This window comes from Paracoccus sp. UBA889 (genome assembly GCA_002294185.1).
In the GTDB taxonomy this organism is placed as follows: Bacteria; Pseudomonadota; Alphaproteobacteria; order Rhodobacterales; family Rhodobacteraceae; genus Paracoccus.
In genome coordinates, this window is sequence record DBFD01000016.1 from 1 (window position 1) to 56,086 (window position 56,086).

52 protein-coding genes (1 of these 52 cut by a window edge) are annotated in these 56,086 nt (G+C 67.3%); 25 read left to right on the forward strand and 27 right to left on the reverse strand.

Annotated elements, in window-relative coordinates; all coding sequences use genetic code 11:
- Positions 1–348: 348 nt before the first annotated feature.
- The 4 genes from B4L36_RS01825 to B4L36_RS01840 are packed head-to-tail and all read left to right on the forward strand — an operon-like array spanning position 349 to position 3,403.
- Positions 349–1,200: a shikimate dehydrogenase gene (locus tag B4L36_RS01825; RefSeq protein ID WP_292951471.1), complete on the forward strand. Its 852-nt coding sequence runs from the start codon at positions 349–351 to the stop codon at positions 1,198–1,200.
- On the forward strand, positions 1,197–1,784 hold the full coding sequence (gene coaE / locus B4L36_RS01830; protein ID WP_292951474.1) for a dephospho-CoA kinase: 588 nt from the start codon (positions 1,197–1,199) through the stop codon (positions 1,782–1,784). The genes B4L36_RS01825 and coaE overlap by 4 nt, the downstream gene beginning before the upstream one ends.
- Positions 1,777–2,478 carry a DNA polymerase III subunit epsilon gene (dnaQ, locus tag B4L36_RS01835; RefSeq protein ID WP_292951477.1) on the forward strand — a complete coding sequence of 234 codons (702 nt, stop codon included), beginning with the start codon at positions 1,777–1,779 and terminating at the stop codon, positions 2,476–2,478. Before coaE ends, dnaQ begins: the two co-directional genes overlap by 8 nt.
- Before the next feature lie 55 nt (positions 2,479–2,533).
- Positions 2,534–3,403, forward strand: coding sequence for a YihY/virulence factor BrkB family protein (locus B4L36_RS01840; RefSeq protein WP_292951480.1), 870 nt, complete (start codon positions 2,534–2,536; stop codon positions 3,401–3,403).
- 69 nt (positions 3,404–3,472) lie between these two features.
- Here the strand turns inward: B4L36_RS01840 and B4L36_RS01845 are convergent, their stop codons facing one another.
- Positions 3,473–4,276 (reverse strand): response regulator, encoded by an 804-nt coding sequence (locus tag B4L36_RS01845; RefSeq protein WP_292951483.1) that lies wholly within the window; start codon positions 4,274–4,276, stop codon positions 3,473–3,475.
- Between the two features lie 93 nt (positions 4,277–4,369).
- On the opposite strand from B4L36_RS01845, the gene B4L36_RS01850 reads away from it, so the two are divergent.
- Genes B4L36_RS01850 through B4L36_RS01880 form a run of 7 tightly spaced genes read left to right on the forward strand, consistent with a single transcriptional unit; the run spans position 4,370 to position 11,357 of the window.
- Positions 4,370–4,516, forward strand: a complete 147-nt coding sequence (locus tag B4L36_RS01850) for a NepR family anti-sigma factor (protein WP_292951486.1) — start codon at positions 4,370–4,372, stop codon at positions 4,514–4,516.
- A gap of 37 nt (positions 4,517–4,553) precedes the next feature.
- On the forward strand, positions 4,554–5,120 hold the full coding sequence (locus tag B4L36_RS01855; protein WP_292951489.1) for an RNA polymerase sigma factor: 567 nt from the start codon (positions 4,554–4,556) through the stop codon (positions 5,118–5,120).
- Between the two features lie 14 nt (positions 5,121–5,134).
- Positions 5,135–6,934: a sensor histidine kinase gene (locus B4L36_RS01860; RefSeq protein ID WP_292951492.1), complete on the forward strand. Its 1,800-nt coding sequence runs from the start codon at positions 5,135–5,137 to the stop codon at positions 6,932–6,934.
- Between the two features lie 52 nt (positions 6,935–6,986).
- Positions 6,987–7,670: a paraquat-inducible protein A gene (locus B4L36_RS01865; RefSeq protein WP_292951495.1), complete on the forward strand. Its 684-nt coding sequence runs from the start codon at positions 6,987–6,989 to the stop codon at positions 7,668–7,670.
- Positions 7,667–8,335, forward strand: a complete 669-nt coding sequence (locus B4L36_RS01870) for a paraquat-inducible protein A (RefSeq protein ID WP_292951498.1) — start codon at positions 7,667–7,669, stop codon at positions 8,333–8,335. The genes B4L36_RS01865 and B4L36_RS01870 overlap by 4 nt, the downstream gene beginning before the upstream one ends.
- 21 nt (positions 8,336–8,356) lie before the next feature.
- Positions 8,357–10,705 carry an intermembrane transport protein PqiB gene (locus B4L36_RS01875; RefSeq protein WP_292951501.1) on the forward strand — a complete coding sequence of 783 codons (2,349 nt, stop codon included), beginning with the start codon at positions 8,357–8,359 and terminating at the stop codon, positions 10,703–10,705.
- A gap of 4 nt (positions 10,706–10,709) precedes the next feature.
- Positions 10,710–11,357 carry a PqiC family protein gene (locus B4L36_RS01880; RefSeq protein ID WP_292951504.1) on the forward strand — a complete coding sequence of 216 codons (648 nt, stop codon included), beginning with the start codon at positions 10,710–10,712 and terminating at the stop codon, positions 11,355–11,357.
- 139 nt (positions 11,358–11,496) lie between these two features.
- On the opposite strand, the gene B4L36_RS01885 is transcribed toward B4L36_RS01880, so the two are convergent.
- The 4 genes from B4L36_RS01885 to B4L36_RS01900 all read right to left on the reverse strand — a co-directional run bounded on the left by B4L36_RS01885 (position 11,497) and on the right by B4L36_RS01900 (position 15,249).
- Positions 11,497–11,979: a hypothetical protein gene (locus B4L36_RS01885; RefSeq protein WP_292951507.1), complete on the reverse strand. Its 483-nt coding sequence runs from the start codon at positions 11,977–11,979 to the stop codon at positions 11,497–11,499.
- Positions 11,980–12,137: 158 nt separating this feature from the next.
- The gene (locus B4L36_RS01890) at positions 12,138–13,883 is read right to left on the reverse strand and encodes a hypothetical protein (RefSeq protein WP_292951510.1); all 1,746 of its coding nucleotides are present in this window, start codon (positions 13,881–13,883) and stop codon (positions 12,138–12,140) included.
- Positions 13,880–14,128 carry a hypothetical protein gene (locus B4L36_RS01895; protein ID WP_292951513.1) on the reverse strand — a complete coding sequence of 83 codons (249 nt, stop codon included), beginning with the start codon at positions 14,126–14,128 and terminating at the stop codon, positions 13,880–13,882. The genes B4L36_RS01890 and B4L36_RS01895 overlap by 4 nt, the downstream gene beginning before the upstream one ends.
- Positions 14,119–15,249 (reverse strand): phosphatase PAP2 family protein, encoded by a 1,131-nt coding sequence (locus tag B4L36_RS01900; protein WP_292951515.1) that lies wholly within the window; start codon positions 15,247–15,249, stop codon positions 14,119–14,121. Before B4L36_RS01900 ends, B4L36_RS01895 begins: the two co-directional genes overlap by 10 nt.
- Positions 15,250–15,358: 109 nt before the next feature.
- Here B4L36_RS01900 and B4L36_RS01905 point away from each other — a divergent pair, with 109 nt between their 5' ends.
- Entirely contained in the window at positions 15,359–16,924 is a 1,566-nt protein-coding gene (locus B4L36_RS01905; RefSeq protein WP_292951518.1) for an SARP family transcriptional regulator, read from the forward strand.
- Here B4L36_RS01905 and B4L36_RS01910 read toward each other — a convergent pair.
- The 3 genes from B4L36_RS01910 to B4L36_RS01920 form a co-directional block, all read right to left on the reverse strand.
- Positions 16,921–17,640 (reverse strand): inositol monophosphatase family protein, encoded by a 720-nt coding sequence (locus B4L36_RS01910; RefSeq protein ID WP_414692124.1) that lies wholly within the window; start codon positions 17,638–17,640, stop codon positions 16,921–16,923. The two genes, B4L36_RS01905 and B4L36_RS01910, sit on opposite strands and share 4 nt — an antisense overlap.
- A 52-nt stretch (positions 17,641–17,692) precedes the next feature.
- Entirely contained in the window at positions 17,693–19,048 is a 1,356-nt protein-coding gene (locus tag B4L36_RS01915; RefSeq protein WP_292951524.1) for a TldD/PmbA family protein, read from the reverse strand.
- A 233-nt stretch (positions 19,049–19,281) separates the two neighbouring features.
- Complete coding sequence (locus tag B4L36_RS01920; RefSeq protein WP_292951527.1) at positions 19,282–20,874, reverse strand: DUF2125 domain-containing protein; 1,593 nt, start codon at positions 20,872–20,874, stop codon at positions 19,282–19,284.
- A gap of 76 nt (positions 20,875–20,950) precedes the next feature.
- Here B4L36_RS01920 and B4L36_RS01925 point away from each other — a divergent pair, with 76 nt between their 5' ends.
- Positions 20,951–21,184, forward strand: coding sequence for a hypothetical protein (locus tag B4L36_RS01925; protein WP_292951530.1), 234 nt, complete (start codon positions 20,951–20,953; stop codon positions 21,182–21,184).
- Here B4L36_RS01925 and B4L36_RS01930 read toward each other — a convergent pair.
- From B4L36_RS01930 to B4L36_RS01950, 5 genes are all read right to left on the reverse strand, one after another.
- Positions 21,175–21,516 (reverse strand): DUF2853 family protein, encoded by a 342-nt coding sequence (locus B4L36_RS01930; protein ID WP_292951533.1) that lies wholly within the window; start codon positions 21,514–21,516, stop codon positions 21,175–21,177. The two genes, B4L36_RS01925 and B4L36_RS01930, sit on opposite strands and share 10 nt — an antisense overlap.
- Before the next feature lie 74 nt (positions 21,517–21,590).
- Entirely contained in the window at positions 21,591–22,883 is a 1,293-nt protein-coding gene (locus B4L36_RS01935; RefSeq protein ID WP_292951536.1) for a TRAP transporter large permease, read from the reverse strand.
- Complete coding sequence (locus B4L36_RS01940; protein WP_292951539.1) at positions 22,876–23,370, reverse strand: TRAP transporter small permease; 495 nt, start codon at positions 23,368–23,370, stop codon at positions 22,876–22,878. The genes B4L36_RS01935 and B4L36_RS01940 overlap by 8 nt, the downstream gene beginning before the upstream one ends.
- A gap of 5 nt (positions 23,371–23,375) precedes the next feature.
- Positions 23,376–24,344 (reverse strand): TRAP transporter substrate-binding protein, encoded by a 969-nt coding sequence (locus B4L36_RS01945; protein ID WP_292951542.1) that lies wholly within the window; start codon positions 24,342–24,344, stop codon positions 23,376–23,378.
- Between the two features lie 108 nt (positions 24,345–24,452).
- Positions 24,453–24,884, reverse strand: a complete 432-nt coding sequence (locus B4L36_RS01950) for a hypothetical protein (RefSeq protein ID WP_292951545.1) — start codon at positions 24,882–24,884, stop codon at positions 24,453–24,455.
- A 289-nt stretch (positions 24,885–25,173) separates the two neighbouring features.
- On the opposite strand from B4L36_RS01950, the gene B4L36_RS01955 reads away from it, so the two are divergent.
- From B4L36_RS01955 to B4L36_RS01965, 3 genes are all read left to right on the forward strand, one after another.
- Entirely contained in the window at positions 25,174–26,100 is a 927-nt protein-coding gene (locus tag B4L36_RS01955; protein WP_292951548.1) for a glucokinase, read from the forward strand.
- Positions 26,101–26,212: 112 nt separating this feature from the next.
- The gene (locus B4L36_RS01960) at positions 26,213–28,072 is read left to right on the forward strand and encodes an autotransporter assembly complex protein TamA (RefSeq protein WP_292951551.1); all 1,860 of its coding nucleotides are present in this window, start codon (positions 26,213–26,215) and stop codon (positions 28,070–28,072) included.
- Positions 28,072–32,853: a translocation/assembly module TamB domain-containing protein gene (locus B4L36_RS01965; protein ID WP_292951554.1), complete on the forward strand. Its 4,782-nt coding sequence runs from the start codon at positions 28,072–28,074 to the stop codon at positions 32,851–32,853. Before B4L36_RS01960 ends, B4L36_RS01965 begins: the two co-directional genes overlap by 1 nt.
- Before the next feature lie 24 nt (positions 32,854–32,877).
- Here the strand turns inward: B4L36_RS01965 and B4L36_RS01970 are convergent, their stop codons facing one another.
- Positions 32,878–34,497 (reverse strand): PAS-domain containing protein, encoded by a 1,620-nt coding sequence (locus tag B4L36_RS01970; protein WP_292951557.1) that lies wholly within the window; start codon positions 34,495–34,497, stop codon positions 32,878–32,880.
- Positions 34,498–34,545: 48 nt separating this feature from the next.
- Complete coding sequence (locus B4L36_RS01975) at positions 34,546–35,871, reverse strand: ActS/PrrB/RegB family redox-sensitive histidine kinase (protein ID WP_292951560.1); 1,326 nt, start codon at positions 35,869–35,871, stop codon at positions 34,546–34,548.
- Between the two features lie 92 nt (positions 35,872–35,963).
- Here B4L36_RS01975 and B4L36_RS01980 point away from each other — a divergent pair, with 92 nt between their 5' ends.
- From B4L36_RS01980 to B4L36_RS01990, 3 genes are all read left to right on the forward strand, one after another.
- Positions 35,964–36,599, forward strand: a complete 636-nt coding sequence (locus B4L36_RS01980; protein ID WP_292951563.1) for an SCO family protein — start codon at positions 35,964–35,966, stop codon at positions 36,597–36,599.
- Between the two features lie 67 nt (positions 36,600–36,666).
- Positions 36,667–37,221 carry an ActR/PrrA/RegA family redox response regulator transcription factor gene (locus tag B4L36_RS01985; RefSeq protein WP_292951566.1) on the forward strand — a complete coding sequence of 185 codons (555 nt, stop codon included), beginning with the start codon at positions 36,667–36,669 and terminating at the stop codon, positions 37,219–37,221.
- 78 nt (positions 37,222–37,299) lie between these two features.
- Positions 37,300–37,611 (forward strand): H-NS histone family protein, encoded by a 312-nt coding sequence (locus B4L36_RS01990; protein WP_292951569.1) that lies wholly within the window; start codon positions 37,300–37,302, stop codon positions 37,609–37,611.
- A gap of 55 nt (positions 37,612–37,666) precedes the next feature.
- Here B4L36_RS01990 and B4L36_RS01995 read toward each other — a convergent pair whose 3' ends face one another.
- From B4L36_RS01995 to B4L36_RS02005, 3 genes are read right to left on the reverse strand one after another with little or no spacing between them, the layout of a single operon-like run.
- Positions 37,667–38,299 (reverse strand): HD family hydrolase, encoded by a 633-nt coding sequence (locus tag B4L36_RS01995; protein WP_292951571.1) that lies wholly within the window; start codon positions 38,297–38,299, stop codon positions 37,667–37,669.
- A gap of 15 nt (positions 38,300–38,314) precedes the next feature.
- On the reverse strand, positions 38,315–38,842 hold the full coding sequence (gene secB, locus B4L36_RS02000) for a protein-export chaperone SecB (protein ID WP_292951574.1): 528 nt from the start codon (positions 38,840–38,842) through the stop codon (positions 38,315–38,317).
- A gap of 57 nt (positions 38,843–38,899) precedes the next feature.
- Entirely contained in the window at positions 38,900–39,439 is a 540-nt protein-coding gene (locus B4L36_RS02005; protein WP_292951577.1) for an FxsA family protein, read from the reverse strand.
- Between the two features lie 113 nt (positions 39,440–39,552).
- Between B4L36_RS02005 and B4L36_RS02010 the strand changes: the two genes are divergently transcribed.
- The 3 genes from B4L36_RS02010 (at position 39,553) to B4L36_RS02020 (ending at position 41,835) form a co-directional block, all read left to right on the forward strand.
- The gene (locus tag B4L36_RS02010; protein WP_292951580.1) at positions 39,553–40,212 is read left to right on the forward strand and encodes a Tim44/TimA family putative adaptor protein; all 660 of its coding nucleotides are present in this window, start codon (positions 39,553–39,555) and stop codon (positions 40,210–40,212) included.
- 2 nt (positions 40,213–40,214) lie between these two features.
- A complete protein-coding gene (locus B4L36_RS02015; protein ID WP_292951651.1) occupies positions 40,215–40,811 on the forward strand; it encodes a Smr/MutS family protein in 597 nt (198 codons plus the stop codon).
- A 121-nt stretch (positions 40,812–40,932) separates the two neighbouring features.
- Positions 40,933–41,835 carry a hypothetical protein gene (locus B4L36_RS02020; RefSeq protein ID WP_292951583.1) on the forward strand — a complete coding sequence of 301 codons (903 nt, stop codon included), beginning with the start codon at positions 40,933–40,935 and terminating at the stop codon, positions 41,833–41,835.
- A 30-nt stretch (positions 41,836–41,865) separates the two neighbouring features.
- On the opposite strand, the gene trxA is transcribed toward B4L36_RS02020, so the two are convergent.
- The 7 genes from trxA to dapB form a co-directional block, all read right to left on the reverse strand.
- Positions 41,866–42,186, reverse strand: coding sequence for a thioredoxin (trxA, locus tag B4L36_RS02025; protein ID WP_292951586.1), 321 nt, complete (start codon positions 42,184–42,186; stop codon positions 41,866–41,868).
- A 56-nt stretch (positions 42,187–42,242) separates the two neighbouring features.
- Positions 42,243–45,614, reverse strand: a complete 3,372-nt coding sequence (gene addA, locus B4L36_RS02030) for a double-strand break repair helicase AddA (protein WP_292951589.1) — start codon at positions 45,612–45,614, stop codon at positions 42,243–42,245.
- Positions 45,607–48,555: a double-strand break repair protein AddB gene (addB, locus tag B4L36_RS02035; protein WP_292951592.1), complete on the reverse strand. Its 2,949-nt coding sequence runs from the start codon at positions 48,553–48,555 to the stop codon at positions 45,607–45,609. Before addB ends, addA begins: the two co-directional genes overlap by 8 nt.
- The gene (locus B4L36_RS02040) at positions 48,548–49,216 is read right to left on the reverse strand and encodes a nucleotidyltransferase family protein (protein WP_292951595.1); all 669 of its coding nucleotides are present in this window, start codon (positions 49,214–49,216) and stop codon (positions 48,548–48,550) included. The genes addB and B4L36_RS02040 overlap by 8 nt, the downstream gene beginning before the upstream one ends.
- Positions 49,204–50,616, reverse strand: coding sequence for a tRNA (adenosine(37)-N6)-threonylcarbamoyltransferase complex ATPase subunit type 1 TsaE (tsaE, locus tag B4L36_RS02045; RefSeq protein WP_292951598.1), 1,413 nt, complete (start codon positions 50,614–50,616; stop codon positions 49,204–49,206). Before tsaE ends, B4L36_RS02040 begins: the two co-directional genes overlap by 13 nt.
- Before the next feature lie 164 nt (positions 50,617–50,780).
- A complete protein-coding gene (locus tag B4L36_RS02050; protein ID WP_292951601.1) occupies positions 50,781–51,401 on the reverse strand; it encodes a VPLPA-CTERM sorting domain-containing protein in 621 nt (206 codons plus the stop codon).
- 240 nt (positions 51,402–51,641) lie between these two features.
- Positions 51,642–52,478 (reverse strand): 4-hydroxy-tetrahydrodipicolinate reductase, encoded by an 837-nt coding sequence (gene dapB, locus B4L36_RS02055; RefSeq protein WP_292951604.1) that lies wholly within the window; start codon positions 52,476–52,478, stop codon positions 51,642–51,644.
- A gap of 74 nt (positions 52,479–52,552) precedes the next feature.
- On the opposite strand from dapB, the gene rbfA reads away from it, so the two are divergent.
- Genes rbfA through truB form a run of 3 tightly spaced genes read left to right on the forward strand, consistent with a single transcriptional unit; the run spans position 52,553 to position 54,671 of the window.
- Positions 52,553–52,975, forward strand: coding sequence for a 30S ribosome-binding factor RbfA (gene rbfA / locus B4L36_RS02060; protein WP_292951607.1), 423 nt, complete (start codon positions 52,553–52,555; stop codon positions 52,973–52,975).
- Positions 52,965–53,723, forward strand: a complete 759-nt coding sequence (locus B4L36_RS02065) for a phosphodiester glycosidase family protein (protein WP_292978273.1) — start codon at positions 52,965–52,967, stop codon at positions 53,721–53,723. The genes rbfA and B4L36_RS02065 overlap by 11 nt, the downstream gene beginning before the upstream one ends.
- Positions 53,724–53,777: 54 nt before the next feature.
- Positions 53,778–54,671, forward strand: coding sequence for a tRNA pseudouridine(55) synthase TruB (gene truB / locus B4L36_RS02070; protein ID WP_292951613.1), 894 nt, complete (start codon positions 53,778–53,780; stop codon positions 54,669–54,671).
- A 14-nt stretch (positions 54,672–54,685) separates the two neighbouring features.
- On the opposite strand, the gene B4L36_RS02075 is transcribed toward truB, so the two are convergent.
- On the reverse strand, positions 54,686–55,504 hold the full coding sequence (locus tag B4L36_RS02075) for a C40 family peptidase (RefSeq protein ID WP_292951615.1): 819 nt from the start codon (positions 55,502–55,504) through the stop codon (positions 54,686–54,688).
- On the reverse strand, positions 55,501–56,086 hold the end of the coding sequence (locus B4L36_RS02080) for a leucyl aminopeptidase family protein (protein WP_292951618.1). The gene runs 788 nt beyond the window's last position; 586 of the gene's 1,374 nt are visible here — the last part of the coding sequence; the start codon falls outside the window, past its right edge; it ends in the stop codon at positions 55,501–55,503. Before B4L36_RS02080 ends, B4L36_RS02075 begins: the two co-directional genes overlap by 4 nt.

Genomic DNA, 56,086 nt, shown 5'->3' on the forward strand with positions numbered 1-56,086 from the left:
GGGAAAACTTCTTTGAAAGTGATAATATCTTTTGTTTTCATGAATTTGATATCTGGACAACTTCGGGACGACACGGTTGTTGTCGGGGGTGTCCACAACCCGTATCGCGGCGCCGCGGGTCTTGTCCACTTGTGGATTGCCAGCCTTCGTTCCGGTTATGTCCCGGGCGGAATTCGTGTCCTTGCAGCCATCCTCAGGCGTACCAACATGCCCCGGACCGATTCCCCCACGATTCCGTCCACAAAAGCCGGGTCTTCGCTGCAACAATGGCGCGTTGCGGCCGCGTTCGGACTTTTTCCATCGTCGCCAAAGGATTACTCTGCCCGAAACGATCAATGGACAAAGCAGATGCAAGACGATCCCGCCAGACCGGCCGCACAGATCCCGCTTGCCGGCGTCATCGGGATGCCGATCGCCCATTCGCGTTCGCCCCGCCTGCACGGATTCTGGCTGCAACGCTACGGCATCGCGGGCCATTACATGCCGCTGCCCGTTCGGGCCGAGCATCTGGCCGACGTGCTGCGCGTCCTGCCGCGGGCGGGCTTTGTCGGGGTGAACGTGACGATTCCCCACAAGGAGGCGGTGCTGGCCCTTGCCGACGCGGTTTCGGACCGCGCGGCCCTGATCGGGGCCGCCAACACGCTGATCTTCCGCCCCGACGGCAAGATCCATGCCGACAACACCGATGGTTATGGCTTCATCGCCAATCTGCGCCAGAACGCGCCCGACTGGCGGCCCGATGCCGGCCCCGCGGCGGTTATCGGCGCCGGCGGCGCGGCGCGGGCGGTCGTCGCCTCGCTTCTGGACAGCGGCGTCCGCGAATTGCGGATCAGCAACCGCACCCGGATCCGGTCGGAACAGATCAAGTCCGAATTCGGCGCGCGTCTGGTCGTCTATGACTGGGCGCAGGCCGGCAACATGCTGGAAGGGGCCGGTCTGGTCGTGAACGCCACCTCGCTGGGCATGACCGGCAAGCAGCCGCTGCGGGTGCCGCTGGACGCTCTGCAGCCGCAAGCGCTGGCCACCGATCTGGTCTATACCCCGCTGGAAACGCCGTTTCTCGCCGCCGCTCGCCAGATCGGCTGTCACACCGTGGACGGGCTGGGGATGTTGCTGCATCAGGCCGCCCCCGGCTTCGAACGCTGGTTCGGCCACCGCCCCGATGTTGACGAGGAAACCCGCCGCGTGGTGCTGGGATGAGCTTTCTTCTGGGACTGACCGGGGGCATCGGCATGGGCAAGTCCACGACGGCGCGGATGTTTCGCGATCTGGGACATCCGGTCTGGGACGCCGATCAGGCCGTGCACGATCTCTATGCCAGGGGCGGTGCGGCGGTCGAACCCGTCGCCGCCGCCTTCCCTGAGGCGCTGAAGGACGGCGCCATCGACCGTCCGGCGCTGAAACAGGCGCTCGGGGCCGATCCGGCGGCGTTGAAACGGCTGGAATCCATCGTCCATCCGCTTGTCGCCGCCGACCGCAGGGCCTTTGTCGCGCGCCATTCCGATGCCGCACTTGTCGTCCTGGACATCCCGCTTCTGTTCGAGGGCGATGGCCAGGGCCAGCTTGACGGCGTCGCCGTCGTCAGCACCGACTCCGAGACACAGCGCAGGCGGGTGCTGGAACGCCCCGGCATGAATCGCGACACCCTGCAGATGATCCTGGACCGGCAGATGCCGGATGTGCGGAAACGCGCGCTTGCCGACTGGATCATCCCGACCGATACACCAGAGGGCGCGCGCGCCGCCGTCGAAGCCATCTGCAAGGAGATCGCCGCCCATGCGTGAGATCGTTCTGGATACGGAAACGACCGGCTTCGACGCCGAGAAGGACGACCGCATCGTCGAGATCGGCGCACTGGAACTGATCAATCATCTGCCCACCGGCCGTACCTTCCACGTCTACATCAACCCAGGACGCCCGATGCCGCAAGAGGCGTTCGAGATTCACGGGCTTGGCGACGATTTCCTGCGCGACAAGCCCGGTTTCGCCGAGATCGCGCAAAGCTTCGTCGATTTCGTCGCCGAGGATGCGCGGCTGGTGATCCACAATGCCAGCTTCGACATGAAATTCCTGAATGCCGAACTGCGCCGGGCGGGGTTTCCCACGCTTCCCTGGTCGCGGGCTCTGGACACGCTGGCGCTGGCGCGCGAGAAATTTCCCGGCTCGCCCTCGTCTCTGGACGCGCTTTGCCGCCGCTTCGGCGTGGACAATTCCAACCGCGATCTGCACGGTGCATTGCTGGATTCGGAATTGCTGGCCGAGGTCTATCTGGAACTGATCGGCGGCCGCCAGCCCGATCTGGTGCTGGACCGTCCCGGCGCAACGGGCACGGATCAACGACAGGCCGCCGGTCTGATCCGCAGGGCCCCGCGCCCCGCGCCCCTGCCGCCCCGCCTGACCGAGGCCGAGGCCGCCGCCCACGCCGAATTCACGGCACGGATGGGCGAGGCTTCGCTGTGGTTGCGGTTCGGCACATGAGATCGTTGCGCCCCCGCCGCGATCCCGCGGCCCGGCCGGGCGCGAAGGGGGCCAGATGCTGAGCCTGATCCGCGATCTGTGGAGTTTCTGGTCCGCCATCTTCGAGCGGATGGACAAGATCCACATGGGCCTGATCGCGGCAGGGGTCGCCTTCTATGCAATGTTCGCGGTCTTTCCCGGACTGGCCGCGATCATCGCGCTGTGGAGCCTGTGGTTCGACCCGACGGTGATCATGGCCTATGTCGACGTGGCCCACGAATTCCTGCCCGAAGGCGCCGCCAAGCTGATCGACGGACAGGTGCGGTCGCTGACCTCGGCCGAGAACACCTCGATCGGCTGGGCCTCGTTCATCTCGTTCATGGTGGCGACCATCGCGGCGCGCGCGGGGGTCGATGCGTTGGTGCGCGGGCTCAACGCGGCCTACGGCGTCCGCTCGCATTCCACCATTTTCGGCTTCATCCTTGCCTATGGGCTGACCCTGGCCATCGTCGGCATCTCGCTGGCCGGGCTTGCGACCATCGTCATCGTGCCGGTCGTCCTGAACTTCATGGTCATCGCGCCCCTGCGGGCATGGCTGGTAACCGCGCTGCCCTGGGCGGGCATGTTCGCGCTGGTGATCCTGGGCATCGGCATCCTTTACCGCTATGGCCCGAATGTGAAGACGCCGCGCACGCCGGTCTTTACCTGGGGGGCGCTGTTTGCGGCCTGTCTCTGGGCGGCGGCCTCGGTCGCGTTTTCGGCCTATCTCAGCAGCTTCAACAGCTATAACCGGATCTATGGCTCGATCGGAACCGTGGTCGCGCTGCTGATGTGGTTCTACCTCGCGGGTTTCTCGGTCCTTCTGGGCGCGCTGATCAACGTCGAACTGGCCCGCCGCCGCCGCATCAGGGCCGCCCGCGAGGCCCGCGAGGGGCTGCGCGACTAGACGCCCGGACCGCGACCCGAGATGAAAGGGCCGCAGGCCGGGACGGGCGGAACCCGGCCCGGCGAAGGGTCAGGCCGCGTCCAGCCCCTCGGTCGAGGCGAAGAACATCGCCTGGCTGACGGCGGACCGGACCTGTTCCTCGCTGTAGGGCTTGGAAATCAGGAAGGCCGGCTCGTGACGGTCGCCGGTCAGAAGCCTTTCGGGGAAGGCGGTGATGAAGATCACCGGAATATCGCCCATCTCGCGCATCATCTCGTTCACCGCGTCGATGCCGGAAGATCCGTCGGCAAGCTGGATATCGGCCAGGATCAGGTCGGGGCGCGCCTTTCCGGCCAGATCGACGGCCTGGGTATGGGTGCGGGCGACGCCCGTAACCTCATGACCCATCGCCTGAACGATGCCTTTCAGGTCCATGGCGATGATCATCTCATCCTCGATCACCATGACCTTGCCGCTGATTGCCTGGCCCATTTCGTTCAGCGCGATCTGGACCAGTTCCTCGGCCTCGCGCTGATCGACCTGCATCACGCGGGCGATCTGGTCATAGCGCAATTCCTCGATCGTGCGCAGCAACAGCGCCTCGCGCGAATTCGGCGTCAGGCGGCGCAGATGATCCTGGGCGCGTCTTTCGCGGACCGAATCGGCCTCGGCGACGGGCTGGCCCGAACTCTGCCAGATGGCATGGAAGGTGCGGAACAGGCCGAGGCGGGTATCATCCTCGTCCTGCAACACCGACCGATCGGTCAGGATCGCTTCCAGGGTGGCTGCGGCATAATTGTCCCCGGCGGTCTGGCTTCCGGTCAGCGCGCGCGCATAGCGGCGCAGATAGGGAAGCTCGCGTCCGATCGATTGGGCGAGATTGGCTGACGACATTTTCCTGTCCTTGAATTTCGCATGTTGCGGAACCTTCCCTAACCCCTACAGGTTGGCTAGGGTGCGCACAAGATTTCCGGGACTAACAAAAACATGACACCGAAACGAGATGAGCGGCAAAAGGCCGCCTTCGAAAAACAGATCGACGAGAACCTGAGGCGGGTCTACGAGCAGGATGCCAACGAACAGGTTCCCGATCGGTTCCTCGACCTTCTCAAGCAACTGCGCGAGCAGGAATGACAATTCCCGCAAGCATTCTGCCGCGAAGGCGCACCCCATGACGAAAACCCCGCAGACCGATCCCCGCGACGAGCTGGTCGATCACCTTCCGGCGCTGCGCGCCTTTGCCCTGTCGCTGACACGCGAGGGGGCTTCCGCCGACGACCTGGTGCAGGACACGATCGTCAAGGCATGGACCAACATGGACAAGTTCCAGGCCGGCACCAATCTGCGTGCCTGGCTGTTCACCATCCTGCGCAACACCTTCTATTCGGCCCGCCGCAAGACAAAGCGCGAGGTCAGCGACACCGACGGCATCCATGCCGCCCGCCAGGCCACGAGGCCCGATCATGACGGACGGCTTGCGCTGAAGGATTTCCGCGCCGCTTTCGAGCAACTGCCGGATGAACAGCGCGAGGCGTTGATCCTTGTCGGCGCATCGGGTTTTTCCTACGAGGAAGCGGCCGGCATGACCGGCGTCGCCATCGGCACCGTCAAGTCGCGCGCCAATCGCGGCCGCCGCAAGCTGGCGGAGTTGCTGCATCTCGAACACGGGGAAGAACTGGACATGACCGATCAGGCAACGCTGGCGGTGATGTCTGCCAATCAGGGCATCACCCGCTGAGGAAAGGGCGCGCGATGCTGAGACGGCTTCGCGACAGGCTGGAATTCACCCGCGGGCTGGGCTTCCGGCTTGGCACCCTTCTGTCGGTGGCGATCCTGCCGCTGGGGCTGATTTCGCTGATCCAGAACCTCAACCTGGCGCGCGAAGCCGAACGCAGCGCCGAGATCGCGCTGATGGGCCGCACCGCATCGGCCGCCGCGGGCGAAAGGGCGCTGCTGCAAAGCGCGCTCGGTTCGGCCGACGCGCTTGGTCCCGCCGTGCTGGAGGCGCTGGACCGGCCACAGGTCTGCGCCGACCTGATGCGCAATTTCATCGAACGCAGCGCCACCTATGTCTATGCCGGCTTCACCCGGCTGGACGGGCGCAGCGATTGCAATTCCGGCGCGAATGGGGGCGTTGCCGCCGACATGCGCCAATCGCCCGCCTTCAAGGCCTTTCTCGCCCAGCCCGGCACGATGGTTACATCCGTCGAACGGGGCATCGTCAGCGGCCGGTCGGTGGTTCTGGTGATGCAGCCATTGTATCGCGACCGGGAATTGCTGGGCTATGTCGGCCTGTCGCTGACCCATGAATTGCTGCAATCCACGCACGCGATGGCTTTCGCGACCGACGGCGCCCGGATCGTGACCTTCAATCAGCGCGGCGAAATCCTGACATCGGATCTGTCCCAGGACGGATCGGCCCGCGACATCATCCCGCGCGACACCGACCTGATCGGGCTGCTGTCGCGCAGCGAGACCAGTTTCCGCGCGATTTCGGGCAGCGGTCAGGAACGGGTCTTTACCGTGGTTCCCGTCGTGCCCGGCCTGGTCTATGCCCTGGGCAGCTGGAGCCCGAAGATCGCGGGGCTGGGCCTGTTCCAGCTGTCGCGTTTCGGCGCCGTGACGATTCCCATCGCCTTGTGGCTGGCCTCGCTGGGCGTGGCCTATTTCGCCGTTTTCCGTCTGGTGCTGCGCCATATCACCGTGCTGCGTGGCCAGATGCGCCGCTTTGCCATCGGCAACCGGTCCGAGCCGCCGCCGGTCCTGTCGGATGCGCCCACCGAAATCGCCGATGTCAGCCAGACCTTTCACAACATGGCCCGGATCCTGATCCGAGACGAGGAAACCATGGAGGAGGCGGTCGCCGAAAAGACCGTTCTGCTGAAAGAGGTTCATCACCGCGTCAAGAACAATCTTCAGCTCATCGCCTCGATCATCAACATGCAAAGCCGGATGATCGAAAACAGCCAGGCGCGCGGCGTGCTGCGGTCGGTGCAGGACCGGGTTGCCGCCTTGGCCACGATCTATCGCAACCTCTACCAGGCCGAGCATCTGGACGCGGTCGAGGCCGACCGGCTGATCGGCGATATCGTCAACCAGCTTGCCAATGCCTCGGTCGGGCCGGGCAGCGATCTGAATATCAGCACCGAGATCGCGCCGCTGACGCTGCTGCCCGATCAGGCCGTGCCGCTGACGCTGCTTGCGACCGAGGCTTTCACCAACGCGCTGAAATATGCCGGGACGCCGGCCGGCGGTTCCGCGCCCTGGGTTTCGATCCGGCTGTCGGAAACCGAGCCGGGCCGCGCCCTGCTGGTGATCGAGAACTCGGTCGGCGATGCCTCGCGCGACAGCGATGGCGACGGCACCGGTCTCGGCGGTCAGCTGATCGAGGCGTTCTCGACCCAGCTGGACGGCGAAGCCGAGATCCAGTCGATGGACGACCGCTATGCGCTGCGGCTGGAATTCACGATCGTCGCGCCCAGCATGATCGGCGTGTCCGATCCGCGCAATGTCGTGCTGACCTCGGCGGCGCGCGAGGGGTCGCGGCATTGACGCCGGACTGTCGCGCCTTGCGCCGCCGCGCGGCGACGCTATCTTTCATTCCATGAGCGTGATCCAGGGCCAATACGATCTGAGCACGGGCGAGGGGCTTCTGGCTTGCCCGCGCTGCGATGCGCTGCATGTCGAGGAAGAGCTTGCCGAGGGCGAAACCGCGCGCTGCATCCGCTGCGGCACGGTTCTGGCCAAGCCGCGCGGCGGCGCGTTCAGCCAGTTGATCGCGCTGTCCTTCACCTCGATGGTGTTGCTTCTGGGGGCGGTGTTCTTTCCCTTTCTCGAAATCTCGCGGATGGGATTCGGCAATGCGACCTCGCTGTTCGGCGTGGCGCTTGCCTTTGCCGACGGGGTGTTGCTGCCGCTGGTTCTGGCGGTGCTGGCCATGGTGATCGGCCTGCCGGTCCTGCGCGCCTTTCTGCTGGTCTATACGCTGGTGCCGCTGGCGCAGGGCAGCGCGCCCTATCGCCACGCCGCCACCGCCTTTCGCCTGTCCGAGACGCTGCGACCCTGGTCCATGGCCGAGATCTTCGTGATCGGCACCTCGGTTGCGCTGGTCAAGGTGGCCGGTCTTGCCACGGTCCATCTGGGCCCGGCGTTCTGGGCCTTTTGCGCGCTGATCCTGGTCAACCTCGCCTCGCGCGGCTTCATGTGCCAGACCACGATCTGGGACGCCATCGAGGATGCCGGACAGAAGACGGATGGCCGCGAGATGGTCGAGGTCCGTCAGCCATGAGCGGGGCCGAAACCGGAACCGGCCATCGCGGCCCGGTCATGACCGCCCACCGCGCCGGATTGCTGGGTTGCCATTCCTGCGGCAGGGTCTGGCCCGAAACCCGGACACGCTGCGCCCGCTGCGGCGCCGTGCTGGTGCCCCCGGACCGGCGCCGGCTGCAGCATGTCTGGGCCTGGTGGTTCGCCGGGCTGATCCTGTATATTCCCGCGAACCTGTTTCCGATGATGAGCACGCAGACCTTCGCGGGGCTTCAGGGCAACACGGAATCCACCATCATCGAAGGCGTGATGGAACTGATCCATTATGGCAATTACGACATCGCGGCGATCGTCTTCGTGGCCTCGATCGTGGTGCCGATCGCGAAATTCGTGGCCATCGCCTGGCTGGCCATGGTCGCGGGACGCCCCGCCACGACCGAACAGGCCCATACCCGGCTGAAGATCTTCGAGGTGGTCGAATTCATCGGCCGCTGGTCGATGATCGATGTCTTCGTGGTCGCGATCCTGTCGGCGCTGGTGCAGCTTGGCTTTGTCGCCTCGATCCATCCCGGTCCTGCCGCTGCGTCTTTCGCGCTGTCTGTTGCGTTTACAATGCTTTCCGCGCAAAGTTTCGATCCAAGACTGATCTGGCGCGGATTGCCGCTGCGCAGCCGGACCGAAGACTGACGGGCAGGGAAGCAACAGGGAATGAGTGATACGCCGCCGCCGAAACCGGCCTCTCCGGTGCGCAAGACCGCGGTCCGTGCGGCGCAGGCCGGCGTGAACGTGATCTGGCTGGTGCCGATCATCGCGCTGGTGGTCACGCTGGCCATCGCCTGGAATGCCTTTGCCGAACGCGGCAGCCTGATCGAGGTCGAATTCGCCGATGCCACCGGCGTGACCCCCGGCGAGACGGTCCTGCGCTTTCGCGAGATCACCGTCGGGCAGGTGGAATCCGTCAGTTTTACCCCTGACTTGTCGAAGGTCATCGTCCAGATTCGCGTGGACAAGGACGTGGCACCCTATATCGACGCCGATGCCGCCTTCTGGATCGTGCGCCCGCAGGTCACCGCGCAGGGGGTGACGCGGCTCGACACGGTTCTGACCGGCTCGTTCATCGAGGGATACTGGGATGCGCAGGTCGCTCAGCCGCAGACCCGTTTCGTGGGCCTGGTCCGGCCGCCGCTGATCCGCGAGGACGCCAAGGGCACCTGGGTCCGGCTGACGACCGACAATGCCGACGGGCTGACCGAGGGCGCGCCGATCCTTTTCCACGGGCTCGAGGCCGGTCGCATGGAAAACCTGCGGCTGGACGAAAGCGGTCAGAAGGTGATCGTGGACGCCTTCATCGAGGCCCCGTATGACGAAAGGCTGACGACCCAGACCGTATTCTGGGACACTTCCGGCTTTTCGCTGTCGCTGGGAACCAGCGGACTGGCCTTCAACGTCAATTCGCTGTCCTCGCTGTTGCAGGGCGGGGTTGCCTTCGACACTCTGGTCAGTGGAGGCCAGCCGATCGGGCGCGACCAGGTCTATGCGATCCAGGCCGATGAGGACGCGGCGCGCAATGCCGTGTTCACCGGCGAGGACGACAACCTGCTGCGGCTGAGCATCCTCGTGGGCGATTCCGTGCGCGGGCTGCAGACCGGCGCCGAGGTCCAGTACGAAGGTCTCCGCGTCGGCCAGGTCACCGATCTGGCCATCGATGTCAGCAAGGATCCCTCGGGCACGACCGCCGTGCGCCAGCGCGTCAATATCGCCATCTCGCCGGCGCGGATGGGCCTGCCCGACGGCACCACGGCCGACCAGACGCTGGCCTTCCTGCAGGACGCCGTGGCCAAGGGGCTGCGCGCGCGGCTGGCCGCTTCGGGCTTTCTCGGCGCGACGTTGATGGTCGAACTGGTCGAGATCCCGGGCGCGGCCCCCGCGCAGATCGACACCGCGGCGCAACCGAATCCGATCATGCCCTCGGTCGAGGGCGATCTTGAGGATTTCACCGCCAGCGCGCAGGGATTCATGACCCGCATCGGCAACCTGCCGATCGAGGAAGTGCTGCAATCGGCGACCGACATGATGAACGCGGTGACCGCGCTGGCCGCGTCGCAGGACACCCGCGCGATCCCGGAAAGCGTTCGCGCCGCGATGCAGGATGCGCAGCAGACCCTGGGCGATATTCGCCAGATGGTGCTGGATTTCCGCCAGACCGGCGCGGCCGAGAATGCGGGCACCGCGCTGGCCGATGCGCGCGAGGTGGCCGACAAGCTGAATCAGGCGGTCGAGCGGCTGCCCCAGATCATGGATTCGGTTCAGAATGCAGCGACCTCGGTCCGCGACGTGGACTTTGCCTCGATCGGGGCGCAGCTTGACGCCGCCCTGCAGGAAATCCGCGACGTGATCGGCACGCCCCAGGCTGCCGCGCTGCCGGCCAGGATCGCGAGCCTGATCGATACGCTGAACCGCACCGCCGGCCAGATCGACCGGATCGCGGGGGACGTGCAGCAATCGGGCGCCGCCGCCAATCTGGGCAAGCTGGTCGACGAGGCCGCCGCCGCCGCCGAGGCGGTCCGGCTGGCCGCCGCCGACGTGCCGGCCATGGTCGATCAGATCGACGCGACCGCCGCCGCGGTCGAGAAGTTCGGCTTTGCCGAGGTCAGCAATCAGGCCGAGGGGATCCTGGCCGATCTGCGTGCCATGCTGGGCAGCGATGATGCCGCGCAATTGCCGCGCAATCTGTCGAAGGTTCTGGCTTCGGCCTCGGGGTTGCTGGACGATCTGCGCGACGGCAACGCGGTCGGCAGTCTGAACGACACCCTGCGATCGGCCAGCGTCGCCGCCGACGAGGTGGCCCGGTCGGTCCAGCAATTGCCGCAACTGATCCAGCGTCTGCAGGCGACCGCCGGGCGGGCCGACGCGGTGCTGGGCGCCTATGGCGATCGGTCCACCTTCAACAACGAAACGATCGGATTGCTGCGCGAATTGCGCCGGGCCAGCGAAGCCGTGGGATCGCTGGCGCGCCTGATCGAACGCAACCCCCGCGCCTTCATTCTGGGACGATGAGATGATGACGATGCCTTTCGCCTCGCGCAGGACCGCCCCGCTGATCGCGGCCCTTGGCCTTCTGGCGCTGGCGGCCTGTTCCAACCCGGAAAAGACCGCCCGCTATCTGATCGACCCGCCCGCCACCGGCGACATGGTCGCGAACCGGTTGGGCACGGCCGAACTGAAGGACGTGTCGCTGCCCGAATATGCCTCGGGGCAGGAGGTTTCCTGGCAGACGCCCGATGGCGCGGTGCGTTCCACGCCGGACGATCTGTGGGCCGACAGCCCGCAACGGGCCTTTACCCTCAGCCTGGCGCGCGCGATTTCGGACGTCTCGGGCGCGACGGTGATCGGCGAGCCATGGCCCCTGGCCCAGCCGCCACAGCGCGTGCTGGAGGTGCGGGTCGAAAAGGCGCTGGCGCAGGCGAATAACATCTATCGGCTGTCGGGACGCTATTTCGTCTCGGACGAGGGCAGCGGCGGGTCCAACCAGGCCCGCAGCTTCGACATTTCGGTTCCGATGGCGGGCGAACAGCCCGCCGCCGTGGCTGCCGCCGTCTCGCAGGCCATCGCGCTGCTGGCCCGCCAGATCGCGACCTTGTCAGGGCCGGGCCGCAGCATCGCCACCCGGACCCAAGCCGATCCCTTTGCCGTGAACCCGCTGTTCTAGGCCGCCGACGATCCGTGCGGCATCAGTCATCCCGCCCTCGTCCCGGTCGCCGTGACGCCGAAGGCGAAAAGGGCGGACGGTCCGAAGACCGTCCGCCCAGGGCCGCCCGCAAGCGGGACGTCGAGCAGGGAGGAACTCGTTACAAGGAACTGCTCAGCGGGCGGACCCCGTCCGGACTGCCTTCGGGACGGGATTGCGGGTCTGCGCCGTGATCGGACGCTTCGGTGGGATCATAGCCCATGACGCGACAGATGACGGGCAGGACAAGGTGATCGAAACAGGCGCGGTCGGGATTGAAGGCGCCCGGTCGGCCCAGACCGCCGCATTCCTCGCAATCATGCAGCCTGCCCCAGCAGTTCGGGCAGGCGCCAAGCGCGCAGGCCAGCATCTCGGCGTGATCGATCAGCAATTGGTTCTCGCGTTCCAGGCGGCGGAACGCGGCCCAGGTCGGGCGGTCGGGACCGGGTAGAGGAGCCTCGGTCCCGGACCGCCCCGGATACGCCGCATTCAGGGTTTCCAGTGCGCGGCGGACCGGCTCATTCTCTGCACCCCCCGGTCCGGCGCCCAGAAGCTGAAGCGCGGCGATCACGTGATTGAAATTCGACACAGGCTGACTGGTCATATCGGTCACTTCCTCTTCTCTGACGCGGGTCTTGCCAAGGTCTTTTCCGCGTCGTCCTGAGGCGGTTATCGGGCTGCGCCGTGAAAACAGCGTGAATCCCGCCGCGTGAAACCGCCACGAACGCGGCAGGACAGCAGTCGAGAAGGGCCTTTTTTACCCTAGAAGGGCAAAAACCGGTCGATTCCGTCCAGAACCGGCGTCGGGTTCGGCTGGGCGGCGTGAAGTTGGGCCAGGGTGCGAATCGCGCCCCGGTCGGCGGGCGCGTCGCCCGCGGCAAGGCGTGCCGCCAGCCAGCGGGCGAATTGCGGCGCGGCCAGCGACGTTCCCGCCTGGATCGAGAATCCGCCGCTGGCGCGCCCGCGCACGATCATGCCGCTCAGGCCATGCGAGCGATCGACCGGCAGCAGGCAATCCCCGCCCTGGCCATCGCCCAGCGTCGAACAATAGGATGTCAGCGACAGTCCCGCCGCCTCGACCGCGCCGGCGCGGATTGGCCGCGCGCCGCCGGCATAGGTGTTGAAGGCACCGTCCCGCACCACACGCGCGCCGCTGGCGGGCGGATCGGACAGGATCGGCCGTCCGGCCTCGTCCTCGGCGCGGTAGGCAGGATCATGGAGCGAGCTTTGCCGGGCCTCGCGGGGGAAGCCTCGGATCACCTCGTCACGCTGGACCGAGGTCTCGTAAACCCCGTCCAACGATCCCGGTGCGATCCCGACGCGCCATTCGCCGGGCATCGCCCAGGGCTCTCCGGGGAATTGCGGACAGGTCGGATTGACGATCACCGTCGCCCCCTCGCGCCAGCGACCGTTCTCCAGCAGGCGCGGCGTGTAGTAGGCGCGGCCCAACTCGGCCCCGTCCGCGCCGGTCAGCAGCGAATATTGCCAGGGCGCAGTGAAGGCAGTGGTCGTCGGGGCAAGGCCCGGCGGCGTCACGGTGATCTGGAACCTGCCATCGGGCGGGCCGTCATGGACCGGGCCCCAGATCTCGATCGGGGTGATGGTGCGATCGTCCGGCTGGATGCGCCAGCCGATGTCCTCGCCCGGCTTCAGCCGCGCGAACAGCCGAGACTGCCGGTTGTTGCCCGTGGGCAAAACGAAATGGACCGGACCCAGATCGGCAGCGGCGACCGCCGACACCGCATCCATGAAGCGCTCCAGCAGGCTGGATCCGTCGCGCGCCCCTGCGGTCAGTCCGAAACTGAGATTGATGACGACGGGCAGCCGGACCGATCCGGCGGACAGGCCGCGCCGCGCCTCGACAAGGCGGCACAGACGTCGGGCGCGGGTGATGATGAACAGGATCGAGGCGAGGATTGAGACCGGGGCCAGCGTGCCCATCGAATCCTCGGTGATCCTGGGGGGAAGATTGACGGCGATCAGGGGATGGTCGCGCCCGGCCGGATCCTGGGGCGCGAAACCGGCGGCCAGCAGCGCGACCGCGGCGCCGTGCGGATCGGAATAGGCTGTCGAAGGCGTGCTGTCGCGCCGGAAGTCCAGAACGCCGCTGGCGCGATAGATCGCGTCCTCGCCCGGAAGTACACCAGCCGCCACCTGTTGCAGCAACTGCCCGATCGCCGGCCCCCGCAATTCGATCCCCGAGGGCAGATCCAGCCCCGGACCGCCCGCGAAGGCCGCGTCCTGCGCCCAGAAGGCCGCCACCCGGCTGACGCCGCCCGGCAGGGTCAGCCGCTCATGCGCGAAGGGGATGGCATCGTCGATCACCGCCAGGATGCAGCCGCGATCGGGGTCGGGGAGGGCCGCGTCCTCCAGGTAGGCCAACGCCGGATCGTCCAGGTCGCTGTCGTCCAGTTCCTGCGGGTCGGGATTCATCGCATCATCGGGCAGCACGCCGGCAGGATCGTTCACGAAATCCTCGAAGGCCGACATGATGGCCAGCGCGATCATTCGCCAAAGCTCCGGCGGATCAGATCCTCCAGCGCCTCTGCCATCTGGCCGGGCAGCTTGGCTCCGTCCTCGGGCTGGTGATCCGGCGGCGGCGCGGTCTGGCCGCGGCGGGCGCGAAGCTGCTGCCAATAATGCATGTAGGGCGACAGGCCGGGGCGATAGCGAGTGTAGGCGGCAACGGGTGCGGTCCATTCCGGCTGCGCCTTCCCGCAATTCGGATCGTTCGGTTCCTGTTTCAGCTCCACCGCTGCCCCCATTCCGCGACCGCGCGCTTGCACAACGATCCCCACAGCGGAGCGGGCCTGACGCGCGCGGCGTCCGTTGAAAAGCTGGTCGAAGGATCGGCACCCGCGACCATCTGGTTCAGGATCGCATAGTGGAAATCGCGCGGCTGGCCGGAATCGTGGAACAGCGTGCCGTCAAAATCGCCCCGGCCCACCTCGCCGGCGCTGCCGAAGGCGGATTTGCGTGCCCGTGCCGCCAGATACCGGCCCAGCTGAATGCCCAGAACCGCCCCCGCTGCGCTGTCGGCGGGAAAATGCACGCCGGCGACGGTGCGGTTGATCGAAATCCGGCAGGCAAGTCGGTAAAGCTGGCTGTCGGACGCCACGCCGGCATCCGGATCCTGCAACAGCGCCAGAATCGTGGCCAGCGTGAAGGCCTGCGTGGCATGGCCGCTGGGCAGCGAGGCATGCGACGGGCAGGCGATCATCGGCTGGATGCGGTCGCTGAACTGCGGCGGGCGCGGGCAGCCCAGGTTCAGCTTGACGCGCATGACGACGAACGTCGCCATGTCCTGCGCCAGATCCAGCATTTCCAGCGTGGCGGGCGCGCGGCTGGCCTCGATCGGCAGGATCGCGGCGAAGAAGGGGACCAGATGCTGGGTCTGGACCTGGATTTCGGCGGCGCGGTCGCTGCGCAGTTCGGCATAGCTGCCGATCAATGTCGCAGCCTGGCGGAAATCGTCCAGGCCGGGCCGGGTGATCGCGGCCAGTTCGGTATAGCTGGCCTTCAGCGGATTCGTGCCGGTCTTGCGGCGCAGGACGGTGATGGTCCGGGCGGTGTTCTCGGCGGGGTCGTAGCCGGTCGCGGAAAAGCTGATGTCCTCCAGCAATTCGCCCGCCATGACCGCCTCGCGGTCGATGTCGTCCAGCCGTTCAAGCCGCGCGGTGATGTCCAGGCCCGACGTCTGGCCGGCGACGGGCTGGATCTGTTCGGTGCCCGCGATGGCCTCGCGGGTGCGGATCAACGCGGCCGCCATGAGGGTCGACCCCGGCCCGATCCCGCCGCCCTGGGCATTCTGTGCGTTCTGGGCATTTTGCGCGTTTTGCGCATTCTGAGCGTTTTGCGCGTTTAAAACTGCCATCGGAGAACCACCTTCCCGCCTGCTCCGACCACCACGACCGGTTTGCCGTGTCAAAATTTATCGTTTAAGGGTAACACATTTTCTTGATCACAGCGACGGACAATCTCCGGTGAGCGACCTGATCCTGCGTCTGGCCGGGCCCGTCGATCTGACGGGACCTGGCGGCGAACGTCTGACGCCGCGCGGCATGAAGGCGCGCGGTGCGCTGGCTGTACTGGGATCCTCGGTCAAGATGCAGGTGGCTCGGCCGCGGCTGCAGGATCTGCTGTTCAGCGAACGAGAGCCGGAACAGGGCGCCGCCAGCATCCGGCAATTGCTGCGCGAGATCCGGATCGCCCTTGGACCCTGGCGGCACGCCCTGCTGACCGGGCCGGGCTGGGTCGGGCTGGACACCGATCTTGTGCGGCTGGACGTGACCGGCCGCCCCGGTGCCGATGGGCAGCGGCCGGAATTCGCGTCCGACCTGGATATTCCCGACCCCGAATTCGAGGATTGGCTGCGTGACGCCCGCAGCCACTACGAGGATCAGGCCGACCAGGTCCTGGCCAGCGTGGTGGAACCGGACGGCGCCCCGGCGCTGATCCTGCAATCGCCGATGGCGGCCGATCCGCAGGCGGCGGTGACGGCGGCGATGATCCTGCAAGAAGCGGCGGCACGGGTCAGCGACATGCTGCCCCTGCAGGTGGTGCAGGGCGATCCGGGCATCGGCCGGATCTCGGTCGGGATCGAGCTGGGGGCGATGGCCAACAAGGCGGGGGGCAGCATCGTCATCCTGTTCGCGGCCCGGCTGCGCAGCGACGGGCGGATGCTGTGGTCGCGCCGTTTCACCATCCCGGCCGACGATACGCTGGCGCATCTGCGTCAGGTCGCGAGCAGCGTCACCGTCGCCATCCTGCACGGGGTCGAGGCCCTGCGCGAGACCGTGCCCGATCCGCGTCTGCGCCGGATGCCGCTGCAGGACGTGTTCAGCTATTCCGCGCCGCGGCTGAGACGCGCGGATGAACAGCTTGCCCAGATCGACCCCAATGGCGACAAGGCGGTGATCCTGTCGCTGCGCTCCTATATTCGCCACACGATGCTGCTGGAACGTCTGTCGAAGAACCCCGAGGATGACGCGGAACTGGCCGCCGACATGGCCGCGCGGGCGCGCGAATTGTCGCCCGGCAATCCCTCGGCGCTTGGCGTGAACGCAATGGTCGCCGCCTATCAGGGTCAGCGCGAGACCGCCTTTGACATGGCGCGCCACGCCATGGCCATCGACGACGAAAATCCGATCGCGCGTCTGGCCTATTCCAGCGCGCTGACCAGCATGGGCCACCACCGCGAGGCCGAGGCCGAGGCCAGCGCCGCCCATAACAGCGCGCTGTCCGAACTGGGCCCCGCCGCCTGGATCCTGCGTCGGGCCATCGCCACCATGCGGGTGGGCGATCTGCCCGCGGCCGAGCGATACTTTTCGACCACTCACGGATACGCGCCCGAAAATCGCCCCGCATTGCGTTTTCTCAGCGCCATCCGCTATGAGTTGAACGACCACGAGGGCGCGCGCCGGGCATTGCAGCAATTGAAGAAACTGGAGCCTGATTTCTCGTTGGAGCTGATGGGATCGGATGGCTATCCGGTCGATTCGCTGCGCCGCGCGGGGCTGCTGAAAGTGACGAAATCCGGGCTGATCTAGCCGCGCCTCAGCGCCGTCAGCATCTGGTCGTGCAGACGCGGGCCGGCGACGATCAGCCCGTCCACCATCGCGCGCGGCCCGTTGAACCGCATCCGCGCGCCCTGCCGGTCGCTGACCGCGGCGCCGGCGCGTTCCGCGATCAGGCTGCCCGCCGCGATGTCCCATTCCCAGGCCGCCCGCAGCGACAGCGCCGCGTCGAAACGCCCCTCGGCGGCAAGGCACAGCCGCCACGCCAGCGAGGGGCGGAATTCGCGCCGAAAGCCCGGCACGCGGCCGTCGCGCCAGAACCCCGGCTCGGCGGCGGCGCGATAGGTCAGCACGCGCGCGCCCGCGATCCCGGCATCGCTGGGTGCAATGGGCCGGCCGTTCAGCAGCGCCGGGCCGTTAGCGAAGGCGGTATAGGTCAGATCCATCGCCGGAAGATGCACGATGGCGGCGGTGATCCGGTCGCCATGCGCGACGGCCAGCGAATGCGCGAAACCCTCCTGCCCGGCGATGAAGGCGCGGGTGCCGTCGATCGGGTCGATGATGAAGCAATGGCTGGCATCCAGCCGCGAGGGATCGGCCTCGCTTTCCTCGGACAGCCAGCCGTAATCGGGCCGGGCGCGTCGCAGGATCGTCTCCAGCGTCTCGTTCACGGCCAGATCGGCCTCGGTCACGGGGCCGGCGCCGTCGGGTTTTTCCCAGGATTGCGGCTGTTGACGCCAGTATCGCATCGCGATCGGCCCCGCTTGCCGCGCGGCATCCGCCAGCAGCGCCAGATCGGCCTCAGGCCCCGGCAACGGTCATTCCCTCGACGCGCAGACTGGGCACCTCGGCCCCGCGCCAGGGCAGCGCGTCGTTGGCCGCCTCGATGCGCATCAGCATGTCACGCAGATTGCCGGCGATGGTGCATTCGTTGACCGGATAGGCGATCTGGCCGTTCTCGACCCAGAAACCCGCGGCGCCGCGCGAATAATCGCCCGTCGTGCCATTGATCGAGGCCCCCAGCATCGAGGTCACGACCAGCCCCCGCCCCATCTCGGCGATCATCTGGTCCCGGGTCTTCGCGCCCGGTGTCAGGATCACGTTCGCCGTCGTGGGCGAGGGCGCCGAGGCCAGCCCGCGCGCCGCCGATCCGGTGCTGTCCAGCCCCAGCTTGCGCCCCGTCGCCAGATCCAGCGTCCAGCCTTGCAGCACGCCATCGGCGACGATCCTGCGCCGGCGCGTCGCCAGCCCCTCGACATCGAAGGGCCGAGACGAGGGATAGCGCGGGCGCAGCGGATCCTCGGTCAGGTCGAAGCCCGCCGGCAGGACCGGCTGATCCAGCGCGCGCAGCAGCCAGCTGGCCCCCCGCGCGATGGCGCTGCCATTGACCGCGCCCAGCAGATGCCCGATCAGCGAGGCCGAGACGCGGCGGTCATAGAGGATCGGAAACGCCCCGGTGGGCGGCTTGCGCGACCCGGCGCGGGCCAGCGTGCGTTCGGCCGCCAGTCGCCCGATCTCTTCCGGCTCGGGCAGGTCGGCGGTGAAGGCGCGGGATTCGGCGGCGTAATCGCGTTCCATGCCCAGCCCCTCGCCGGTGATCGCCACCGCCGAAATCACGTGGCCGGTCCGTCCGTAGCCGCCGGAAAACCCGTTCGAGGCCGCCAGCCAAAGCTGACGCCGCATGAAGGATGCATTGGCGGATTCGACCTGTGCGATGCCCGGCAAGGCCAGCGCCGCCGCCTCGGCCCGCAGCGCCAGATCCTGAAGGTGGTCGGGGGCGGGATCGGCGCTGTCATCGGACAATTCCAGCCCCGAGGCGTCGCGCCGATCGGTCAGTTGCCCGGGCGCGGCCAGCCCCAGATGATCATCGACCGGCGCTTCGCGGGCCATGGCGACGGCGCGGTCGGCCATCTGTGCGATCGCCGCATCCGTATGGTCCGAACCCGAGACGCAGGCCTGCCGCCCGCCGATCAGGACGCGCAGGCCGATCTCGACCCCTTCGGCGCGGTCGGCATGTTCCAGCCCGCCCGCGCGCACGTCGATGCTGACCGACTGGCCCGAAAGCGCCAGCGCATCGGCCTGATCCGCGCCTGCCGCCGTCGCGGCCTGGATCAGCCGTTGGGCCAGATCCTGCAATCGGGGGGTTGTGCTGCTCATGAAGTCCTCGTTGTTCGGCGTCCTCTTTTCCCGCGACCCGAAGCGATGCGCAAATGAAAAGGGTGATCCGCGGCCGGACTGCGCCGCGAAACCGGGGCACGGACGCCAGCGGGCGCGGCCCGGTCAGCCTGCCGCATCCCGATTCCGGGCGGGCGTCGATGCGCGGTCGGTGATGCGCGCCATGGCGCGAGACGGTCGGGACAACCCTGCCCCGACCCGGCTTGCCTTGCGGCCTATTTCACCTGCTGGCCATTGGCAAAGATCGACCCGCCCTCGCGGAATTCGATCTCGGTCGTCATCGTCTCGGGATCGCTGTCCGAGGGGCGGGCGAACATGGCCAGCATCATCCGCGTCGCCATCAGCTGTTCCTGCGGCAGCAGGCCCATGGCCGACAATGTCTCCAGCAGGGTGTTCAGGCCCGTGAAGCTGCCCTGGATCTTGCCGACCGGCTCGTTGGGCGTATCGCCGAAGGCAAGCTGGCCGGTCAGATCGGCCTTGGCCCCCACCGCATCCAGCGCAATCCTGTTGATCGTCAGATCCTGCGGCGCGAAGGGCATGTCGGGGCCTGCGGGCTGATCGGCCGGGTTCCCGGCGGCGAGATCGCCACTGGCCGCAGGATCCTGTTCGCGCTGCATCTTCTCGGCCAGCGCCGGATCCAGCAGGTCCCTGCCGACCAGCGCATTGCCCGACAGATCCACGGTCAGACTGGCCGGGTCGCGGGGCAGCTTGGCCTGCGGATCGAACAGGCCCCAGATCGCATCGCCCATCGTCAGCCCGCTGAGGCTGTAGGCAAGCGTGAAGGGCTGCGGCTGGTCCGAAGCGGTCACCGGCAGCATCATCTTGGCCGAGGTCTCGGCGACGGCATAGGTGATCGGGAAGGGAAGCGAGCCGAGGGTCATCTCGACCGCGCTGTTCTTGCCCGAGCCTTCATAGCCCAGCCCGTCCTTCGACATCGAGAACGCCATGCTGCTGGGGCCGGCGGCATAGCTGGCCTTGCCGTCTTGCGGCTGGCCGTCCTCGTCCTGACCGGAAAAGACGAACTCGCCCGAAACCCTTCCCATCGTCAGGGTTCCGTCCAGCGCCATCCCGGATGCCAGCGCGCTGTTCAGCGCCTGCGGTTCCGAGGGCGCGTCCGACGGCATCTGCATCCAGCCGCTTGCGGTCAGATCCGTGACATTGCCGCTGGCGTCGATCTGTCCGGTCCCGCCCGAGCCGTCCTGCTGCACAGGCTCTTTCGCGCTGAGGGCGATGTCCACGCCGGCGGCGCTGAGATCATAGGTGATCCGGCCGGCCGTGCCGTCCTGGTTCTGCTGGCGGCCCTTCACGTCGTTCAGCAGGATCGTCAAGGGTGCCTTGCCGTCCTGCGCCGCGCCGCCGGTGAAGGTCGCCGCAACCTTGATCTGCGGATAGACGACCTCGTGGGTCATCGCGTCGGGCGTGCCTGAACTGATCATCTCGTTGTCGGGCAGCGACACGGTGGCATCGAACTCGACCGGCTCGCCCTCGGGCGGGGTGGTGATCGAATCGATCAGCGTATCGCCCTCGATCATCGTGCGGACCTTGGCATCGCCGGTCTGCTGCAGGATCATCTTCGGCACGGTGATCGTCGTCGTGCTGGCCGTGTCCGCCGCCGGCGGCGAAAGCGTGATGTCCGAAACGGTCAGCGTGTCGCCGGATTCGTCGCGCTGGCCCACCTCGACCTTGTAACCCATCGCGGTGTAATAGCTTTCGAGACTGTCCCAGACCTGCGCCGGCGTCAGTTCGGCCAGGACCGGCGCGGCCCCCGCGATCAGCGCCACGGCCGAGGTGGCAAGCAAACGGATCATGACGGATACCTTTCGACACGAAATTCTTTGCGAAACTGTCTGACACAGCCTCCCGCGGAGGGAAAGGGAACATTCCGTGATCCGCCGCGAGACGCGCGACGGTCCGGCCATCCTGACCCTTGACCGCCCCGCCCCGCCCAATTCCCTGGCCGAGGCGATGTTGCGCGATCTGACCGCCCGCCTCGACAATCTGGCCGCGTCCGATTGCCGGGCGCCGGTTGGGGCCGCGACCGCACTGGCGGCCGATGGCCCTGCGGCATCGGCCGCCCATGCCGCCGCGATCAGGCGGATGGCCTCGGTTCAGGCATAGACCGATTGTTTCTTGAAGTGCTGGCACAGCAGGTAATAGACGACCGCGCGGTATTTGCTGCGGTTCGACCGGCCGTATCTGTCGATCACCGCGTGGACGCCTTCCATCAGTGCCGGACCGTCGGGAAGCCCCAGCTTTTTCATCAGATAGTTCTTTCGGATCCGGTCCAGTTCGGCCTCGTCGCTGGCCGCGACGGTTTCGGCGTCGTTGTTGTAGATCGACGGACCGCAGCCGATCGTCACCTTGCGCAGCAGGTCCATGTCGGGTTCGACCCCCAGCTTGTCGCGGATGTCGCCGGCATATTTCCCGATCAGTTCGTCACGCTTGCTCATCTCTCCCTCCGGGTTTTCGTATCGGACCGGGGCAGGATGCGGCGAGGTCTGACATTTATCAACAAATTCCGCCCCTAGCCGCGCGAGAAGCCGCTGATGGCGGGCAGCCAGGTCGAAAGGCCGGGCACGAAGGTCAGGATCGCCAGAACCACCAGCGCGGCCAGAAAGAAGGGCGGCAATTCGCGGATCAGCGCCGAGGGGCGCTGGTTGGTGGCCGAGGCAACGACGAAGATCAGGCCGCCGACCGGGGGCGTGATCAGTCCGAAGGTCAGGTTGACGATCACGATGATCGCGAAGTGATCGGCGGCGATGCCGAGGCTGTTGGCGATGGGTGCCAGGATCGGCACAAGGATCATCACCCCCGGCAGCGGGTCCATGAACATGCCGAAGACCAGCAGAAGCAGGTTGACCATCAGCAGAAAGGCGACGGGCGACAGGTTCATCGCGATCACCGCGTCGGCCATCGCCTGCGGCACGCCCTCGATGATCAGCACCCAGGCAAAGGCGCGCGCGCCGGCAAGGATCATCAGCACCGCGACCGACATGATCCCGGCCCGCCAGAACGCCCCCCAGAGATCCGCGAATGTGAAGCCGCGATAGATCACGGCGCTGACGAGGATCGCATAGACGACGGCGATGACGGATGCCTCGGTCGGCGTGAACACACCGCCGCGGATGCCGCCCACGATCAGCACCACCAGAGCCAGCGCCGGCAGCGCGGCGACGGTGTTGCGGATCATCTGCAGGACGGGCGGACGCGGTTCGGCGCTGCGATAGCCGCGCTTGCGGCTGATCCACCAGTTCACCCCGGCCATCGCGGCGGAAATCAGCAGCCCCGGCAGGATCCCGGCCATGAACAGCGACCCCACCGACACGTTGCGGTCCTGCAGCGCATAGATGATCATCGTGATCGAGGGCGGGATGATCGGGCCGACGACCGATGTGGCGATGGTCAGCGCCCCGGCATAGGCGCGGCTGTAGCCGCCCTTCTCCATCATCCGCACCATCATCGCCCCCGGCCCCGCCGCATCCGCCAGCGCCGAGCCTGAAATTCCCGCGAACAGGGTCGAGGTCAGGACATTGGCATAGCCCAGCCCACCCCGCAGATGGCCCACGAATTGCGCGGCAAAGCGCAGCAGCATGGCGGAAATCGCACCCGCCGACATGATTTCGGCTGCCAGGATGAAGAAGGGCACGGCCAGCAGGGGAAAGCTGTCGAGGCCGGTGAACATCTCCTTGACGACGACCACCAGCGGATAGCTGCCCGCCAGCGACACCGCCGCAAAGGCCGCCATCGCCAGCGCGAAGGCCACCGGCACGCCGAGGATCATCAGGATCAGGAAGGCGGCGACCAGGATCTCAACCACGCGCGGCCTCGTCGGTGGCGTTGAAACCCGCCTGCAGGTATCGCGGGGCGATCAGCGCCAGATGCACCATCATCAGCGCGAAGCCGGCGGGCATCGCGGCATAGACCCAGTACATCGGCAATCGAAGCGCGGCGGATTTCTGGATCGCCATGCGATTCATGTAGTCGATGCCAACCCAGACCATGAAACCGAAGAAAGCGAACAGGATCAGAAGGATGGCCCAGCGGAGCGCGCGCTGCGCGGGGCCGGGCAGTGCCTCTTGCGCATTGGCGATGGCGACATGGGCACCCTCGCGCAGGGCCAGCCCGGCACCAAGGAAGGTCAGCCAGATCATCGTGTAGCGCGCGACCTCGTCCGACCATGTCAGCGAGAATCCCAGCAGGTAGCGCCCGGCCACATTCGCGCCGACGACCGCCGCCATCACCGCGAGGCCGGCGATGACGACGGTGCCGTTCAGCACCACGAACAGGCGTTCCAGCCGGCGCATCGGCCCTATTGTTCGGCCTGGATGCGGTCCATCAGATCCTTGCCGAACTGCGCCTCGTAGTCCTTGTAGGGGCCTTCCAGCGCGGCGCGGAAGGCGGCCTTCTGGTCGGGCGTCAATTCGTTGACCTGCATTCCGGCCTGTTTCAGTGTCTCGACACCCGAAGCCTCGACCTCATCGACATAGGCCCGCATCGCCGTGACCGCATCCTTGGCGGCCTTGTCGAAAGCGGCCTTCTGGCTGTCGTCGAGACTGTTCCACAGCGCGGGGGAAATCAGGATGACGGCGGGAGAATAGACGTGGCCGTCCAGCGTCAGGTATTTCTGCACCTCGTTCAGCTTGGCCGAAACGATCACCGAAAGCGGATTTTCCTGGCCGTCGATGGCGCCCTGTTGCAGCGCCCCGATCACCTCGGGCCAGGCCATCGGCGTGGGCGCGGCGCCAAGCGCCTCGAACGCCTTGATATGGACCGGGTTTTCCATCGTGCGGATCTTCAGCCCCTTGGCATCGGCGGGGGTGGTGATGGGTCCCCGATTATTCGTGATATGGCGAAAGCCCTGCTCGCCCCAGGCCAGCGCGTGCAGCCCGGCCTCGTCGAACCTGGCCAGCATTTCCTGCCCGATCTCGCCGTCCAGGACGCGGCGCGCATGATCGAGACTGCTGAACAGGAACGGCACGTCGAAGACGCCCACTTCGGGCACGAAATTCGACAGCGTTCCGGTCGACACGATGGTCATGTCCACCGTGCCAAGCTGCACACCCTCGACCACTTCGCGTTCGCCGCCAAGTCCCGACGAGGGAAAATCCTTGAAGGTGAAAGCATCGCCCAACTGGTCGGTGACCGATTTCTCGAAGGCCTTGGCCGCGACGCCGTAATGGCTGTCCTCGGCCAGCGCATAGCCGATCTTCACCTCTCTGGCGGCGGCGGGCGTGGCGAAGACCGCGCCCAAAAGCGCGGCGGTGCAGATGTGTTTCATGAGATCCTCCCTCTTGCGGCGCGATCCTGCATGACCCGAAGGCCATGCGCAATCGCGGTTCCGGCCGCAAGAAAAGCCTGAAATGGCGCGGAGGATCAAGCCTCGCCGTCAGCGCAGGCCGGCGGTCGTGTAATAGACCTCGGCCGCCTTGCGATCGTCATAGCCGATCCCCGAGGCGATGATGCAGCTTGTATCATCGGGCCGCGTGGCGACCAGCGTCCAGGTTCCCATCTGGTCCGAGCCCCACAATTCGGTCCCGTCACGCCGGCTGACATCGACGGGGGCTTCGTTGAAATCATGCTTCAGAGTAGAGCTGATCTCGTCGTTCACCGCGCAATAGGGCTGATCACCGACCGCCATATCCGAGGTCGGAAGGCTCTGCGCCTGGTTCAGAAGGGTCGCGATGTCCACGCCCTCCATGGCGGGCCACCCCTGGATTGGCTGATCGGAACGGATTGCCGAAAGTCCGGGCAGGGCCGTCAGCAGAACGACGCTGCCGGCCATTGTCAGGCGGGCGATGCGGTTTGCAGAGCGGATCATCGGTTCGGGCCTTTCCTTGCGTTTTCTGATGCTGAAACGCGCGATTTCGGGGGTTTGTTCCCCTGCGGCGATTCCGGCCCCGGACAACGCCGCTTCTGGCGGCCGGCAAGACCCCTGCCCCGCGCGGCGTCTGGGCCGCCGGTCGCGATGGCCGGATTCGTGGCGCAAACCCCGTCGGCGGCGGCCGGAACAGGGTCCGGCGCGTCCATGGCCTTCGCCCTCTCGCAACTTTCCCGGATCTCGCCTAAGGATGGGGAACGGCAGAAAATGCAGGGCGAGGAGTAACGGAATGGCGATGCTTCTGGGGGATGTCGGCGGCACCAATGCCCGGCTTGCCATCGCGCGAAACGGGGTCATCGACGATAACACCGTGACCCGCTTTCGCGGCGACGATTTCGCCAGTTTCGACGATGTCGTGCGGCGCTTTCAGAAGGACCAGGACCAGCCGCGCATCACCTCGGTCTGTATCGCGGTGGCGGGGCCGGTCAGCGGCGGCAAGGCCAGCCTGACGAACCGTGACTGGGATTTCGACGAACACCGCCTTGCCCGGCTGACCGATGCGGATCATGTGCGGCTGATCAACGATCTGACCGCGCTTGGCTATGCCACGCCGTCGCTGTCGGGCGACGGGCTGGCGGTCCTGCGCGAGGCGCCCGAGGATCGCGCCCGCAACGGTCAGGCGCTGGTCGTGGGGCTTGGGACCGGCTTCAACGTCTGCGCCGTCCGCGCGCTGCCCGGTGGCGCGATCACCGCGATGGAGGCCGAAGAAGGGCACACCCACCTGCCCGCCAACATCTGGCAGCGCCTGTCCGAAACCGTCGGCGCCGAGGCCGCCCGCGCCTTCACCTCGACCGAGGAAACCTTTTCCGGCCGTGGCCTGTCACGGTTCCACGCCGCCCGCACCGGCACCGATCCGGTTCCCGGCGAAAGGATCGCCAGGGCGGCAGAGGCCGGCGATCCGCAGGCCGTCGCGACCTATGATCTGTTCGCCGAGATGGTCGGCCTGATGTGCCGCGAACTGACGCTGCATTTCATGCCGCTGGAGGGCCTGTATCTGGCCGGCAGCGTCGGGCGCAGCATCGCCGACCGGATAGACCGCTTCAGCACCGGGCTGCTGTCCCAGCCCTTCATGCGCCATATTCCCGAAAACACGCCGATCTTCCTGATCCGTGACGACATGGCCGCGCTTCAGGGATGCCTGGCCGCATTGTCCTGACGCCACGATGCGCCAAAAAAGGTTAACGCGGCCCCCCTTTTCGCAGGAATTGCTGGATTCCGCGGCGCAATCCTGCTCAAATCGCCAAAAGCAAGAATTGCAGGGCAGGACGATGCGGGCATATCTGCGGGCGGCACTTGTCGTCTTCACGGCACTGGGTTTCGGGGGAATGGCGCTTGGCCAATCCTCGTCCCCGTTCTCGGGCCTGTTCGGCCGCGGCAGCCAATCCGAAGGTCCGGTCGATCTGCAAATCACGGTCGCCGGCAACCAGGACGGGCTGGATCGCGAAATTCGCAACAGTTCGCTCATCAAGGGCGCGCTGGACGAGGATCGCACCACCGGGCAGGACGTCTTCGCCGCGGCCCGCGCCGATTATGCCCGGATCCTGGGCCTGCTCTATGACAAGGGGTTCTATTCTCCGGTCATCAACATCACGCTGGACGGCGTCGAGGCGGCCGAGGTCGCGCCGCTGGATGCGCCCCGGGTCGTGCGCAAGGTCGTGATCCGCGTCGATCCCGGTCCCGGCTTCAAGTTCTCGCGCGCCCAGATCGCGCCTGTCGCGCCCGGATCCGACATTCCGGGCGAATATGCCGTGGGTGAGACCGCGGGCACCGGCACGATCAAGGCGGCCGCCGCGGCGGGCGTGGATGGCTGGCGCAATGACGGCCACGCCAAGGCCGATGTCGGCAGCCAGAGCATCGTCGCCGATCACGACCAGAATACCGTGGACAGCCGAATCGGGCTGAATCCCGGCCCGGCGGTCACGTTCGGCAGGCTGAACATGACGGGCTACGAGCGGATGAAGCCGCGCCGCCTGCGCAAGATCGCGGGCCTGCCCGAAGGTCAGCCCTTCGATCCCGACGATATCGAGACGGTTCGCAAGCGGCTGCGCCGCACTGGCGTCTTCTCGGCGATCACGCTGGAAGAGGCCGACCAGCTTGGGCCGGACAACAGCATGGATGTGAACCTGACCGTGGTGGAACAGAAACTGCGCCGGATCGGGGCGGGATTCGAAATCTCGAACACCGATGGTGCGATGGTTTCGGCCTACTGGATGCACCGCAACCTGCTGGGCGGGGGCGAGCGGTTGCGGATCGAAGGCAAGGTCAAGGATATCGGCTCGAAGACCAGCGGGCGCGACGAGGACCTGACCTTCCGTCTCGACCGTCCGGCGACGATCACGCCGGATACCACCGCCTATGTCGAAACCCGGCTGGCCCGGATGCGCGAAGAGGATTACGATTCCGATTCGGCTTCGGTCGGGCTGGGCTTCAACCGTATCTTCAGCGACCGGCTGACCACCAACCTGGCCGTCGAATACCAGTTCTCGCGCGTGTTCGACGCCAACGGGCAACGGGATTTCAAGGTTCTCGCTTTCCCGCTGAACGTGACATGGGACCAGCGCGACGAACCGACCGACGCCAGGAAGGGCTATTATCTCAGCGCCGATGCCGCGCCCTTCAAGGGCTTCGGCGGCACCGATGACGGTGTCCGCTTGCTGGGCGAGGCGCGCGGTTTCTATTCGCTGGGCCAGGATGACAGGTTCACGCTGGCCGGCCGCGCCCGGCTGGGCAGCGTGCTGGGCAGCGATATCCGGAACACGCCGCGCGACTATCTGTTCTTTTCGGGCGGCGGCGGAACCGTGCGCGGCCAGCCCTATCAATCGCTGGGCGTCGAAGTGATTCCCAGCCCGGACGGCCCGATCATGACCGGCGGCATGAGCGTCGCGACGCTGAACGCCGAAATGCGGTTCCAGGTCCGCGAGCGGATCGGACTGGTCGCCTTTGCCGATTACGGCCGCGTCTGGTCCGAAGGTTCCTTTGGCGGCGACAGCGGCGATCATGCCGGCGCCGGCATCGGGGTGCGATACAAGACGCCGATCGGGCCGCTGCGATTCGACATCGCCGCGCCGGTCTCGGGCAAGACCGGCAACGGCGTTCAGGTCTATCTGGGGCTGGGGCAGGCATTCTGATGCGCACGATCTGGATTCTTCTTCTCGCGATGTTCCTGCCGCTGGCGGCCCATGCGCAAAGCGCGGCCGACATCTCGGCCGAGGTCTCGGACGACAAGGGCTTCATCACCCGGCTGCTGGAGCGGAACCTGTCGGGTCAGGGGCGCCGCATCTCGATCGACGGGTTTCAGGGGGCGCTGTCCTCGCGCGCGACCTTCACCCAGATGACCATTGCGGACGCAGATGGCGTCTGGCTGACGCTTGAGAACGGCGCCATCCAGTGGAACCGCTCGGCGCTGTTGCGCGGCCGGGTCGATATCGCCGAATTGTCGGCCGAACGCATCAGCCTGCCGCGCCTGCCGGGCGCGGGCGGGGCGGCGGCGCCCAAGGCCGAGACCACGGAATTCGCGCTGCCCGAACTGCCGGTCGGCGTCGAGATCAAGGAAATCCGCGCCGGCCGCGTCGAATTGGGCCAGCCGGTGATCGGCGTCGAGGCGGCGATCTCCATCGACGGCAGCATGAGCCTTGCCGGCGGCGAGGGCGCGGCCAAACTGACCATCGACCGTCTGGACGGGCCGCGCGGCCAGTTCGTGCTGGATGCGGGCTATTCGAACGGAACCAAGGTCCTGCGCGTCAATCTGGGCCTGGACGAGGCGGCCGACGGCCTGCTGGTGAACCTCGTCAACCTCTATGACAAGCCCTCGGTCACGGCGCAGATCAGCGGCGAAGGCGAGATCAAGGATTTCATGGCCGACATCCGTCTGGCGACGGACGGCCAGCAGCGTGTCACCGGATCGGTGGGGGCGAATGCGGGGGCAGGGCCCGATGGCAGCCCCGGCACGAATTTCCGCGTCCAGCTTGGCGGCGACATCGCCACCCTGCTGCCGCCCGAGGATCGTGCATTTTTCGGAACCGGAACGCAATTGACGGCCGAAGGCTGGCGCGGCGACGACGGGCGGCTGAACCTGCCGGTGCTCAAACTGGCCACCGATGCGCTTGGGATCGACGGTCGGCTTTCGCTGAATGCCAAGAATGCGCCGGAAACCGCGCAGCTTCTGATCACGCTGGGCCGTGACGCCAATGCGTCGCAGGTTCCCGTCGCGCTGCCTTTCGCGCAGGACACGACAGTGGAGTCGGGACGGCTGGAACTGCAATACGATTCGGCCGAGGGACAGGGCTGGACCCTGACCGGCCGCGTCGGCCAGCTGGATCAGGGCCAGGTCACGATCGGCGCGCTGACGCTGGACGGGGCGGGCGCGGTGGTGCTGGATAATGGCGCGCTGTCCAACGTGTCGGGCAGGATCGGCTTTGGCGGACAGCGGATGGACTTTGCCGATCGCGGTCTGGCCGAGGCTATCGGGACGCAGCTGGACGGATCGGCCCAGTTCGATTTCACGCCCGGAAATGCCGTCGAATTGTCCGAGGTTACGGTGAACGGCGCGGATTACGGCCTGTCGGGATATTTCCTGGTCTCCGGCCTGTCCAGCGGCTTCCTGATCTCGGCCGATGCCGAGGCGCGCTATGACGATCTCGCGCGGCTGTCGGTCATCGCGAACCGGTCGATCAAGGGCAGCGCGAACGCATCGGTGACCGGCTACTACAACGTCCTGACCAAGGGTTTCGACATCGACGCCGAAGCCACCGGACAGAATATCGCGCTGGACCAGCCGCAGGTGGATCGGCTGCTTGCCGGCCAGTCGCGGATCAGGCTGGCGGCGCGGCGCGACCAGACCGGGATCGAACTGAGCCGTTTCGATATCAACGCCCAGCGGCTGACCGCGCAGGCGCAGGGCTATCTGAACAGCCTGTCCAGCGACGTGAAGGCGACGATCTCGATGCCTTCGTTGCAGGACGCCGATCCCAACTTCTCGGGCGCGCTGCAGGCCGAGGCCAATCTGACCGGCGCCGCCGGGGCGCGGCGGTTGTCGGTCAGTGGCGAGGCGAACGATCTGAAGATCGGGATCGCGGCGCTGGACGGAGCCCTTCAGGGGCGCACCAGCCTGGCCATCATCGCGGCCGAACAGGATGGCGGCTATCAGGTCGAGACGCTGCAATTGTCAAACCCGCAACTGGATGCCAAGGCCAAGGGAAGCTTCGTGACGGGCGCGCTGGACGCGACGGCGACCTTCGAACTGCCCGATCTGTCGGCGCTGCGCTCTGATTGGCGCGGCGGCTTTACCGCCCGGGCCAGCCTGACGGAACGGGACGGCACGCGCTTTCTGGATCTGACCGGAAAAGGCCAGGATCTCAGCCTCGGGCTTGCCAATGGCAACGAGGCGCTGACCGGCATCACCGATCTGGTGGTCAAGGCCGAGGAAAAGGACGGCCTGATCACCCTGCGCGACCTGCGACTGGTGAATGACCAGTTGAACGCGACGGCCCGCGGCACCTATGGTCAGGGCGAAACCGATCTGACGGCCCGGCTTGACATCGCTTCGCTGGCGCCGTTCGGGCCGGATTGGGGCGGATCGCTGAACGCCGATGCGATGCTGGTGCAGCGCCAGGACGGCATCCGGCGCCTGGATCTGACCGGCACCGCCCGCGATCTGGCCATCGGCCAGCCGCAGGTGGACGGCGCCTTCCGGGGAGAGACCCGGCTTGCCGTCAAGGCCGAAGAGGACAAGGGCACGGTCACGTTGCGGGACGTGCGGATTTCGAACCCGCAGCTTTCGGCCACCGCAAGCGGCGTCTATGGCAAGGGCGTGACCGACCTGACGGCCTCCGCGCAGATCGCGTCGCTGGCCTCGTTCGGCCCCGGCTGGCGCGGCACGATGACCCTGGACGGGACCTTCCGTGAAAGCGGCGATGGCGCGCGGCGGCTGGCGGTGCGCGGCAGCGGGCAGGATCTGTCCTTCGGGCAGGCGCAGGTCGATGGCGCGCTGGCCGGCGAGACCCGGCTGTCGGTGATGGCTGTCGAACGCGACGGTGTCTTCACCATCGATCAGGCACAGCTGGAAAATCCCCGCCTCAGCGCGAATGCGACCGGCACCCTTGGCGGCGGCAAGACCGACATCTCTGCGCAGTTGAACGCCGCCGACCTGCGCTTTCTGGGCAATGGGATCCGCGGCTCGCTGAGCGCCGATGCAAGTCTGGTCGAAGAAAACGGCCTGCGCCGGATCACCGCGACCGGCCGCGCGAACGGGCTGGCTATCGGGCAGGACCGGATCGATCCGATCCTGCGCGGCCAGACCGGCTTCGACGTGGCGGCGACGCAATCGGCGTCGGGCCTGTCCTTCCAGCGCCTTCAGGTCCGCAATCCGCAGTTGCGGGTCGATGCCGATGGCGACACCGCCAGCGGCATGAACGTCTCGGCCCGGCTGACCGATCTGGGACTGGTCCTGCGCGAATTGCCCGGCGCGCTGAGCGTGGACGGCACGATCCGCGAATCGGGTCAGGATTTCGCGGTCGATCTGGCCGTCGTCGCGCCGGGGGACACGCGGCTGCAAATCTCGGGTTCGGCGGCGCGGAATTTCTCGGACACGAACCTGGACATTTCCGGCAACACCAACGCCTCGATCGCCAACAGCTTCATTCGCACGCGCAGCATCGAGGGGCCGGTCAGCGTCGATGTCAGTGTGAACGGTCCGCCATCGCTGAACGCGGTCAGCGGCCGCATCCAGCTCAGCGGCGGTGAACTGGCCGATCCCGGCCTGGGCGTGCGTCTGCAGGGATTGAACGTCACCGCCGATCTTCGGAACGGCCGCATCCTGGTAGATGCGCGGAGCGGCGTCGCGGCGGGCGGATCGCTGGCCGTTTCCGGACCGGTCGATCTGCAGGCGGGCAATCTGGATCTGACCATCGTGCTGGACAATCTGGTCGCGCGCGATCCGAACCTCTACGAGACGCAACTGAACGGGCAATTGACGATGAGCGGCAACATGGCCTCGGGCCCGCTGATCGCCGGCACCGTCAATGTCGGCGCGACCGAGATCCGAATCCCCTCGACCGGACTCGGCGGGGCAAAGGCCATTCCGGATATCCAGCATGTCGGTGCAGAGCGTCCGCCGGTTCGCGGCACCCGGGCCAAGGCCGGGCTGGAGGATTATCCCAGCCAGGCGTCGCGCGATGCCGGCATGGCCGGCCCGCCCTCGACCCCGCCGGCCAATCCGCCGCGGCTGGACCTGCAGATCAATGCGCCGAACCAGATCTTCATCCGCGGCCGCGGCGTCGATGCCGAAATGGGTGGCGCGCTGCGGGTCACGGGAACCACGCGCAACGTGATCCCCATCGGTCAGCTGGAACTGATCCGGGGCCGGGTCGATCTGCTGGGCAAGCGGTTCGATCTGGCCGAGGGGCTGGTCGAATTGCAGGGCAGCCTGGTGCCGGTGATCCGGCTGGTGGCCGAAACCTCGCAGAACGGGATCACGACCCGGGTCATCATCGATGGCGAGGCGCGCGATCCCGAGATCACCTTCGAATCCTCGCCCGAATTGCCCGAGGAAGAGGTCCTGTCGCAGTTGCTGTTCGGCCGGGGCCTGGACAATATCAGTCCGCTTCAGGCCGCCCAGCTTGCCAATGCGATCGCGGTGCTGGCCGGGCGCGGCGGCGAAGGAATCGTCGGCAATCTGCGCAACCAGTTCGGCCTGGACGATCTGGACCTTCAGACCGACGCCGAGGGAAATGTGCAGGTCCGTGCGGGCAAGTATCTCAGCGAAAATCTTTATACCGACGTGGCCGTCGGCAATAACGGCAAGAGCACGATCAACCTCAACCTGGACGTGACCGAAAGCCTGACCGCGCGCGGTTCGGTGGACAGCGAAGGTCAGAGCACGCTGGGCATCTATTTCGAGCGCGACTACTGAGGACGGAGGCCGCGCGGGCGGTGCCTAATCCGCGCCCACGGCCCGGGTCAGAAGCGGGGCGGCCCCGTCCTGACCGGGTGTCGTGGCGGCGATCTCGGCCCGGCGGAAGCGCAGCAATTGCCGCGCGCCGCCGATCCGGGTGACCCGCCAATCCAGCAGCGCGCCATCCGGTCCGGTAATCAGGCCGGTGTCGCGCGAGGTTTCCGACCCTGCCGTCAGCCGGGCGCGCAGGGCGGCAAAGCCCGGACCGTTCTCGACCCTTCCTTCCCAATCGCTCAGCGCCTCGGCAAGGGTGGTGGCGCTGCCGCCCCAGATCCGGCGATAAGACTGGTTCGTCATCAGGATCTGGCCGCTTGACGAAAAGGCCGCCAACCCGTCATCCAGCCCGTCGATGACATTTTCGCCCAGCGACAGATCGGCGCGGAATTTCCGGGTCAGCGAGATTTCCGAGGTGATGTCCTCGAACAGGAAAGCCACCGCGCCATCGGGATGCGGCCGTCCGGTGACGCGATAGGTCTGCCCGCCCGGCAGCGACCAGGTCTCGACATGGTGGCCGGTGGCGGCGGCGCTTTCCAGATTGTTCATGTGCTGGCGCCAGCTGCGGAAATCCTTGGGCTCGGGAACCATGCGCGATTCGCGCAACTGATCCAGCAGGTCGAACAGGGTCGGCCGCGCGGTCAGGAATCCGGTCGGCAGCCCGGTCAGGTCGATCAGCGCCGGGTTGAACAATTGCAGGTGCCGCTGGCGGTCGAAGATGGCCAGTCCGATGGGCAGGTCGGCAAAGGTCTTGGTCAGCGTCTGGACGAATTCGCGAAGGCTGCGCTCGGCCCGGACGGCGGCATCGGCGGGCAGGGCGAACATCATCGTCTGGTCGCCGATCTGATGGCTGTGGCAATCATACCAGGACATGATCCCGTCGCTTTCCAGCGATGCGCGCCGGGTGGAGGGCCCGCCGCCCGGAGCAGGTTTGGGAGGATCCAGCAGCCGCGGCAATGGCCAGCTGAGCATGCCGCCGGCATGAGCCTCGGCCCGGCGCAGATAGGCGGCATTGGCCCAGGTGATCGCGTCGCAGGCATCCTGCCGCCAGACCAGCATCGGCGTCTGGTCCAGCGACTTGCGCAGCAGGTCAAGCTCTTCCTCCATCGCCTGCTGGGACATGGAATCGACGACGATCCCGGCATGTTCCGCCTGCGGATCGACGATGGTGACACGGACCATGGCATCCTCGATGCGTTCGGCGGTCAGGCGCAGGGCGGCGCTGCCGGCACCGTTTCCACCCAGCATTTCCACCCGACCCAGTTCGTCCAGCCGGTCCAGACGCGCAATGCCGTCGGGAAAGCGCGGCCCGGCCCATTGCCGCAGCCGCGTCCAGTCATCGTCCGGGCCATTGACCCGATCCAGCAGGGTCCGGGCCGGGGCGGTCGCATCGACCAGGGCGCCGCCGCGGAACAGAAGGATGGTGGGTTTCAGCGCCCCCTCCAGATGGTCGCGTCCCGACCGGCGGCCGGAACCCGCCGCAAGCCGGTCCCAGAACCGGATCGCCGCGATCGCCAGCAGGACCGAGATCGTCCCGGCCGCAACAGCGGTAAGAACAAGCCAATATCCCTCGAAAGCCACGTCGTCGCGCCCCCATTGCGTTTTCACAACTGTAAGGCGATCTGACTTAATGAAAAGTTAAAATGCCCGACTTGTTCAATCGAACAGAAGCGGGTTGTCCCCCAGGGCGACGCGGCTGTCGGCGCGGATGCGATCCAGCGGCCAGCGCACGGTGACGATGGCGCCGGGTCCGCCATTGGCGAAAGTCAGCACTGCCCCGGACCGTTCCAGCAGCGCCTTCGCGATGAAAAGACCAAGGCCCATGCCCTCGTATCCGCCGCGCTGGCGGCCCTCGCGCCGACTGGTAAGATAGGGGTCGCCGATGCGCGCCAGCAAGGCCGGCGGATAGCCGGGACCATCATCGCGGATGGTGATCGTCAGGTGGCGGGCGCCCTGATCGGCCTCGACCACGACACGGGATTGCGCGAAATCGACGGCGTTCTGGATCAGGTTGCGAAGGGCGTGGATGACGGCGGGATCGCGGTGAATCTCGGGCCCGTCGGCGATGATGTCCAGTTGCGGGCCGCGATCGGCATGGGGTCCGGCGGCATCTTCCAGAACCGCGTGCAAGGGCGCGCTGCGCATGTGCAGATCGTCCTTTCCGGCCCGTCCCATGCTGCGCAGGATGGTGCCGCAGCGTTCCGCCGAATCGCGCAGGGCGCGCGCGTCCTGTTGCAGGTCGGGACGGTCGTTCAACTCTTCCACCAGTTCCGAGGCGATCAGCTTGATCGTCGCCAGCGGGGTTCCCATCTCATGGGCCGCCGCCGCGACGACCCCGCCCAGATGCTGCAACCGCTGTTCCCGCGCCAGTGCCATCTGGGTGGCGAAAAGCGCGTTCGACGTGGCCGACAATTCCGCCGTGACGCGGTGGGCGTAATACGCGAAGAAGGCCACCCCGATCACCAGTGCGGCCCAATGCCCAAGCGCCAGGATCGGCGCCAGCCGCAGCACCCCGCCATCGGCATCCTGCAGCGGAATGGCCACCATCGCCGCGACCGAGATCAACGCCACCGCGGCCAGCGACAGCGCCAGCGTCTGGCGCAGGTTCAGCGAGGTCGCGGCGATGGTGACGGGGGCCAGAACCAGCAGCGCGAAGGGATTGGTCATGCCCCCGGTCAGCGCCATCAAGGCCGAATTCTGCATCAGATCGAAGCCGAGCTGCACGATGGCATGGCTGGGCGAGGCGCGCATGAAGGGCCGCAGGGACAGCCACAGGTTCATCGCGACCGCCGCGGCGATCAGCACCAGCACGGGCAGGACCGGAAAGCCGATGCTCATGAAATGCGCCACGATGACGGCGGCCAGCTGACCCGCGATGGCGATCCAGCGCAGCAGGGCAAGGGTGCGGATGCGGATCGGTTCGGGGTCGCGCGGAAGGGCGGCCGGGAAGGCGGCGCTTTTCACGGCCGGATCTGCGCTCATCTGGGGCCTCGCTGCGGCGTTCGGCGACTTGATACGCGTCGGGGAATGCGCGATCAATGCGCGCGATGACCGATGGGGCGAAAGGAAACGGCATGACCGAGGCCAAGATCATCCTGGCTGCCGCCGCGGCTGCCGCCGTGTTGTCCGTCGCGGCGGCGGGGGGCGCCTATCTTGCATTGTCCGGCAGCGACGAACGCATCGCACGGTGTGACGGCGGCGATGGCGCGGGTGGGCTGGACACCCTGGGCACCGAATTCACCCTGACCCGCGACGATGGGACGCGGGTTTCGGACAAGCAGGTCTTCGACAGGCCGACATTGCTGTATTTCGGCTACACCTCCTGCCCCGATGTCTGCCCGCTGGACAATGCGCGCAATGCCGAGGCGGTGGACATCCTGAAATCGCAGGGCAGGGATGCGCAATCGATCTTCGTCACCGTCGATCCCGGGCGCGACACTCCCGAGGTGCTGGCCCGCTTTGCCGACAGCTTTGGCGGCGCAGTGATCGGCCTGACTGGCAGCGACGCCGAGATCGCGGCCGTCAGCAAGGGCTGGCGGATTTATTCCCGGGCGAATGGCGGAAAGAACGACCGGGATTACATGGTCGATCACGCCAGCAATACCTATCTTGTCATGCCGGGAAACAGGACGGTCGATCTGTTCCCGCGTGAGGATTCGGCCGAAAAGATCGCCGCAACCGTCGGCTGCAACCTTGACGTGGCGGCCTGACAGCCGCTTGCCGCAGGCCCGTCCATCGGGCAGTCTGCGCGCCGATGCGCGCAAGAAGGGAAACATGATGGCTGAGGATATCGCTGCCCGGCTTGGTGCCGATCCGTCCTTGCTGCTGGTCGATGACGATGAATTGTTCGTGACGCGGCTGGCCCGCGCCATGGAGAAACGCGGCTTTGCCACCCGCACCGCGCTGAGCGTCAGCGAAGCGATGCGGATGATCCGTGAACAGGCGCCGGCCTTCGCGGTCATCGATCTGCGCCTCGAAGACGGCAATGGCCTGGACGTGGTCGAATCGTTGCGCGAGACGCGCGAAGATGCGCGGATCATCGTCTTGACCGGGTATGGTGCCATCGCAACCGCCGTCGCGGCGGTGAAAATGGGCGCGACCGATTATCTCGCAAAGCCCGCCGACGCAAATGACGTGACGTCGGCTTTGCTGGCTGTCGGTGACCTGCTGCCGCCTCCTCCCGAAAATCCGATGTCGGCCGATCGGGTCCGCTGGGAACATATTCAGCGCGTTTACGAGCAATGTGACCGGAATGTCAGCGAAACCGCCCGCCGCCTGCATATGCACCGACGCACGCTTCAGCGAATTCTCGCCAAACGCGGACCCCGCTGACAGGCGCACCGAAGGGTTGAAACTTTCTCAATATAATCTAATTTTTCGTTCACCAATATTCTCACGGACGAAGAAGAAATGAACGTTGATTTTGACAAGATGACGCTGAAGGAAATGCGCGATCTACGCGCCAAGCTGGATCGGGCAATCAGTTCCTACGAGGATCGCAAGCGGCGCGAAGCGCTGGCTGCGGTCGAAGAAGCCGCGCGCGAACATGGGTTCAACCTGGCGGAGCTGACAGGCGGCAAACCCCGGCGCGCGGGCACCGTGCCCCCGAAATACGTCAATCCCAAGGATCCTACGATGACCTGGACAGGTCGTGGCCGCAAGCCGCGTTGGGTTCAGGAAAGCCTTGAGGGCGGCAAGCAACTGGAAGATCTGCTGATCTGAAAACAATCGGGGAAGGGCGTTTCATTGCGTCTTTCCCCTGAAGGTTAAAAAAGGGTTAATATTTTCCCTTTTCATCGCTGTTTCCCGTTTGATCCAGCGCCCGCATAATCGCGGAGAATTGTTCGAGAAATGCGGCGCGGACCTTCGCGGGCGGGCTGAGATCGATCTTGAGCCGGGTCAGTATCTGTTCGCCGGGGACGGGGAAAAGCTTGCGCGCCTCGGTCTCGTCGAAACCCGCGATCTGAACGGCCTCCAGTCGGGCCGAAATCCGGTCGGCGGTCTTGATCCGCTTCTTCAGTGCGGCGGGAAGGCTGGCAGGCAGACCAAAGCGGCGATGGATCGCCGCCGTCAGCCTTTCATCCATCGCGCCGTAATCCTGGCCAAGCGCCGATTTCACCGGCGAGATCATGTCCCCGATCACGTATTCGGGCGCGTCATGCAACAGCGCGGCCAGCCGCGCGGCGGGATCGGCGCGCGGATCCAGCCGGCAGAAGATATCCTCGACCAGCAGCGAATGACCGGCCACGGAATAGGGCCAGTCGCCATGCGTCTGGCCATTCCAGCGGGCGACGAAGGCCAGACCATGGGCGATGTCCTCGATCTCGATGTCGAAGGGGGTGGGGTCCAGCAGATCCAGCCTGCGGCCCGACAGCATCCGCTGCCAGGCCCGGCGCTGGCGCGGCGGCATGACCGAAGACCGCCGTCAGGACAGTTTCTGATCGGCCGGCGCGCCCTGCTGCGTCTGCGCGCGGCGCGACAATTCCTGACGATACAGCGCCACGAAATCGACCGGATCCATGTTGAAGGGTGGAAAGCCCCCGTCGCGCGTCAGATCCGAAATGATGCGCCGCACGAAGGGAAACAGCATCCGCGGGCATTCGATCATCAGGAAAGGGTGCAACTGGTCTTCGGGAACGTTCTCGATATGAAACACGCCGCCATAATCCAGTTCGACCAGGAACATGGTCTGGCCGTCACCCTTGTTGGTCGAGGTGACGCGGAATTTCGAAATCACCTCGTATTGGTGATCGGCCTGACGCTTGCGCGCGTCCAGGCTGACCTGAACGGTCATCTCGGGCTGGACCTCGCCCTGCGGCGCGCCCTTGGTGGCGACCGCGTTCTCGAAGGACAGATCGCGGATATACTGGGCCAGGATCTGCATACGGACCTGCGGCTGCGCCGCGGCCTCGGCGCCATCGGCGGCACCGTTCTGGTTATTCTCGTCGGCCATGTTCGTTCCTCGCACGTTCGGACTTGCGGCTGCTTCTATCAGGCGCGTCCTTCCGCCTCAATGCCGAGTCCAGCCCGAATGGCCGCGCCGTGGCGGCTGGTCGTCGCCTGGTTCGGGCGGCAGGTCGGGTGGCCGGCGGCTGGCGGGGTGGCGCTGATCGTCCTCGACCACATAATCGCCGTCGATCGCGCCATCGCCATATGGCGGGCGTCGCGGATCTTGTGGCGTCTCGCCCATCCGCGTCCGGGTGATCCGGACATGCCGCGCCAGATAGTGCACCACCATGTCGCGCACCGCCGGAATCAGCAGCAGCAGGCCCAGCGTATCGGTGAAAAAGCCCGGCGTCAGCAGCAGCATCCCCGCCATCAGGATCATCACGCCATGCGCCAGCGGCCGCGACGGATCGCGCAGTTCGGCAAAGGAACGCTGCACCTCGGCCCAGGCCCGCGCGCCCTGGCTTCGCATCAGCGCGGTGCCCGCGACCGCGGTCAGCAGCACGATCCCCAGCGTCGGCCACAATCCGATCAGCCCGCCGACCTGAATGAACAGTGCGATCTCGATCAGCGGAATGGCCACGAACAGAACGAAAAGCCACATGCGAATTCCCCTTCATTCAGGCGCAAAAACTGGACTTGCGCCGACTCGCATCCTACATAATGACCCACAGCGCAGATACCAACAGATCGCCAAGAACAGGGGCCCCTACCCGCATGTCCAACCCGATGCTTCAGCTGATCGTCCTGGCCGCGATCGCCATTTTCCTGATTCTCAGGTTGCGCAACGTGCTTGGCACTCGCGACGGGTTCGAGCCGACCAAGGTCGACACGCCCGAGCCGTCACGGCGGCGCTTCGAGGTGATCGAGGGCACGGCGGAAGAGGCCGAGGATCACGACATCCTCGATCATGCCGACGCGGGCAGCCCGCAGGCCGATGCGCTTGCGGCGATGAAATCGGCCGAGCCGTCCTTCAACGTTCGGGATTTCCTCAACGGCGCGAAATCGGCCCACGAGATGATCCTGATGGCCTTCGAGAGGGGCGATCTGTCCGAGGTGCGCGCCTTTCTGGACGCGCCGGTGGCCGAGGCGTTCCAATCCGTCATCGACCAGCGCGCCGCGAAGGGCCAGACGGTCGAGGCGCAGTATCTGGGCACCCGCGAGACGGCCCTGCACGGGGCGGATTTCGACAGCGCGACCGGCGCGGCCGAAATCTCGGTCCGCTTCGTGGCCGAACTGGTGGCGGCCACCCGCGACGCCGAGGGCAAGGTGATCGAGGGAGATCCCAAGGCGCCCCGCAAGCAGCGCGACATCTGGACCTTCTCGCGGCGCATGGGTCAGAACGACCCGAACTGGCAGTTGGTCGCGACCGGCTGATGGTGCGGCGGCGCCGGGGCCTGACGCCGGAAGAGCGAGAGTTGTGGTCGCGCATCGCCCGGACCGCGACGCCGCTGCATTGCGACCGCCCCGAACCGAAACCTCCGGCCTCCACCGCCGGCAAAGGCGCGCTGCCGCCGCCAAAGCCGCCGGTCACCCCGTTGCCGGACTTTCGCATCGGGCAATCCGCCACGCCGCGCGGCACGCAGCACCAGCCGGCGCCAAGCCCCGCCCGGCAACTGGCCGATGCGCCGATCCGCATGGATGCCGGTCTTCACCGTCGCATGTCCCAGGGCAAGCTGCGGCCCGAGGCGCGGCTGGATCTTCACGGCATGACGCTGGCAGACGCACATCCGGCGCTGATACGTTTCATTCTGTCGTGCCACGCCAATGGCTGCCGCCTGGTTCTTGTCATCACGGGCAAGGGCAGGGGCGATCACGGACCCCTGCCGACCCGACCGGGCGCGCTGCGCCATCAGGTGCCGCACTGGCTGCACAGCCCGCCCCTGGCGCCAGTGGTCCAGCAGATCCGCGCCGCCCATTTCCGCCATGGCGGCGAAGGCGCCTGTTACGTCTATCTGCGGAAAGTCCTGCGCTAGTTTCAGCCCCGGCCTGCCAGCGAAGCGGATTCAGCGGGAATCGATCTGGACATCGGAACCCGAACGATTCACCATCGCTGCGACCCGCCAAATGTCGGGACTGACCCCCTGGCCTGCCGCCATGACCGACGAGCGCCTTCTGTCCGTCTATCTGCATCCGCCGATCCTGCGCATGGCGCGGGCCGGAAAGCTTGGCTTTCTGAACCGGATGCGGGCGCTGCTGGAATCCCGCGGCTGGCAGGTCCGGATCCGCCGGTCCGGTGAGGGACCGCGCGCCGAGGCGCCGAACCGGCCCGGCTTCGCGCTGTATCACATGGAGCGGCCGACCCATCCGGAAGCCCTGACCTTCCGTCTTGCCTATCACTATCCGTTCTGGCGGCTGGAACGTCAGGCCGAACGCTGGCGCTGGCCGGTGGCGCGGGCGACCTTTCCCGAAGCCCGGCTCGATCCCGACATCGCCCGGGACTTTGCCCGCCGGCTGCGCGACCGCGTCCTGCCGGGGCCCGCGCCGGCGAGAGGCGATCATGTCCTGATTGCGCTGCAGGGCCGCATCCACGAACAGCGGTCCTTCCAGACCATGAGCCCGCTACGGATGGTCGAGAGCGTTGCCCGGACCGGACGCCCGGCTATCGCCACCTTCCACCCGAAAGAAACCTATGATGGGGCGGATCGGGCCGCGCTCGAGGCCATTGCCGCGCGTCATGCGAACCTGACCATCGGCGGCGATACAGCCCGCCTTTTGCGCGATTGCGCCTTCGTCGCGACGCAGAACAGCGCCGTGGCGATGGACGGCTATATCCTGGGCAAGCCCGCGGTTCTGTTCGGCCAGTCGGATTTTCATCACATCGCGCTGAACGTGGCCGAACTGGGATCCAGCGAGGCCCTGTCGCGCGCGCCTGAACACCGGCCCGATTATGCGGGCTATCTGGACTGGTTCCTGCGGCAGAGCAGCCTCGACATGATGGCGAGCGATGCCGATGCCCGGCTGCTTGTCGCCATGAAAAAGGGCGGCTGGCCCGTATGACCGCCGCCCCGCCTTTCTGTCCGGCCCGGATCAGACCGATTCGTCGATCCAGCTTTTCAGCGCGGCTTTCGGCGCCGCACCCATGCGGTTGGACACGACCTCGCCATCCTTGAACATGAACAGCGCGGGAATCCCGCGCACGCCAAGGGCCGCGGCCTGTTCGGGGTTTTCGTCCACGTTGACCTTCACGACCTTCAGCTTGCCGGCATATTCCTCGGACAGTTCTTCCAGAGCGGGGCCGATCTGCTTGCAGGGTCCGCACCATTCCGCCCAGAAATCCACGATGACGGGGGTGTCGGCCTGACGCACTTCGGCGTCGAATTCGCTGTCATTGACGGGCACGGTAGCCATGATCTTGCTCCTTGGGAAATGGCGGGGGCCGGGGATCGGCGGCACTGTCCTGAAAGCTATGAACGCGGATCGGCCGGGTCAAGGGCGGCCAGCGCGCGGTCCAGCAGCGGATCCGGGATTTCCATCAGGCTGCGCGTGGCCGTCCACAGGATCGCCACCTCGATCCGCCGGCCGGGCCAGATCTGCCGCAGGGCCGCGCGATAGGCGGCCATCTGGCGCAAGATGCCGTCGGGGGCGGCCTCGGGCGTCGCGGGCACGGTGGCGTTCGACTTGTAGTCGACCGCCAGGATGCGGTTTGCGGTGACGATCAGCCGGTCGATGGTGCCGTGCAGGATGCCGATGCCGGGCAGGGGCGCGCTCAGCGCGACCTCGCGCAGCACCTGCGCGTCCGGGCCGGGGTCGATGATGTCCGCCAGATCCGGGGCCTCGATCACGGCGCGCGCCTCGGCCAGCAGGTCGGCCAGCCGGGCCTCGTCCGGCAGCCCGCCCTCGGCCCCCGCCAGAACCGCGCGGGCGAGGCCGGGCCAGTCAGCGGCAGCGGTTCCGGGCAGATGTTCCAGCAGCAGATGCAACCTTGTGCCGCGCAGCATTGCCGCCGCCGGATCGGAATCGTCGGTCGCCGCGGCCAGCACCTTGGCGCCGCCCAGACCTGTCGCCGCGACCGGGCGCGGGGGCCGGGCGACCGGTTCGGGGACGCAGGCCAGCCAGGCGGGCCGAGGGGTCGCGGCGGCGGACTGCGCCTCGGCGGCATCGGCCCATTCGGGCCAGGCGCCGAAGGTCAGGCGCGTTCCCTGCCCGACACCCTCGATCTCGATCGGGGACCGGGGCAGGGCTGCGCGGGCCGCGCCGTCCGTGATCATGCCGTGCCAGCTGTCCAGCCCTGCACCGGTCTCGCCAGCTGCCGCCACGATCAGCCAGCTTTCCGCCCGCGTCATGGCGACGTAAAGCAGCCGCCGCCGTTCCTCGTCCTGCCGGCGTTCCTGTTCGGCGACCGCGATGGTCAGTGCATCGGGCCGGTCCGGCGCGGCGCCCTTCCACGCAGGCATCCCGTCCAGCCGCACGATGCGCCCGCGCCCATCGGCGCGTCGCTTGCGCGTTTCCGGCAAAATCACGATCGGGCTTTCCAGACCCTTGGCGCCATGCACCGTCATCACCCGGATCAGGCCGCCGCTGCCGCCCGGCAATTGCCGTTTGACCTGCACCTCGTCGCTGGCCAGCCAGACCAGGAACCCGGTCAGCGAGGGCGTCTCGGCCTGTTCATAGGCCATGGCCTGCGACAGCAATTCGTCGATCCCGTCCTCGGCCTCGGGGCCCAGCCGGGCCAGCAATGCCATCCGCCCGCCATGACGGATCAGCAGGCGCGAGATCAGGTCATAGGGCCGCAGCCGGTCCGCCTGCGCCATCAGGTCGGCCAGCACCTCGCGCGCGGTCCGGTGGTCGGAGGCGCGCAGCCTCTGCCACAGATGCGCCCGGCCGCGCCCCGCCGCCAGTCGGTAGAGATCGTCCTCGGACAGCCCGAACAGGGGCGAGCGCAGGGCCGCGGCCAGCGACAGGCTGTCCTCGGGCGTGGCCAGAACCGCCAGCGTGGCAGTGATGTCGCGCACCGCCAGCTCGGCCGCCAGCTTCAGCCGGTCGGCCCCGGCGACGGGCAGGTTCGCCGCCTTCAATTCGCGGATCAGGTCGTCGAACAGTCCCGCCCGGCGCTGCACCAGGATCTGGATGTCGCCCGGCCCGACCGGGCGCGGCTGGCCGTTCCTGACATCCATGATCGGGCCACCCAGCATCGCGCGGATCCGGCCTGCGATGGCGCGGGCCAGCACCCTGTCGGCGGCATTTTCCGCAGGCGCATCCACGGGCCGGGTCCAGTCGCCTTCCTCGGGCGTTTCCGGTTCGGGCAGCGGCGGCCAGATGTCCACCCGTCCCGGCAGATCGGCGCGGAAGGCGATATGTTCGGGCGGCACGCCCAGCCCCTGCGCTGCCTCGCCCTGAAAGACCGCGTCCACCACCGACAGGATGGCGGGCGACGAGCGGAAGGAATGGCGCAGCCCGCGCTGTTGCATCGGCTGCCGGACGGCACGGAAATCACGGTCGAACCGGTCGCGCATTTCCTCGAAGACCGCGATATCCGCGCCCTGGAACGAATAGATCGACTGTTTCGGATCGCCTACGACGAACAGGGTCCGGGGCCGGTCATGCGCGCCTGCGCCGCTGGTGAATTCGTCGGTCAGCCGCCGGATCACGCGCCATTGTTCGGGACTGGTATCCTGCGCTTCATCCACAAGGATATGGTCGATCCCGCCATCCAGCCGCCACAGCACCCATTGCGCCATGCTGGATTGTTCCAGCAGCAGCGCGGCGCGCCGGATGAGGTCGTCGAAATCCAGCCAGCCATGCGCCGTCTTGCGGCCCGCCAGGCGGGTGGTGAAGGCATGGGCAAAGCGGTGCAGGGCCAGCGTCTTCTGCGCGGCCTGCAGGGCGGTCATTTGCGGCCGGGCGTCCTGCACCCGCCGCATCAGCGCCTCAAGATCGTCCATGAAGGGCGCGCAGGGACCCAGGCGCAGTTCCTTGGTCGGCAGCTTGCCGATCTTGGCGCCAAAGGGATCGGCCGCGGTTCCGCCAAACAGCAGGCAGCCGCAGAGCCGCCGCAATTCCGCCAGACCCGGATCGCGCCAGCGCCCGTCGCCCAGTGTTTCGGCCAGTTTCTGATCGGTGGGCTTGCCCGTGCGCAGGATCGGCGTCAGCGCGTCGAACAGATCGGCCTCGGCGCCCTCGAAGACCTGCGCCAGCAGGCGGTCGTCATCCAGTCCGGCAGGCACGTCCATCGCCGCCCAGATCGCTTCGGCATCGGGCGGGGCGCTGAAATCGGCCTGGGACAGCCCGGCCAGAAAGCGGTCCAGATCGTCGCCGCCATGCAGCGCCGTCAGGTCGCGGATCGCGGGATCGCCGGCCTCGGCCATTTCCTCGACGATGCGGGCGCGCAGGGCGCGGGCGCTGCGGTCGTCCAGTTCGGAAAAGCCCATCGCCACCCCAGCCTCCAGCGGGAACCGGCGCAGCAGGGCGGCGCAGAAGCTGTGGATGGTCTGCACCTTCAGCCCGCCCGGCGCCTCGATCGCGCTGGCAAACAGCCTGCGCGCCTGGGCCAGGTCCGGCGTGCCGGTTTCGCCCAGATCGGCCAGTTCGCGGCGCAGGTCGGTTTCGGGCAGCATCGCCCATCGGCCCAGCCGCGCCAGCAGCCGGTTCTGCATCTCGGTCGCGGCGGCCTTGGTGTAGGTCAGGCACAGGATGCGTTCGGGCCGCGTCCCCCCCAGCAGCAGCCGTGCCACGCGGTCGGTCAGCACCCGCGTCTTGCCCGATCCGGCATTGGCCGTCAGCCAGGTCGAACAGGCAGGATCGGCGGCCTCGATCTGGTTCCGCGTCGCGTCATCCATCGTGATCGCCCACCTTTCGGGGCTGCGCGGAATCCGACAGCGACCATTCCCCGAACCGTGCAAGGTGGTCGTAATCGCCGGCATAGCTGGTCCGTTCCGGGGCATTCATCGCGGTAAACCCGGTCCCGCCGGTCAGGTAGGCCGCGATCAGGCGCTGAAAGCCATGCCATGCCTCGGCTTCGGATTCGGCGCTATAGGCGCGGTCATGGGTCAGCCCTTCGCCGCCCAGCTGGATATAGCGCAGACCGGCCACCTCGGCCGGCCCAAGCGCGTCGAAGCCGCCGCGCCGGGCCATTGCGGCCTCCAGGATCAGTTGCTTGTCGAACCGCGCCATCTGCTTTTCGCTGGGCGGAGTTCCGGATTTGTAGTCGTAGATCATCACCCGCCCGTCGTGCAGCAGGTCGATCCGGTCGGGCTTGGCCGTCAGGCTGAAGCCAAGCGCGGGCAGGCCGACCTTGCCGCGATGCTCGATCACGACGGGGCTGCCGTCGCGACGGCGCGATACCTCGTCCGCCACGATCCGGTCGGCGATGCGTTCCATCCGGGCCTGCCAGAAGGCCCGTGCGGCCGGCCAGGGCACCGCGTCTTCCAGCACCTGCGCAGTGATCCGCAGGAAGTCGGCGCGCAGTGCGACAGGGTCAGGGTCGGAATGGGGGGTAGCTTTCAGCAACGCCTCGACGATGCTGTGCAGGATCTGTCCGCGCAGGGCGGCATCGGGTTCGGGCCGCAGCGGCGGCAGCGGGCGCAGGCCCAGGACCCGCTTGGCATAGACCGCATAGGGGTCGCGGATCAGCAGGCCGACATCGGTGACGGGCAGGTCGGCAAAGGCCGGCGCGGGCGGAAGGGGCGAGGGTCGCGGCGCCGCCGGGACCGCCGTTTCGGGCTGGGTGACGGCGCGGGCCAGGTCCAGCCAGACCCGCCCGCGATCGCGCATCGCGGCCAGCGCCTCGGGGCCGCGGCGTTCGGGCAGCCCCGCCATCAGGTTCGTCAGCCGGTTCAGCCAGCGCGAGGGGATCGTCTCGGCCTCGGCATCGCGGCGGGCGCGGGTCAGGATGACGGTTTCCGCCCCGATCGCCTGCTGGAAATCATGCGCGGCCAGCCCGATCAGGCGTTCCGGCAGGGTCAGGCCCGCCGCCGCCCGCATGTCGCGCGACAGCCACGGATCGGGGTCCAGTGCCTGCGGCCAGCCGCCTTCGTTCAGTCCCGACAGGATCACCGTGCCGGTATTCAGGATCCGCGCCTCGCGGGTGCCGCGGATTTGCAGCAGATGGCAGGTCTCACCTTCGTTGCGAAGCTGGTGGGACTGCAATTCCTCGAACAGCAGGGCGGCGAAATCGGCGGGGCCCATGTCGGGGCCGTGTCCGGCATGTTCGGCCAGGTTGTCCAGGACCGCGCGGGCCAGCGCGCCGCCGCTGCCCGCCCACAGGCGCGAGGTTTCGGGATCGCCCCCCGGTCCGGCGGCGAAATCTTCGGCCAGGGCTCGCAGTTCCGCAAGGCGCGCGGCAAGCGGCCGGGGTGCCGAATCGGTCGCAAACCCAGCCATCCGGTCCAGCAGAACGGCCAGCCATCGCGCCCAGATCCTGCGCGTCTCGTCGCCCCGATCGGCCCAGGACCGCAGGCTGTCGCCATCGGGAAAGGCCGGGCCGTTGCGGCGCAGATGCAGTTCCAGCTCGCGAGCCGCAAGCCGCGCCTCGTTTGCGCCGATCAGCGTCGATCCGGTCACCGCCAGCGGATGTTTCAGCAGGCTCAGCAGCCGGTCGATGGTCAGCGCCTCGCCGAAGATTCCGGCGATCTGGCGCAGAAACAGGCCCTGCGGAGTCAGCGGCATCGGCTGGCCCGCGCTTTCATCGGCGCGCAGATGCCAGCGGTCCAGGGCCGAGTTCACGCGCCGGATCAGGTTGCCATCCGCCGCGATCAGGGTCACGGCGCGGCCGGTTTCGACCGCCTCGCGCATGACCAGTGCAATCGCTTCGGCCTCTTGCGCGGGCTGATCGGCCTCGATCAGGGTCAGGCCGCGTGTCGGCGCGATCAGGTCGGGCAGGGCGGGGCCCTCGGCGATCCATTGATCGGTGACGGGCGCGGGGCGCAGGGCCAGCGACAACAGGCGGTTGCGATCGGGCGCCGGCGGCACGGCGTCGGTCCAGCGCGCGGGATGGCCGGCAGCCGCGATCAATGGCGCAAAACGGGCCTGCGGATGATCCTCGGACCGGGCATCGAGGCTGTCCCAGACCGGTTGCGGCTGGTCGAAATCGAATCCGGGCAAAACCACCGCGCCGCCCGGCAGCGCCGCCACCGCCCGCATGAACAGCCGCGTCGCGCCATGCGATCCGGTCGAGCCCGCGACGATCACCGGGGCGTCCGGCAGGTTTTCGCCCCGCGCCCAGTCCGCGGCCAGCGCCTCGGCCGTCCGGCGCTGGCGGTCGGCGCGGTCCACCGCCGGGCCGTCCAGATGGAAACCGGCGGCGATGCGCAGGAAGGTCAGCGCGTTCTGCCAATGGCGGGCATGATCGCCGGTATCGATCCCCTCCAGCGCCAGCGCGTCGCGCCCCTCGGTCTGCATTTCGGTCATCAGGTCAGCCAGCGATTTCGCCAGGGCGGGGACGGAATGGCCCGCGCCCAGATCGGGGCGCGCCGCGATCAGCCGGGCAATCAGCCGGGCCAGTTGCAACCGCCGCGCAAGGGGTGCGGCGGGGGCCGGATCGCCGGGCTGTGGGGGGCGGTCCAGATTGGTGATCGTACGCAGCCGCGGCAGCAGCATCGCGCCGTGTTCATCGAAGGCGGCGCCGATCTGCGCCATGGTCCGCGCGGCATTGGCGTAGATGGTGACGCGGGCGATGGATTCGGGCGGCCGGCCCGCCATGCGTTGCAGAAATCCGCGGACGAATTCGCGCGCGAAATCGACGCCCGGAGGCAGCGCGAAAAGACCGCCTGTCTCAGTCATGCAGCAATGCCTCGGCCAGCGGGATCGCCTGCGGAGTGCCGACATCGCACCAGCCGCCCGGATGGACCAGACCGAAGGCGCGACCGCGGGCGATCAGCCGATCCCAGAGCAGGTTCAGCGAAAACACCCGATCCGGGATCCCGGCCAGCCCTTCGGGGCGCAGCATCTGCGCGCCGGCATAGACGAAATCGCCGCGGCGGGTGATCCGGCCCCTATCCGCCAGCGCGAAATCGCCGCCGCCCGTTCGCGCCGTGGCCCGGTCCAGCGGCACCAGCATCAGCAACGCGTCCATCCGGTCGTTCCATCCGATCTCCAGCGCGGTCAGCGGGTTCGGACCGGTCCACACCACGTCGGGATTCAGCGTCAGCACTGGCCCCCTTCCCAGCAGCGGCAGGGCCTGCCGCAGCCCGCCGCCGGTATCAAGGATGGGGCCGGGTTCATGACTGATCGCGACGCCCTTCCCCGCGAGACGATGGGCAATCTGGTCAGCCAGGTAATGCGTGTTGACCGCGATGGGCGTGCATCCCGCATCGCGACCCAGATCCAGCGCGCGCTCCAGCAGGGACCGGCCCGCGACCTCGACCAGCGGTTTGGGCCGATCGGCCGTCAGCGGCCGCATCCGGGTTCCCAGGCCCGCGGCGAAGATCATCAGCGGGGACATTGCGCGCGAATCCTTTCGAGGACGGTCGGGTCCGGCTGGGGCAGCGCCGCGACGATCCGGGCCAGCGGTGCCAGCGCGGGATGCGTCAGGTCGCGGCGCAGATGCCCCCAGACGCGCGACATGAAGTCCAGATAGCGCGGCTTTCCGTCGCGCAGGCAGAGCCGGGTGAAGATGCCCATGATCCGCAAGTTCCGCTGCGCGCCCAACAGGGCATAGACAGCGCGGAAACGGGCCGCGTCCATTCCGGTCGCATCCAGGTAGCGGGCGATGCAGGCGGCTTCGATGGCGGGCGCCACGTCGCGGCGTGCGTCCTGCAGCGCCGAGACCAGATCATAGGCCGGATGGCAGGCCACCGCGTCCTGATAATCGATCAGGCCCAGCGGCGCGGTGTCGCCACGCCAGATCAGGTTCTCGGCGTGGAAATCGCGCAGCGACAGGACCGAAGGAAGATCGCCTGCAAGGTCGGCGTGCAGCCGGGCGATGACCGGGCCGATGCCTGCGGCATCGGTGGCCGGGGCGCCGGCGGCCTGGGGATACCACGCCGCGAACAGGCCGACCTGTTCGGCCAGCAGCGGTCCGTCCAGCGGGCGGACGAAATCGGGCACCGGATGGCGGTGAAGCGCGACAAGAAGATCTGTGATCCGCTCATAGAGCTCGGGCGCCATGCCGGGTCGCTTCTCCAGCACCCGCGCCAGCAGATCGTCGCCCAGATCCTCGACCAGCAGCAGACCCGCGGCGTCATCCGCCGCCAGCAATTCGGGCGCGCCGAAGCCATGGCTGCGCAGCCATCGGGTCATCTGGACAAAACCCGCGCAATCGCCTGAAGGGTCGTCCATCAGCACCGCGCGGCCCTGCGGCCCCTGCAGCCGGAAATAGCGCCGGGCCGAGGCATCGCCCGCCAGCGGCACGACCCGCGAGCCGGCCCGGCCGGTGGCGGCGATGAATCGCGCAATGGCGGCGATGCGGCCAGCGCCGGGGCCGTGCAGCGTGATCTGGCGCAGGTGGGGATCCGGTGTCGACGCCATCGCGACGGTCAGCGCGCCATCGGGCAGCATTTCCAGCCGGTCGGGCCATTCGATCAGACGGATCGCGGTCTCGGCCGCCTCGTCCAGCCCAAGCTCGTCCAGTTCCGACGGATCGGTCAGGCGATAGAGGTCGGCGTGCCAGATTTCGGTCCCCATCGGGTCGTCATAGGTCTGCACCAGCGTGAAGGTCGGGCTGGGCACGTCCTCGGCGATGTCGCCCTGTCGCGCCTGAATGAAGGCGCGGGCGAAATGGGTCTTTCCCGCGCCGACCGGCCCGTCCAGCAGGATCGTCAGGCCGGGCCGTGCCATGCCGGCAAGGGTGCGGGCCAGGGCGGTGGTCGTATCTGCATCGGCAATCAGGCGGGTCGTGCTCATGCCCCGCTTCTAGCCGGTCAGCAGCGGGGTGAAAATGACCTTTGATGGCCCCGGCCGGCGGTCGAATTTTTCCGTCCGGGCGATGCCCCAAGAGGCAGGGACCGGCAGCCTTGGCGACCGGTCCGGGATTTTCGTGCCATGCGCTGTCGCGCGGCGCAGCGCGGTCAGTCTGCGCGCCGCTTGCGGGCGAAGGCCCCCAGACCACCGAGGCCGCCCAGCAACAGCAGCGCCGTGGCCGGCAGCGGAACGGGCGAGGGTGCCATGTCGGCGGTCACCAGATCCTGCGTCTTGTCGCCGTCAAGGAAGGTCAGGCGCCAAATCTTGTCGCCGCTGTAAGAAGCCGCGCTGGACATGTAGCCGGCGGTCAGGCTGTTGACCGTTCTGCTGGCGCCGCTCCAGGAAAAGCCGTTGTAGATCGTCTTCCAGATCGCCAGCTGAAAGGCGGCCGACTGGTTGGCATTGCTGGTGCTTACATTGCGGTAATTCGCATCGAACAGGTTCTGCAGCTTGGCGGTCGTGCTGTTGCTGCCGACGACCTGATAGGAACTGGGCAGGCTGAGCCGGGTCGCGATGTCCACGCAGAACGCGACGAACTTTCCGATCCCTTCCGAGCCGGTCAGATGAAAGGCCGATGCCTTGACCGAGCTTGCCACCGCCTCGGGGTGGCTGATCGAAACCGACTTGCCGACCGTGTAATCCAGCGACACGTCAACGCTTGCTGCCCGGGCCGCGAAGGCGAAGGGCGAAAGAGCGGCCGCGACCGCCAGAACCTTAAGAACTTTCATAACTCTCACCAAGTAAGCAAAGGGTTGTGGCAATCCGATACTTCGGCTGCGTCATCGCATGTAAGCGACGCGGTGGAGATGAATGCAACAAAATGGAATGCCGTGCGGGGGCCACTTGACCAAAAAGACTGGTTTGACGCTGGCGTTAACCAAGGTCTCGCAATCGGCGGATGAGGCTAACGGGACGGCAGTCAATTCTGGCGCGAAGCGACGCCGAATCAGTCGCGGGCAGGGTGGTCTTCAGGTCAGGCCCAGAACATCGGCCATGTCGTATTGTCCCGGCCCCTTGTCCTGGCCCCACAGCGCCGCACGAATAGCGCCGCGGGCGAAGATCGCGCGGTCGCTGGCCAGATGGCGCAGCACCAGACGTTCGCCCGGAGTGGCGAAGATGACGTCGTGCTCGCCCACCACGTCGCCGCCGCGAATGGCGGCAAAACCGATGCCGCCCGGGGCGCGCGCGCCGGTGATGCCCTCGCGGGCGGGTATGCGCAGATCGGTCAGCGATGCGCCGCGCCCCTCGGCCGCTGCCTCGCCCAGCATCAGGGCGGTGCCCGAGGGCGCATCGACCTTCATGCGGTGATGGGTCTCGACCACCTCGATATCCCAATCCTCGCCAAGCGCCGCGGCGACCTTGCGGGTCAGGCCGACCAGCAGGTTGAGGCCGAGGCTCATGTTGCCGGCCCGGATGATCGGCGCGTGGCGCGCGGCGGCGGCGATCTGTGCCAGGTCCGTCTCTTCCAGCCCCGTCGTTCCGATCACGTGAACAGCGCGGGCTTGCGCGGCCAGTTCGGCGAAGCCGAGGGTCGCGGAAGGCGCGGTGAAGTCGATCACCGCCTGGGCGCGGGCGATGACGGTGACGACATCGTCGCTGACCATCACCCCGGCCGGCTGCCCGCCCATCGCCTCGCCAATGTCGCGCCCGATCCAGTCATGGCCCGGACGCTCCAGCGCGCCGACCAGCCGTGCCTGATCGCTGTCCAGCAGCAGCCGGATCAGCATCCGGCCCATCCGTCCCGAGGCACCGGTCACCACGATGCCGGGCGCGTCGCCGGTTCCGGTCTGTTCGAAATCGCTCATCCCATGGCCTCCCTGTCCTTTTGCCGCGTCATATCCCGTTGCGGCGCGGCCCGCGACCCCCTACATCGGGGCGGATGGCACAGAACCGTTTTCCCCAGGGCCAGGGCCAGGGCCCGTCGCAACGCCAGCTTCGCGTGGGCGAGCTGATTCGCCGCACATTGTCGGACGTGCTGCTACGCGGCGATGTGCACGATCCGGACCTGAACCGCCATTCGATCACCGTGGGCGAGGTGCGGACCTCGCCCGATCTGAAGGTGGCTACGGCCTATGTGCTGCCTCTGGGCGGTCGCGACGCCGATGGCGCGCTGGAGGCCCTGCGCCGCAACGCGCCGGAATTGCGGCACCTGGTGGCCAGGGCGATGACGCTGAAATACGCGCCTCGGCTGCGGTTCCAGCTGGACGAGACCTTTGATCGCATGGACGATACCCGCCGGTTGTTCGCGGAAGAACGGGTCCGCCGCGATGTCGAGGCACCTGATGATCGCGATGCTGATTGAACTGCAACGCCAGCTTGGCGTTGCGGTCGGAATGGTGTTCGCGATGGGACTGCCCGCCGCTTCGGACGGTTGCACGCGCATGGATCAGGACGGACAGACCTATGTCGTCTGCCAGATCGACGCCGCCCGGGAATCCGATCTGCGATTGTGGCAGAACGATGCCGACGGGCGGCCCCTGAACAGCTTCAACAATGTCCGCAAGAGCCTGCCCCAGGGCCAAAGCCTGTCCTTTGCGATGAATGCGGGCATGTTCCATCCCGATTACCGCCCTGTGGGCCTGCTGGTGATTGACGGCCAGGAACTGCATCCGATCACCACCCAGGCGGGCGGCGGCAATTTCGGAATGTTGCCGAATGGTGTCTTTTGCAGCGGCGGAAAGCGGCCCTTTCAGGTGATCGAAAGCCGCAGCTTCGCCGATGAGGCGCCCGAATGCCGGCTGGCCACGCAATCGGGGCCCATGCTGGTGATCGACGGCAAGCTGCATCCGCGCTTTCTGGTCGATTCCGAAAGCCGCAATATCCGCAACGGCGTCGGTGTCTCGGCTGACGGGCGGACCGCCTGGTTCGCGATCTCGGAAAATCCGGTGACGTTCTACGAGTTCGGTCAGATGTTCCGTGACGGGCTGGGCGCGCGGAACGCGCTGTATCTGGACGGCTCCATCAGCAGGCTCTACGCGCCGGGCCTGGGGCGGGCCGATTTCGGCCGCAGCATGGGGCCGATGATCGGGCTGGTCAACGGCTCGGGTTGACCGGCGGCGGCGCTGCGGCTATCCCGCGCGCCTTGGCAAACCGGGGGTGAACCGATGGCACGCAAGAAGGGTCGCGACGTGTCGGGCTGGCTGATCGTGGACAAGCCCGCGGGCGTGACCTCGACCTCGGTCGTGAACAAGGTCCGCTGGGCGCTGGACGCCCGAAAGGCGGGCCATGCCGGAACGCTGGATCCGGACGCGACCGGTGTTCTCGCCGTTGCCCTGGGCGAGGCCACGAAGACCGTGGCAATTCTGACGGATGCCCTGAAATGCTATGATTTCGTGGTCAATTGGGGGGCCGAGACGGCGACCGACGATGCCTCGGGTCAGGTCGTCCGGCGCAGCGAGACGCGGCCCGACCGCGCCGCGATCGAGGCGGCCCTGCCCGGCTATGTCGGCGAGATCATGCAGGTTCCGCCCGCCTTTTCCGCCGTCAAGGTCGATGGCGCGCGAGCCTATGATCTGGCGCGCGAGGGCGAGGATCCGGATCTGGCCGCGCGGCCCCTGTGGGTCGAAAGCCTGTCCCTGATCGAGGCTGATGGCGACACGGCGCGGCTGGAAATGGTCTGCGGCAAGGGCGGCTATGTCCGCTCGATCGCCCGCGATCTTGGCCGCGATCTGGGTTGCCTGGGCCATGTCGCCAGCCTGCGCCGCACTTGGTCCGGTCCCTTCGAGGTCGAGGACGGCATGAGCTTCGACGGGATCGACCGCGAGGCGCAGGACCGGATTCAGGCGCGATTGCTGCCGCTGGAGGCCGCGCTGACCGACCTTCCCGCGCTGCGCGCCACGCCCGAAGGCGCGATCCGAATCCGCAACGGCAATCCGGGCGAGGTCACCGGAGGTGCGGAATGGGGCGAACTGGTCTGGGTCGCGGATGCTCGCGGGCCGGTCTGCATCGGCCGCTATCAGGGCGGCACGGTCCAGCCCGAGCGGGTCTTCAACCTGTAATCATCCGGGGTCGGTCATTGCGGCCGGTGCGCGCCGAGAAACGGACCCTCGCCCGCGGCGTCGATGCGGGCGATGGCCAGGGCGATCGGTTCCCGGATCACGGCCATCTTCCATGCCGTCGCGTGGATCATCAGTTCGGCCGAGGCCGCCAGCGCCACATGGCCCGGCCAGAACAGCAGATCGCCGCGCCGGATGTCGTCGACCGCCGGAAAGGCCGCCCGTTGCAGGTCGCTGTCGCCGGGACAGGCGGTACCGCAGGCGGTCAGCGCAGCCTGGGCAAGGCCGGAACAATCGATGCCCCAATCGCTGTTGCCGCCCCACAGATAGGGCGTGCCCAGCAGGGTTTCCGCAACGGCGATTGGATCGGTCGCGGGCCGGTCGCCGATGTGCTGGACAGGGACGTATCCGCCGGCGGCGAGGCGCGCGAAATTCCCCTCGACCTCCACGACCGACAGGCGCGCGCCGATGGACAGCGCGTGCAACTGGTGACGCTTCATGTCGGCGGCCGGATAGAGATGGGTCGCCGGCGCGGTCACGCGGTGGGTGATCGGCGGCATGTCGTCGCTCAGCGCGGCGGCGCGCAGCCAGCCGCAATAGCCGTCCATAGCCGCCTGCGCGAAGACCCAGTCGCCCTGCGTGTCGATCACGGTCAGGTCGGCGCCGAAATTCAGCTGCCTTTCGCGGCGGCCTTCGGGGACGTTCATCAGGTCGGCCAGTGGCACGGCCAGCCGCGCAGGCCGGCCGGGAGTGTAGTCCGGCCGGTCGACGATGCCGCGCAGAGTCTCCAGTGCGATCCGGTCAGTGGCCGGCGTCAGCCGGCGATCAAGGCTCATCCCAGCACCTCGGGCAGGGCGGCCAGCAGCGCCCGTCCGCCCTGTCCGACGCCGCCTTTCGGGCGTCCCGGCGCGGCGGTCGGCTGCCAGCCATAGATGTCCAGATGCACATAGCGGCCCGCGCCTTCGGCGAATCGGCGCAGGAACAGCGCGGCAGTGATCGAACCCGCCATGCCGCCCGCGGGGGCGTTGTCCAGATCGGCGATCTGCGGTTCGATCATCGGCTCGTAGGCTTGCCAGAACGGCATTCGCCACAGCGGGTCGCACACGGCCATCGAGGCGTCCGCCAAGGCCCTCGCGGTCGCGTCGTCGTCGCAATAGAAGGGCGGAATGTCGGGGCCGAGCGCCACCCGCGCGGCACCGGTCAGGGTGGCGTAAGAGATCATCAGATCGGGACTTTCCTCGGCCCCGAAGGCCAGCGCGTCGGCCAGAACCAGCCGCCCCTCGGCATCGGTGTTGTTGATCTCGACCGACAGGCCCTTGCGGCTGGTCAGCACGTCGCCGGGCCGGAAGGCATTGCCCGCGACGCTGTTTTCCACCGCCGGGATCAGCACCCGGATGCGCCGCCCCCCGGCCGCGCCG

Bases quoted from the DNA above. Each gene is read 5' to 3' on its own strand.
- B4L36_RS01990 (WP_292951569.1), top strand. From the start codon at position 37,300: ATGAACGTTGATTTTGACAAGATGACGCTGAAGGAAATGCGCGATCTA.
- B4L36_RS01840 (WP_292951480.1), top strand. From the start codon at position 2,534: ATGCTGAGCCTGATCCGCGATCTGTGGAGTTTCTGGTCCGCCATCTTC.
- B4L36_RS01980 (WP_292951563.1), top strand. From the start codon at position 35,964: ATGACCGAGGCCAAGATCATCCTGGCTGCCGCCGCGGCTGCCGCCGTG.
- trxA (WP_292951586.1), bottom strand. From the start codon at position 42,186: ATGGCTACCGTGCCCGTCAATGACAGCGAATTCGACGCCGAAGTGCGT.
- B4L36_RS01985 (WP_292951566.1), top strand. From the start codon at position 36,667: ATGGCTGAGGATATCGCTGCCCGGCTTGGTGCCGATCCGTCCTTGCTG.
- addB (WP_292951592.1), bottom strand. From the start codon at position 48,555: ATGACTGAGACAGGCGGTCTTTTCGCGCTGCCTCCGGGCGTCGATTTC.
- B4L36_RS01845 (WP_292951483.1), bottom strand. From the start codon at position 4,276: ATGTCGTCAGCCAATCTCGCCCAATCGATCGGACGCGAGCTTCCCTAT.
- B4L36_RS01870 (WP_292951498.1), top strand. From the start codon at position 7,667: ATGAGCGGGGCCGAAACCGGAACCGGCCATCGCGGCCCGGTCATGACC.
- coaE (WP_292951474.1), top strand. From the start codon at position 1,197: ATGAGCTTTCTTCTGGGACTGACCGGGGGCATCGGCATGGGCAAGTCC.
- truB (WP_292951613.1), top strand. From the start codon at position 53,778: ATGGCACGCAAGAAGGGTCGCGACGTGTCGGGCTGGCTGATCGTGGAC.
- B4L36_RS02050 (WP_292951601.1), bottom strand. From the start codon at position 51,401: ATGAAAGTTCTTAAGGTTCTGGCGGTCGCGGCCGCTCTTTCGCCCTTC.
- B4L36_RS01850 (WP_292951486.1), top strand. From the start codon at position 4,370: ATGACACCGAAACGAGATGAGCGGCAAAAGGCCGCCTTCGAAAAACAG.
- B4L36_RS02010 (WP_292951580.1), top strand. From the start codon at position 39,553: ATGTCCAACCCGATGCTTCAGCTGATCGTCCTGGCCGCGATCGCCATT.
- B4L36_RS01865 (WP_292951495.1), top strand. From the start codon at position 6,987: ATGAGCGTGATCCAGGGCCAATACGATCTGAGCACGGGCGAGGGGCTT.
- B4L36_RS01900 (WP_292951515.1), bottom strand. From the start codon at position 15,249: ATGGCAGTTTTAAACGCGCAAAACGCTCAGAATGCGCAAAACGCGCAA.
- B4L36_RS01950 (WP_292951545.1), bottom strand. From the start codon at position 24,884: ATGATCCGCTCTGCAAACCGCATCGCCCGCCTGACAATGGCCGGCAGC.
- B4L36_RS01825 (WP_292951471.1), top strand. From the start codon at position 349: ATGCAAGACGATCCCGCCAGACCGGCCGCACAGATCCCGCTTGCCGGC.
- B4L36_RS01860 (WP_292951492.1), top strand. From the start codon at position 5,135: ATGCTGAGACGGCTTCGCGACAGGCTGGAATTCACCCGCGGGCTGGGC.
- rbfA (WP_292951607.1), top strand. From the start codon at position 52,553: ATGGCACAGAACCGTTTTCCCCAGGGCCAGGGCCAGGGCCCGTCGCAA.
- B4L36_RS01855 (WP_292951489.1), top strand. From the start codon at position 4,554: ATGACGAAAACCCCGCAGACCGATCCCCGCGACGAGCTGGTCGATCAC.
- B4L36_RS02075 (WP_292951615.1), bottom strand. From the start codon at position 55,504: ATGAGCCTTGATCGCCGGCTGACGCCGGCCACTGACCGGATCGCACTG.
- B4L36_RS02065 (WP_292978273.1), top strand. From the start codon at position 52,965: ATGCTGATTGAACTGCAACGCCAGCTTGGCGTTGCGGTCGGAATGGTG.
- B4L36_RS01930 (WP_292951533.1), bottom strand. From the start codon at position 21,516: ATGAGCAAGCGTGACGAACTGATCGGGAAATATGCCGGCGACATCCGC.
- B4L36_RS01890 (WP_292951510.1), bottom strand. From the start codon at position 13,883: ATGATCGCGCTGGCCATCATGTCGGCCTTCGAGGATTTCGTGAACGAT.
- B4L36_RS01965 (WP_292951554.1), top strand. From the start codon at position 28,072: ATGCGCACGATCTGGATTCTTCTTCTCGCGATGTTCCTGCCGCTGGCG.
- B4L36_RS02005 (WP_292951577.1), bottom strand. From the start codon at position 39,439: ATGTGGCTTTTCGTTCTGTTCGTGGCCATTCCGCTGATCGAGATCGCA.
- dapB (WP_292951604.1), bottom strand. From the start codon at position 52,478: ATGAGCGATTTCGAACAGACCGGAACCGGCGACGCGCCCGGCATCGTG.
- B4L36_RS01885 (WP_292951507.1), bottom strand. From the start codon at position 11,979: ATGACCAGTCAGCCTGTGTCGAATTTCAATCACGTGATCGCCGCGCTT.
- B4L36_RS01910 (WP_414692124.1), bottom strand. From the start codon at position 17,640: ATGCGATACTGGCGTCAACAGCCGCAATCCTGGGAAAAACCCGACGGC.
- B4L36_RS01955 (WP_292951548.1), top strand. From the start codon at position 25,174: ATGGCGATGCTTCTGGGGGATGTCGGCGGCACCAATGCCCGGCTTGCC.
- B4L36_RS01995 (WP_292951571.1), bottom strand. From the start codon at position 38,299: ATGCCGCCGCGCCAGCGCCGGGCCTGGCAGCGGATGCTGTCGGGCCGC.
- secB (WP_292951574.1), bottom strand. From the start codon at position 38,842: ATGGCCGACGAGAATAACCAGAACGGTGCCGCCGATGGCGCCGAGGCC.
- addA (WP_292951589.1), bottom strand. From the start codon at position 45,614: ATGGATGACGCGACGCGGAACCAGATCGAGGCCGCCGATCCTGCCTGT.
- B4L36_RS01875 (WP_292951501.1), top strand. From the start codon at position 8,357: ATGAGTGATACGCCGCCGCCGAAACCGGCCTCTCCGGTGCGCAAGACC.
- B4L36_RS01880 (WP_292951504.1), top strand. From the start codon at position 10,710: ATGACGATGCCTTTCGCCTCGCGCAGGACCGCCCCGCTGATCGCGGCC.
- B4L36_RS01975 (WP_292951560.1), bottom strand. From the start codon at position 35,871: ATGAGCGCAGATCCGGCCGTGAAAAGCGCCGCCTTCCCGGCCGCCCTT.
- B4L36_RS02020 (WP_292951583.1), top strand. From the start codon at position 40,933: ATGACCGACGAGCGCCTTCTGTCCGTCTATCTGCATCCGCCGATCCTG.
- tsaE (WP_292951598.1), bottom strand. From the start codon at position 50,616: ATGAGCACGACCCGCCTGATTGCCGATGCAGATACGACCACCGCCCTG.
- B4L36_RS02040 (WP_292951595.1), bottom strand. From the start codon at position 49,216: ATGTCCCCGCTGATGATCTTCGCCGCGGGCCTGGGAACCCGGATGCGG.
- B4L36_RS01940 (WP_292951539.1), bottom strand. From the start codon at position 23,370: ATGCGCCGGCTGGAACGCCTGTTCGTGGTGCTGAACGGCACCGTCGTC.
- B4L36_RS01945 (WP_292951542.1), bottom strand. From the start codon at position 24,344: ATGAAACACATCTGCACCGCCGCGCTTTTGGGCGCGGTCTTCGCCACG.
- dnaQ (WP_292951477.1), top strand. From the start codon at position 1,777: ATGCGTGAGATCGTTCTGGATACGGAAACGACCGGCTTCGACGCCGAG.
- B4L36_RS01920 (WP_292951527.1), bottom strand. From the start codon at position 20,874: ATGATCCGTTTGCTTGCCACCTCGGCCGTGGCGCTGATCGCGGGGGCC.
- B4L36_RS01915 (WP_292951524.1), bottom strand. From the start codon at position 19,048: ATGAGCAGCACAACCCCCCGATTGCAGGATCTGGCCCAACGGCTGATC.
- B4L36_RS01960 (WP_292951551.1), top strand. From the start codon at position 26,213: ATGCGGGCATATCTGCGGGCGGCACTTGTCGTCTTCACGGCACTGGGT.